Source organism: Brevibacillus fortis (assembly GCF_003013395.1).
Classification (GTDB): Bacteria; Bacillota; Bacilli; order Brevibacillales; family Brevibacillaceae; genus Brevibacillus; species Brevibacillus fortis.
This window is the reverse complement of sequence record NZ_PXZM01000036.1, coordinates 113123-170793: the sequence shown is the minus strand read 5'-3', so window position 1 is coordinate 170793 and position 57671 is coordinate 113123. Positions and strand designations below refer to the sequence as shown.

At 47.7% G+C, this 57671-nt stretch carries 48 protein-coding genes and 2 tRNA genes (1 of these 50 cut by a window edge); 8 read left to right on the top strand and 42 right to left on the bottom strand.

All coding sequences use genetic code 11. The features are described 5' to 3' along the window. The 3 genes in view from edeN to edeP are tightly spaced (at most 52 nt apart) and all read right to left on the bottom strand, a layout consistent with a single transcriptional unit that may run on beyond the window. Nucleotides 1–5229 carry the 5' portion of an edeine non-ribosomal peptide synthetase EdeN gene (gene edeN, locus C7R93_RS21440; protein WP_106840839.1) on the bottom strand. The gene continues 1290 nt to the left of window position 1, outside the view, so 5229 of the gene's 6519 nt are visible here — the first part of the coding sequence; its start codon is at nt 5227–5229; the stop codon falls past the left edge of the window. Between the two features lie 24 nt (nt 5230–5253). Beyond that, the gene (locus C7R93_RS21435; protein ID WP_106840721.1) at nt 5254–6501 is read right to left on the bottom strand and encodes a lysine 2,3-aminomutase; all 1248 of its coding nucleotides are present in this window, start codon (nt 6499–6501) and stop codon (nt 5254–5256) included. A gap of 52 nt (nt 6502–6553) precedes the next feature. Then, nucleotides 6554–11059 carry an edeine non-ribosomal peptide synthetase EdeP gene (gene edeP / locus C7R93_RS21430; RefSeq protein WP_106840720.1) on the bottom strand — a complete coding sequence of 1502 codons (4506 nt, stop codon included), beginning with the start codon at nt 11057–11059 and terminating at the stop codon, nt 6554–6556. 301 nt (nt 11060–11360) lie between these two features. Here edeP and edeQ point away from each other — a divergent pair, with 301 nt between their 5' ends. Continuing rightward, nucleotides 11361–11798 carry an edeine self-resistance N-acetyltransferase EdeQ gene (gene edeQ / locus C7R93_RS21425; protein ID WP_106840719.1) on the top strand — a complete coding sequence of 146 codons (438 nt, stop codon included), beginning with the start codon at nt 11361–11363 and terminating at the stop codon, nt 11796–11798. Between the two features lie 160 nt (nt 11799–11958). On the opposite strand, the gene C7R93_RS21420 is transcribed toward edeQ, so the two are convergent. The 12 genes from C7R93_RS21420 to C7R93_RS21365 all read right to left on the bottom strand — a co-directional run bounded on the left by C7R93_RS21420 (nt 11959) and on the right by C7R93_RS21365 (nt 20828). After that, nucleotides 11959–12040, bottom strand: a tRNA-Leu gene (locus tag C7R93_RS21420). 45 nt (nt 12041–12085) lie between these two features. Continuing rightward, nucleotides 12086–12170, bottom strand: a tRNA-Tyr gene (locus tag C7R93_RS21415). A gap of 92 nt (nt 12171–12262) precedes the next feature. Continuing rightward, complete coding sequence (locus tag C7R93_RS21410) at nt 12263–12580, bottom strand: hypothetical protein (protein ID WP_106840718.1); 318 nt, start codon at nt 12578–12580, stop codon at nt 12263–12265. A gap of 66 nt (nt 12581–12646) precedes the next feature. Then, the gene (locus C7R93_RS21405) at nt 12647–13213 is read right to left on the bottom strand and encodes a thioredoxin family protein (protein WP_106840717.1); all 567 of its coding nucleotides are present in this window, start codon (nt 13211–13213) and stop codon (nt 12647–12649) included. Nucleotides 13214–13240: 27 nt separating this feature from the next. Next, nucleotides 13241–13411, bottom strand: coding sequence for a YycC family protein (locus C7R93_RS21400; protein WP_106840716.1), 171 nt, complete (start codon nt 13409–13411; stop codon nt 13241–13243). A gap of 367 nt (nt 13412–13778) precedes the next feature. After that, complete coding sequence (locus C7R93_RS21395; RefSeq protein ID WP_106840715.1) at nt 13779–13976, bottom strand: hypothetical protein; 198 nt, start codon at nt 13974–13976, stop codon at nt 13779–13781. Nucleotides 13977–14145: 169 nt separating this feature from the next. Continuing rightward, complete coding sequence (locus tag C7R93_RS21390; protein WP_106840714.1) at nt 14146–14679, bottom strand: TlpA family protein disulfide reductase; 534 nt, start codon at nt 14677–14679, stop codon at nt 14146–14148. Nucleotides 14680–14702: 23 nt separating this feature from the next. After that, nucleotides 14703–15413, bottom strand: a complete 711-nt coding sequence (locus tag C7R93_RS21385; protein ID WP_106840713.1) for a cytochrome c biogenesis CcdA family protein — start codon at nt 15411–15413, stop codon at nt 14703–14705. A gap of 189 nt (nt 15414–15602) precedes the next feature. Next, nucleotides 15603–15866 carry a DinB family protein gene (locus tag C7R93_RS21380; protein WP_244191608.1) on the bottom strand — a complete coding sequence of 88 codons (264 nt, stop codon included), beginning with the start codon at nt 15864–15866 and terminating at the stop codon, nt 15603–15605. Nucleotides 15867–15979: 113 nt separating this feature from the next. Further along, nucleotides 15980–17206 carry an efflux RND transporter periplasmic adaptor subunit gene (locus C7R93_RS21375; protein ID WP_106840712.1) on the bottom strand — a complete coding sequence of 409 codons (1227 nt, stop codon included), beginning with the start codon at nt 17204–17206 and terminating at the stop codon, nt 15980–15982. A 28-nt stretch (nt 17207–17234) separates the two neighbouring features. After that, nucleotides 17235–20372 carry an efflux RND transporter permease subunit gene (locus tag C7R93_RS21370; protein ID WP_106840711.1) on the bottom strand — a complete coding sequence of 1046 codons (3138 nt, stop codon included), beginning with the start codon at nt 20370–20372 and terminating at the stop codon, nt 17235–17237. Nucleotides 20373–20495: 123 nt separating this feature from the next. Beyond that, entirely contained in the window at nt 20496–20828 is a 333-nt protein-coding gene (locus tag C7R93_RS21365) for a MarR family winged helix-turn-helix transcriptional regulator (protein ID WP_106840710.1), read from the bottom strand. A 175-nt stretch (nt 20829–21003) separates the two neighbouring features. Here C7R93_RS21365 and C7R93_RS21360 point away from each other — a divergent pair, with 175 nt between their 5' ends. Both C7R93_RS21360 and C7R93_RS21355 read left to right on the top strand, forming a co-directional pair. After that, on the top strand, nt 21004–22239 hold the full coding sequence (locus C7R93_RS21360; RefSeq protein ID WP_106840709.1) for a sensor histidine kinase: 1236 nt from the start codon (nt 21004–21006) through the stop codon (nt 22237–22239). Next, nucleotides 22236–22922 (top strand): response regulator, encoded by a 687-nt coding sequence (locus C7R93_RS21355; RefSeq protein WP_106840708.1) that lies wholly within the window; start codon nt 22236–22238, stop codon nt 22920–22922. The genes C7R93_RS21360 and C7R93_RS21355 overlap by 4 nt, the downstream gene beginning before the upstream one ends. A gap of 11 nt (nt 22923–22933) precedes the next feature. On the opposite strand, the gene C7R93_RS21350 is transcribed toward C7R93_RS21355, so the two are convergent. From C7R93_RS21350 to C7R93_RS21285, 15 genes are all read right to left on the bottom strand, one after another. After that, nucleotides 22934–23443: a hypothetical protein gene (locus tag C7R93_RS21350; RefSeq protein ID WP_106840707.1), complete on the bottom strand. Its 510-nt coding sequence runs from the start codon at nt 23441–23443 to the stop codon at nt 22934–22936. A gap of 191 nt (nt 23444–23634) precedes the next feature. Beyond that, on the bottom strand, nt 23635–25161 hold the full coding sequence (locus C7R93_RS21345) for a two-component system sensor histidine kinase NtrB (RefSeq protein WP_106840706.1): 1527 nt from the start codon (nt 25159–25161) through the stop codon (nt 23635–23637). Between the two features lie 365 nt (nt 25162–25526). Further along, a complete protein-coding gene (locus C7R93_RS21340) occupies nt 25527–25817 on the bottom strand; it encodes an antibiotic biosynthesis monooxygenase family protein (RefSeq protein WP_106840705.1) in 291 nt (96 codons plus the stop codon). An 85-nt stretch (nt 25818–25902) separates the two neighbouring features. Further along, nucleotides 25903–26811, bottom strand: coding sequence for a hypothetical protein (locus C7R93_RS21335; protein ID WP_106840704.1), 909 nt, complete (start codon nt 26809–26811; stop codon nt 25903–25905). Between the two features lie 87 nt (nt 26812–26898). Continuing rightward, entirely contained in the window at nt 26899–27561 is a 663-nt protein-coding gene (thiE, locus tag C7R93_RS21330) for a thiamine phosphate synthase (protein WP_106840703.1), read from the bottom strand. Nucleotides 27562–27564: 3 nt separating this feature from the next. Beyond that, nucleotides 27565–28188, bottom strand: a complete 624-nt coding sequence (locus C7R93_RS21325) for a thiamine phosphate synthase (RefSeq protein ID WP_106840702.1) — start codon at nt 28186–28188, stop codon at nt 27565–27567. Next, on the bottom strand, nt 28172–28534 hold the full coding sequence (locus C7R93_RS21320) for a hypothetical protein (RefSeq protein ID WP_106840701.1): 363 nt from the start codon (nt 28532–28534) through the stop codon (nt 28172–28174). The genes C7R93_RS21325 and C7R93_RS21320 overlap by 17 nt, the downstream gene beginning before the upstream one ends. A gap of 82 nt (nt 28535–28616) precedes the next feature. Continuing rightward, a complete protein-coding gene (locus C7R93_RS30960; RefSeq protein WP_255344520.1) occupies nt 28617–28748 on the bottom strand; it encodes a hypothetical protein in 132 nt (43 codons plus the stop codon). A 55-nt stretch (nt 28749–28803) separates the two neighbouring features. Next, complete coding sequence (locus tag C7R93_RS21315; protein ID WP_106840700.1) at nt 28804–29220, bottom strand: DUF3054 domain-containing protein; 417 nt, start codon at nt 29218–29220, stop codon at nt 28804–28806. Nucleotides 29221–29314: 94 nt separating this feature from the next. After that, nucleotides 29315–29905 (bottom strand): GNAT family N-acetyltransferase, encoded by a 591-nt coding sequence (locus tag C7R93_RS21310; protein WP_106840699.1) that lies wholly within the window; start codon nt 29903–29905, stop codon nt 29315–29317. 98 nt (nt 29906–30003) lie between these two features. Continuing rightward, nucleotides 30004–31530: a tripartite tricarboxylate transporter permease gene (locus tag C7R93_RS21305; RefSeq protein WP_106840698.1), complete on the bottom strand. Its 1527-nt coding sequence runs from the start codon at nt 31528–31530 to the stop codon at nt 30004–30006. 17 nt (nt 31531–31547) lie between these two features. After that, nucleotides 31548–32015, bottom strand: a complete 468-nt coding sequence (locus tag C7R93_RS21300) for a tripartite tricarboxylate transporter TctB family protein (RefSeq protein ID WP_106840697.1) — start codon at nt 32013–32015, stop codon at nt 31548–31550. A gap of 49 nt (nt 32016–32064) precedes the next feature. After that, nucleotides 32065–33123 carry a tripartite tricarboxylate transporter substrate binding protein gene (locus C7R93_RS21295; RefSeq protein ID WP_106840696.1) on the bottom strand — a complete coding sequence of 353 codons (1059 nt, stop codon included), beginning with the start codon at nt 33121–33123 and terminating at the stop codon, nt 32065–32067. A 147-nt stretch (nt 33124–33270) separates the two neighbouring features. After that, nucleotides 33271–33924 (bottom strand): response regulator, encoded by a 654-nt coding sequence (locus C7R93_RS21290; protein WP_244191624.1) that lies wholly within the window; start codon nt 33922–33924, stop codon nt 33271–33273. Nucleotides 33925–33956: 32 nt separating this feature from the next. Next, the gene (locus C7R93_RS21285; protein WP_106840694.1) at nt 33957–35567 is read right to left on the bottom strand and encodes an ATP-binding protein; all 1611 of its coding nucleotides are present in this window, start codon (nt 35565–35567) and stop codon (nt 33957–33959) included. Nucleotides 35568–35790: 223 nt separating this feature from the next. Here C7R93_RS21285 and C7R93_RS21280 point away from each other — a divergent pair, with 223 nt between their 5' ends. After that, nucleotides 35791–37281 carry an NCS1 family nucleobase:cation symporter-1 gene (locus C7R93_RS21280; RefSeq protein ID WP_106840693.1) on the top strand — a complete coding sequence of 497 codons (1491 nt, stop codon included), beginning with the start codon at nt 35791–35793 and terminating at the stop codon, nt 37279–37281. A gap of 67 nt (nt 37282–37348) precedes the next feature. Here C7R93_RS21280 and C7R93_RS21275 read toward each other — a convergent pair whose 3' ends face one another. From C7R93_RS21275 to C7R93_RS21255, 5 genes are all read right to left on the bottom strand, one after another. After that, nucleotides 37349–37861: a hypothetical protein gene (locus tag C7R93_RS21275; protein ID WP_106840692.1), complete on the bottom strand. Its 513-nt coding sequence runs from the start codon at nt 37859–37861 to the stop codon at nt 37349–37351. An 89-nt stretch (nt 37862–37950) separates the two neighbouring features. Beyond that, nucleotides 37951–38841, bottom strand: coding sequence for a nitrilase-related carbon-nitrogen hydrolase (locus C7R93_RS21270; protein ID WP_106840691.1), 891 nt, complete (start codon nt 38839–38841; stop codon nt 37951–37953). A 34-nt stretch (nt 38842–38875) separates the two neighbouring features. After that, nucleotides 38876–40261, bottom strand: coding sequence for a dihydropyrimidinase (gene hydA, locus C7R93_RS21265; RefSeq protein ID WP_106840690.1), 1386 nt, complete (start codon nt 40259–40261; stop codon nt 38876–38878). An 89-nt stretch (nt 40262–40350) separates the two neighbouring features. Further along, entirely contained in the window at nt 40351–41628 is a 1278-nt protein-coding gene (preA, locus tag C7R93_RS21260) for an NAD-dependent dihydropyrimidine dehydrogenase subunit PreA (protein WP_106840689.1), read from the bottom strand. Nucleotides 41629–41643: 15 nt separating this feature from the next. Then, nucleotides 41644–42990 (bottom strand): NAD(P)-dependent oxidoreductase, encoded by a 1347-nt coding sequence (locus C7R93_RS21255; RefSeq protein WP_106840688.1) that lies wholly within the window; start codon nt 42988–42990, stop codon nt 41644–41646. 186 nt (nt 42991–43176) lie between these two features. Here C7R93_RS21255 and C7R93_RS21250 point away from each other — a divergent pair, with 186 nt between their 5' ends. After that, nucleotides 43177–43689: a hypothetical protein gene (locus C7R93_RS21250; RefSeq protein ID WP_106840687.1), complete on the top strand. Its 513-nt coding sequence runs from the start codon at nt 43177–43179 to the stop codon at nt 43687–43689. A 9-nt stretch (nt 43690–43698) separates the two neighbouring features. After that, nucleotides 43699–44127 carry a hypothetical protein gene (locus tag C7R93_RS21245; RefSeq protein WP_106840686.1) on the top strand — a complete coding sequence of 143 codons (429 nt, stop codon included), beginning with the start codon at nt 43699–43701 and terminating at the stop codon, nt 44125–44127. 10 nt (nt 44128–44137) lie between these two features. Here the strand turns inward: C7R93_RS21245 and C7R93_RS21240 are convergent, their stop codons facing one another. The 3 genes from C7R93_RS21240 to C7R93_RS21230 form a co-directional block, all read right to left on the bottom strand. Next, nucleotides 44138–45397, bottom strand: a complete 1260-nt coding sequence (locus C7R93_RS21240) for a hypothetical protein (RefSeq protein ID WP_106840685.1) — start codon at nt 45395–45397, stop codon at nt 44138–44140. 186 nt (nt 45398–45583) lie between these two features. Continuing rightward, a complete protein-coding gene (locus C7R93_RS21235; protein ID WP_106840684.1) occupies nt 45584–46885 on the bottom strand; it encodes a hypothetical protein in 1302 nt (433 codons plus the stop codon). A 168-nt stretch (nt 46886–47053) separates the two neighbouring features. Further along, complete coding sequence (locus tag C7R93_RS21230) at nt 47054–47635, bottom strand: LOG family protein (protein ID WP_106840683.1); 582 nt, start codon at nt 47633–47635, stop codon at nt 47054–47056. Between the two features lie 96 nt (nt 47636–47731). Here C7R93_RS21230 and C7R93_RS21225 point away from each other — a divergent pair, with 96 nt between their 5' ends. Further along, nucleotides 47732–48061 (top strand): MazG nucleotide pyrophosphohydrolase domain-containing protein, encoded by a 330-nt coding sequence (locus C7R93_RS21225; protein WP_106840682.1) that lies wholly within the window; start codon nt 47732–47734, stop codon nt 48059–48061. Nucleotides 48062–48138: 77 nt separating this feature from the next. On the opposite strand, the gene C7R93_RS21220 is transcribed toward C7R93_RS21225, so the two are convergent. Together C7R93_RS21220 and C7R93_RS21215 are read right to left on the bottom strand one after the other, a co-directional pair. Continuing rightward, complete coding sequence (locus tag C7R93_RS21220; RefSeq protein WP_106840681.1) at nt 48139–49503, bottom strand: aspartate aminotransferase family protein; 1365 nt, start codon at nt 49501–49503, stop codon at nt 48139–48141. Between the two features lie 30 nt (nt 49504–49533). Further along, a complete protein-coding gene (locus tag C7R93_RS21215; RefSeq protein WP_106840680.1) occupies nt 49534–51042 on the bottom strand; it encodes a CoA-acylating methylmalonate-semialdehyde dehydrogenase in 1509 nt (502 codons plus the stop codon). 132 nt (nt 51043–51174) lie between these two features. On the opposite strand from C7R93_RS21215, the gene C7R93_RS21210 reads away from it, so the two are divergent. Then, entirely contained in the window at nt 51175–52812 is a 1638-nt protein-coding gene (locus C7R93_RS21210; protein WP_106840679.1) for a PucR family transcriptional regulator, read from the top strand. A gap of 51 nt (nt 52813–52863) precedes the next feature. Here C7R93_RS21210 and C7R93_RS21205 read toward each other — a convergent pair whose 3' ends face one another. Both C7R93_RS21205 and C7R93_RS21200 read right to left on the bottom strand, forming a co-directional pair. Then, nucleotides 52864–55146: a S8 family serine peptidase gene (locus C7R93_RS21205; protein WP_106840678.1), complete on the bottom strand. Its 2283-nt coding sequence runs from the start codon at nt 55144–55146 to the stop codon at nt 52864–52866. A gap of 94 nt (nt 55147–55240) precedes the next feature. Beyond that, nucleotides 55241–57643: an AAA family ATPase gene (locus tag C7R93_RS21200; protein ID WP_106840677.1), complete on the bottom strand. Its 2403-nt coding sequence runs from the start codon at nt 57641–57643 to the stop codon at nt 55241–55243. Nucleotides 57644–57671 lie beyond the last annotated feature (28 nt).

Genomic DNA, 57671 nt, shown 5'->3' with positions numbered 1-57671 from the left:
TTGCAGATTACTTCCTTTCCGGTCTGTAAAAGAAACTGGTATACCACACGCAATCAGTGTATCGATCCGTTCGGTCAGATTCGCTACCCTATCCTCGATTTGGTAAACGCCACAACCACTTTTCATGAGCTCCCGCTGTTCTGGTGAGTTCTCCATTCGAGGCTCGACTAACTGGATGTTGCTCTCTTTCCCTTTGCCCAGTGTGATGATACTGGCTTGTGATTGCCGATCCAGATATTTTTCATGAACACGGTAGCCCAGGAACGTAAAGAACGACAGAGACTTTTCAGCATCTGGTGTAAGCAGTCGGACAACCGATCGCTGATCGCTGCTTTGCCATTCGTCATGCGTCATGTTGTTCTCGTTCTCTACAAGTTCAATCAAGCCCACTGATTCCAGAAAGAGAAAAGCAACCTGTCTATGATTGAAGAGTACCGCTGGCTTAGGAGCGCTAACCAAATCGTATTTAAATCCACAATCAGATAATTTATTCATAAAAAGTGTAATATTGGAAACAGAATAACATAGATGGTATGGACCCGTCCCCTTCTCTTCCAACAAACGAACGCAAGGTGACGTTTCATCGACAGGTGCGATTAGCTCGATTGGCACACATCCCGGTTTTATGCACATCGAGAGATACACGTTTTGTTCCGGATCATGCAGCGAATCGCTTGCATCAAAGCCGAGAGTGCCATACATAATTTGAGTCGGACCCAGTTCTGGAACTGCAACCCCGACATGATGAAGGCGGTTCATCACGCCCTCTTCTTCTGCTTGCTGTGGGACGAAGTCAACATCATCCAGTCGCTGCTTCGGAAGCTTCAGAAGTGATGCGAGAATCCGCAAAAAGTTATCAGCGAAGCTTTCCATTGTCTCTGCTATAAACAACTGAGTATCGTATTCAAGCACACACCTGAACTGATCAGCGAGTGGTGTAATATCCAGCTTAAAGTCAAGTTTCGACGTCTTCGATTCATGTGGAACCTCTTCAAATTGCACGTCGCCCAATGTAAACCGCACTTCTTGCTCTCGCTGGTTGTGGAAGATCAGCATCGTATCAAACAATGGATTTTGCGTTTGCTGGATACCTGCGGCACTACGAGCAACGATCTCTTCAAACGGATACTCCTGATGTTCGTAGGCCAGTAGCAGACTGCGCTGAACCTCTTGTACAAAATCGGTATACACAAGATCGGCACGAGGACGATTGCGTATTGGAAGGAAGTTGATAAAGACGCCGACGATTCGCTCCAAATCGGGATGGTTTCGTCCAGCTACCAGTGAACCGACAACGAAATCTTCTTGAGACGTGTATTTCATCAGCAAAACGTAATAAGCTGACATCAAAACAGCATGGACAGTCACTTCGTTCTGCTTGGCAAAAGCATGCAAATCACTGTACGTAGAATCAGTAATGAAGAACGTATGGTGATCTCCCTGAAATGTCTTAACAGAAGGACGCGGATAATCCAGCGGAAAAGACATGAGCGGGACTCGGTCGTTGAAAATGTCCACCCAGTATTTTTCCTGCTGATTCCACAGCTCGCTCCCCCGCTTCTGCCACTGCCAGTCTGCATAGTCCTTGTATTGAATAGGCAGAGCAGACAACTCTTCAGCCGCATACAGTCTAGCAAAGTCCTCCATTAACACATTCAGTGAGATGCCATCCAAAATAATATGGTGAGAGTTGAACAGCAGATAATGCTGTGTAGCTGTGACCTCGACTAGGCAAACCTGAAGGAGAGGTGCTTTCGTCAAATCAAAAGATTGCCGGAATTCTTCCATCAGTTCGTCCAATGTCCTGCCGTCGCTATGAATGGTTTTGATCTCAAATGGCACATGGTCGCTGATGTACTGATACACTTCTCCATCCTGTACCGCAAACGAAGTACGGAATGCTTCATGCCTTTGGATGATTTCCTTAAATACACTTTTCACTCGACTTACATCCAGTTGACCGTTCACCGCGATTACACCCGACATGTTGTAACTGGTGCTTTCTCCTTCTATTCCATGCATCACGAAAATGCGTTTCTGTGAAGAAGAAGCCCTGTATCTCTCGGCTTGACTAACTCGATCAATCGGCGCGTAGGATAACGGCTGTCTACCTCTGATACGATCAGCCAATTGTCGAATGGTCGGGTTCTGGAATACATCCCTGATCGTGATGTCTGTTTTTCTCTCTTTTTGTAATCTGGTCACGAGTTGAGCGGCCTTCAGCGAGTGGCCTCCTAGCGAGAAAAAATGATCGTGCACGCTTATTTTTTCGACTGCCAAAAGTTCTCGCCATATTTGCGCCAATTGCTGCTCAAGTTCATCTGCCGGGGCCTCTTCCTTTCCCGTGCGATACTGCGTGTAATCCAGACGTTGCAAAGCAGTCTTGTCTACTTTGCCACTCTGCGTCCGAGGCAACCCATCAAGATGGACAAAAAAGGCAGGTAGCATGTAGTCAGGCAGATAAGTCAGCAATGCTTCTCGCAGAACGTGTTCCTCAATCGGATGCATCGCAACCAAGCATGCAACCAAATAAGGATCGCGCTTTGACTCCTGAATGGCCACTACCGCTGCTTCCCGGACACCAGGCTGACGGCGCAGGACAGCTTCAATTTCCTCCAATTCAACGCGGTTGCCGCGAATCTTGATCTGGAAATCCTTGCGACCAAAATATTGCAGATGTCCTTCATCTGTCCAGCAAGCCAAGTCGCCTGTACGATAAAGCCTGCCATATGGGGTCAGTAGATAGTTCGCTCTGGTTCTTTCCTCGTCAGCGATGTATCCTTCCGTTACCCCCATCCCGCCTACGTACATTTCCCCCATTACCCCTTTGGGCAATAGATGAAAATCTTGGTCCAGAAGAAAGACACGAACGTTGTAACTCGGATATCCAATCGGAAGCGGGTTTTCAAAAGGCCCTTGTCGTGGTACACAATACCCAGATGCTGAGATACTATTTTCCGTTGGGCCATACAAGTTGTACATCTGCGCTTGAGGCAGCAAAGCTGCATGTCGTTCCACTAACGAAGAAGACAGCATCTCTCCTGTACACAGCACTTTTTGAATCGAATCCAGCGAGCCGTCAGCCACGTGGTCAAGCAAAGCGTGATACATCGTAGGGACAACGAGTATCACGTTTGCTTGTTGGCTCTCGATGGCGGCCGCGAGCTTTTGCGGGGACTTGTTTTCATGTCGCTGCAACAAGCAAAGGGTACCGCCGCTGATCAGTGTGCAGAAAATCTCGACAACCGATGCGTCAAAAGTCAGCGTGGCGATTTGCATTGTTCTCGTCTGCTCAGAGAACCCGACAAATTCGATGTGCCACCAAAGAGCGTTGATTAATTGATCATGCTTTACACGCACACCTTTTGGCGTACCTGTCGAACCAGAAGTAAAGATAGCATACGCAGTACTCGAAGGCGCCGCTTTTCGCTGTGGTGTTTGCGTTAACTCCTGTGCCCAGCTTGCTGGTTCATCCAGACGAAACACCCGTGTTTGCAAATCAGCGACGAGTTCCAGATAGCTGCCCTCTGTCACAATCAGAATAGGCTGAATCTGGCTTACGATCTGTTCGATTCGCGCTTTCGGCAAGTCTGGATCAAGCGGGACATAATAACAACCAGTTTTGAGGATAGCCAGCAGTGCAGTAATCATTTCAGGGGAACGATCACACATGATAACTATCGGTCGACCTGCATCTGTCACCTCCTTTTGCAGAGCCCAAGACAGGCGGTTCGCTTGCTCCTGTAACTCCTTGTAGGTCACAGTCTGCTTTCCTTGTACAAGAGCTATTGCATCGGGAGCTTTTTCTGCCGCTTGATCAATCAACTCGTGTACGCAGTAGTTACTTGGAACTGGCACGACTTTCATCTGTTCCTCGATCATCTCGTGCCGCTCACGATCACTGAGCAAGGTAAGATCACGAATCTCTTGATCCGGATCAGCCGCAATCTGCTCGAGAAGGCTCTGATAGTGAAGCGCTAGGCTTTCGATTTCCTTCGCTTGAAACTTCCATGCCTGGTAGTTGACATGGACTGTCCATTCATCACCTGGTGTTACTTCCAGCACCATTGGATAATCGGTTGTTTCATGTGAAGTGATATTCTCCAGCTCGAAGTCAAGTTCCAATCCGGCCAGCGTCTTGTCGATGGGATAGTTTTGGAAAACGAACAAGCTGTGTGCCAACGGGGTTTGTGCGTCCATCTCTGAGCAGTTTTTCAACTCAACTGCTGGCACGTACAAATGCGGGGCCATCTGGTGCTGTTCTTCCGTCATGACACCTAGCAGATCTTTGACTGTTGTCGTTTCTGTCCGTTTGACCCGGAGCGGATACGTCTTGATGAAGAGGCCGACGATTTCCTCTACTCCGGTAAGATGGGCAGGACGTCCGGCGTACGCCACTTCAAAAAGAGCATCCCGCGTATCGCTGTATTTTTGCAGCAAAATACCCCATGCAGCTTGCAACAGTGTGCTAATTGTCACGCGGTAACGCTTGGATGTTTCCTCCAATGTCTCCGTAAGCGTTCGACTGAGCCGAAGATGGTAAGAAGAATACCGCTGCTCTTCGTTACGATCCCGCATATATGGAAGCGGTGTAGGAGAGCTAATTCCTTGTAAAGAGTCTTTCCAATACGATAATGATTGTTCTTTCGAGGCTTCTTTAAGAAAACGCAGATAGTCCTTGTATTTCGCCTTCTGTTTGATGGCAGGGGACAGCCCCGAGCACAATTGACCATATACTGTAAATATCTCTCTTAGGAGAATGCCGGAACTCCACCCGTCCATGAGAATGTGATGAAACGACCAAATGACTTCATAACGATACAACTCCATCCTTACTACTTGAATGCGAATGGTATTGCCCAACTCAAGCGTGAAGGGCGTTTGCTTGTCCTGTGACAACAAGGCAGACAGTTTTCTTTCCCGCTCTGTAGATGGTAACTCGCTCCAATCGAAATAAGGAATCTCCAGTGTCTTTTGCTTGAGAATCAACTGGACAGGGGCTTGAAGCCCCTCCCAGCGAAAAACCGTACGAAGCATTTCATTGGCCTCAATCGCCATCTTAACAGCCTGAGTAAACAACTCCAGCTGAAACTTGCCCCGAAGGGTTAGCCGATGCTGTTCGAAATACAGCTTGGAATCCTGTTGGAGTCGGTAGTAAAACAGCATGCCCTCCTGCGTTGGACTTAACGGCAAAATGTCAGCTATATTGTTTTTGTCGATCTTGTTCATCACAATTCTTCTCTCCTGACTCCCTTACCGAACAGCTTCACTCGGCAGGTTTTCCACAATCTCCCCATCTGCACTCACGTACGGCAATCCATTGTGTTTGAACACATGGTCGAGACAGAACATCTCTCCCTGTTTGTAGTCCAAAATCATCAGGTCTTCTGAACGGGTTGGGATTAATTCCTTCAACCGCTCTGGAAGATAGTCTGGTCCCACCGCTTGATGCCATTTCAAAATAATTTTTTCAGGACGCTCAGCTGTAGGATAAAAACCGCAAATCTCTAATTTTCCAAAGTCATGTGAAGTAAGAAGTACTCCTTTTTTCTCCAAACCACCCAGATTGCGTTTGGACTCGGCCACATTCCGGAAAGCCTCATCCAGTGGAATGGCATACTGCTCGACTCCCCTGACTGGCATAAATACTGTCAAATAATACGAAATGATTCGATTGTCGAGAAACTTGCGCTGCAAGTCGATCAAGGTTTCGACAGAATCGTTAACTCCACGAATGATGGCAGGCTGTCCACGAATCTGTACGCCGACGGATAGCAGAGCTTGCGTTGCTTGGATTGAAACGTCGCTTATTTCCCCAGGATGGTTGAACTGGGAAATCACACTTACCTGCTTGCCAGGTGTCTGTCTAACTTGGTCAAAAAACGATAGCAGCTCTCCGTCAAGAAAACGAGCAGGATCATAGGCCAAAGCCTTGGTTGCAAAGCGAACGAGTCGAATACTCTTCACACTCAAAAGAGTACTAATCAGCTTGATTAAGTCAGAGCTTTTACGGAAAGAAGCTGGATCTCCACCGGTAAAGAGGACGTTATCGATGTACGGATGAGCTTCCAGATACTGCACTGCCCTTTCTGCTTTTTCCATAATATTGGTGTATCCAATATCCTCATGGCGGATTTCATTCACTTTATAGCAGAACTGGCAGTTGGCAATACAAAAGTCATCGATGTGAAGCAACAATGTCTTTTTGTATTTGTGTTGCAGGAAAGCTGTTTCATCCTGACGGTACGACTTGTTTCCATAAGGATCAAAGCGGCCTTTATAGGGTTTTTCTCCCGGAGGCGGAAGCACGATATTGATCATCTGGGTACGATAAGGCTCTGTCTGACTCGCAATCAACTCAGCATAATAGCGAGTCACCTTAAATGGCATATAAGACTGCTCCAGTAAAGCACTTCGTTCTTCCTTCTCGGCTTCTGTAAAGCCGACAATTGTTGCAAACTCCTCAAATCCTTTTTTTCCCATTAATACTTTAACACTCAACGTAATCCCTCCAGTCATTCTTAAACACTCGTTCAATCATGCGATTCGCTTGTTATCCGAGAAGCAAATCCAGTTCTTTCTGTGTCAATTCAACATCTTCAAAATCCGATGGAGTAAATTCAGGGGCCTCCTGACGGCAGCAATGATCAATGAGCTGTTCCAATTCATTGCTAAACGACTCCAGCAGCTTCTCCATCGTCTCCTTGCGATACTTTTGCAAGCTGTACGTAACAGAAACCTGAAGTTCTCCTTGCCGAATGAGTGCAGCCACGTCAAGCAGTGCTGTCAAATGGTTACCCGCTCCAGCATCAACTGTCAAGTTTCCTCCCACCAGTACCAGATCATCTGTCGGTTGATTATCAACGGAACCCAGATAGTTGAATCGAACATGGGATTTTTCCTCTGCTTCTAGCTGATGAGGATGCAGCCACCCAAACCCAAGTCCACCCATTGGAATCTGTCGTAATTTCTCCTTTACCTCTTTCAGATGATCAGTCCGATTGGTTGAATTCGTTTCGATCAGCACAGGATACATGCTCGTAAACCACCCTACCGTTCTGGTTACGTTCATCGCATGAATAGAGGACTCACGCCCGTGCGATTCCATTTCCAGCAAGAGACGTTCTCTCTTAAACACATCGCGCAATGTCCGGGTAAGTGCCGCTACCAGCAGGTCTTGCGGAACCGTGTTGAACATTCGGTTAGCCATTGTCAACAACTGTGACGTTACCTCGGCTGAAAGTGTGCGCGTAGATGTAGCGCTGTTTTCAACCAAGTCTTCGCCAAGATCGTGATCAGTTGGAAGTTTATCTGCCGGGATGGAAACCATGTCCCAATACGCTTTTTCTTTGATTGGCTGTTCTGACTGGTAGAAGGCGGAAACCTCCTGTAGCCATGCTTGCATCGAATGTGTTTTCTCCGGCAGGACGATAGGCTCATTACGTTTTACGCAGGACAAGGCACTCATCAAGTCTTCCAGGAGAATCCTCCAGGAGACACCGTCTACAACAAGATGATGGGCCGTCAGAAACAATCGCTGTGGCTTATCGGGACCGCATTCAAATAGACAGCCGGTAAAAAGAAGCGATTCTTCCAAGTTGAAGCTAGCAGCACAAGCTCTCATCGCCTCAAGCATTTTACGCTCCTGCTCGTCTTGCGGTAAGGATGACAAATCGATGCGAGTTACCGACACACTACTGGTAAGGTGGCGCTCATTGTAAAAGAGCTTCCCATCTTTTGCAGAGTAATTCAGACGTAGACAATCGTGATGATGGACTAGCGCAGACAGACTTGCTTCAAATTCTTCCAGCGTAATCTTTTCCTTGCTTTCAAGGAGTAACGACTGGTTCCAATGATCAGCATTGCGGAAATGTTGTGACAGAAACCAAGAAATAATCGGTGACAGCGGCAACTCGCCAGTACACGGCTCCTGCGAGATCCGCTCCACTTCCCAGTTCCAGTCCCTACTCGCTTTTAGTTCTGCGATCGTGTCATAGAGCAAAATGTCTCTCACCGGAATCTTGATTCCTCGCTGATGCAATCGATAGGAAACTTGAATCGCCTTGATCGAATCCCCCCCTAGTTGGGAAAAGGGGTCATGCAGTCCAAGTGGTGAATGACCGAGTACGCCCTCATACACCTCAACCAATAGCTTGTCAAACTCGTCACGAGGAGTGGTCGCTTCCTCCGCACCCATCCGCTCGATAACAGGTTCAGGTAGCTGCTTGCGATCCACCTTGCCATTTGAGGTCAGTGGAAATTGTTCAAGCTGCATGATTTGCGAAGGGATCATGTACGTGGGCAATCGTCGTGCCAGTTCCTCGCGCAGCTCTTTCTCCTGGAAAGCTGTTTCCGTAATCAAGTAAGCACAAAGGTACTTACGCCCCCACGTATCTATCCGATCGATCACCACCGCCTCACGCACAGATGGATGGCTAAGGAGCTGCTGCTCAATTTCCCCCAATTCAATGCGGTAACCATGAATCTTCACCTGATAATCAGCCCGCCCCAGATACTCCATGACTCCATTTGGCCGATAGCGAACCAGATCGCCCGTCTTATACATCATTTTGCCTGGTTGAAACGGATCAGGTAAGAATCGCTCTTGCGTCAATTCCTCGCGGTTAAAATACCCCCGTGCCATGCTATCTCCCGAAATGAACAGCTCTCCTGTCGTTCCGATCGGGATTGGTTTCCCATATGAATCCAGTACGTAGAGCTGCACGTTACTGATCGGATGTCCAATCGGCACAGAACCCTCGACATCGGTCTCTGGATCGTATTGATAGATCATGCAACCGACTACAGTCTCAGTAGGGCCATACTCATTGAGAATTTCGATTTGTCCGTTCCATTTCGCATGAATCCCCCGAGCCATGCTCACCTTCAAGTCCTCGCCGCCCACAATCACTCTCTTTACCGTAGTACAAGGCAGAGCGATTTCTTGCAGCAAAAACAGATGGGCAGGTGTCAGCTTTACAACATGGGAGCGTCCGTCGCTAAAGATGCGAGATAACACAAATTCTGAATCGGAGTGCGGATAGATCACCATCCGATTTCCCTTTATCAACGGACAAAAAATGGACGTCACCGTCAAATCAAATGCCACTGAAGAATAAAAAGCAAAGGCTTCATCAGGACTGGTAAGATAGCGGTCTTTTGCCCACCATATGTAGTTGACTAACCCCCGATGAGTAACCATGACCCCCTTCGGATTTCCGGTAGAGCCTGATGTATATATAACGTAGGCCAAATCATCTGGCTGATTAACCGATTCCAGGATTGCGCCATCATTGCGATACAGGGATGAATCACCAAGCTCTAGGATCTCTTTGGACCACGAAATCGCATCTGTTCGAGTGGTGTGACGAAGCAACAGATCCGCTCCAGAATCAGACAGCAAATATTCGATGCGCTGAGAAGGAAGTTGAGGGTCAATCGGTAGGTAAGCACCGCCAGCTTTTAGCACTCCCAGCAGCCCGATTATCATCTCTGGCGAATGATCTGCCAGCAGTGCGACAATTACTCCAGGGCCAACTCCTCGGTTTCGCAACGACTGAGCTAGTCGATTTACTTGATCATGCAGTTCCTGAAACGTCAGCATCCGCCCCTCTGACTCCAATGCAACTCCCTGTGGCGAGCGTTTTACCTGCTCTTCAAACAACTGGACAACCGTCTTCTGGCTGGGATAGGAAGCCGCTGTATCGTTCCACGCTTTGAGTTGTAGTGCCAACTCTTCGTCAGCAAGGAAGTTCAGATTGGAAAGCGGAACTTCTGGATTCGCGATCATTTGATTGAGCAGTCTTACGAGATGATCCGCTATCTGGTCAACATCATCTTCTGTGTACTCGGCGATCTTATAATCCAATTCCAGCGTCAATCGTTCATCTGTTGCCCATTCCCTGATAATTACTTGGAGCGAGTACAATTGGTGACCGTTATAAAACTCCTCATTCGTCACGGGGTATCCGCCAATGGTGAAGGGCAGCTGCGTGCTGTAATAATTTACACAAATCTGAAACAGGCTTTCATAGCCATGTTTCTTCAATTCCAACTCTTGAGCCAGCAAATCGTAGGGATATTTTTGGTGAAAAAAACAGGAAGTCAATTCCCTGTTGACATATTTGACATAATCGAGAGCATCCATTTCCATCGGAACTGCCAAACGAAATGGCATGGTGCTTGTGAACATCCCGAATATTTTTCGCTCCACTTTGCCTGAACGGTTTAACAGCGGCGTACCAATCACAATTTCTTCTTGCCTCGTACAACGCTGAAGGTAAAGACTCACGAGAGCCACAAACAAGGAATTTAGCGAGCATTTCATCTGGTTTGCAAACTCGCGTATTCTTGTCGAATCTTCGCGGTTGAATGAATACACTTTGCGCTTGCCTTCGGTAGTATCTGTTGCCTTTTGTAATGTCGTGATCACGGGCAAGCTCTGAAACTTGTCCCGCCAGTATCGCTTGTCCTTTTCAAATCTCTCAGACAGAGAATAGGCATGCTCCCTGTCGACAAAAGCTTGATAAGCGTGTTCATCTCCTACATGAACGCTACCGCCTGCCAGCAACGTGTCATAAAATTGAGCAATTTGTTCTGTCATAATGGAGATGGACCAACCATCAGCAATCAAATGGTGCAACTTTACAAAATACCCCGATTCTTCGTCACTCAGTTGAATCAGACCAAAGTAGGACAAAGGCTCCTGTCCGATGGAAAACGGCTTTTCAAACAAAGTTTGCATAAATTGTCTGCACCGATCAGGGGCATTCGGTTCCCGTCTGAAATCAAACACCTGCAATGGCTGTGGTTCGTACTCTCCAACAAACTGAAGGACTGTCTCTTCCTCCTGATAGTTGAGTCGTAAAGCATCGTTCTTTTGAATGAACAGGTGAATGGCCGCTTCTAGTACATCCAGTTTCACCTTTCCTTGAACCCTCACCATCCCCCCTAACGTATGGACAGGGAGATGAGGATGTAATTTTTCCGTATACCAGATACGCTTTTGTGGATGACTTAAAGGATATCCCACCTTCGATTGCTTCTTATCCTGGCGCAATGCATATCCCCCCTTTCGGAATTGTGCAGATGTAATCACAATTCGAGCGTGGTAAAAAATCTTTCTTATTACATATACTTCCAATTCCAACTATATAGATGACTCTTCTATAGTGTCAAATGAATTTTACATAAAATGTTATTTCTGAAAATTGGATGAATTCCCTCTCTTTTTCCTTACTCTATCGCTGCATAGAATGGAAAATTTTTTTTGCACACTATTGCTTTTAGTTGTCTTTTCACGTAGGATTAAATGTAATATATTGGTAAAAACAAGCTCTTGGAAGGATGAATGTGATTAGATGTCTGTGACACTTCGTGAAGTAACCCTGGAGAACTGGGAAGAGTGTATTGAACTGGAACCTACCCCCGAACAGAGTGAGTTTGTTGCCCCGAATCTCTACTCTATCGCTGAAGCAAAGTTTCAAACTACATTTGTCCCTTTGGCCATATACCACGATGAAACGATGGTTGGATTTGTCATGTATGGACTTGACCCCGACGATGGAAACTACTGGATTTACAGACTCTTAATTGATGCGAAGTTTCAACGGCAAGGCTACGGTCGGACTGCGATTTCGCAAGTCATTGATTTGCTGAAAGCAAAGGAAGATTGTCAAAAAATCGTTATTGGTTACGCCCCAGCAAATATGGCAGCCGAAAACCTATACGCTTCGCTCGGGTTTCAAAAAAATGGCATGGTTCTGTTTGGCGAGACTATTGCAGAATTGAACTTTTAACCTAGCTATTTTCGTTGCCCAAAAATGAAACAGCGGCGAGCTAAGACCTAAAAATCAAGTCTTAGACTCGCCGCTGTTTGAATTGTATTCCAACATACTAAAAAAGCACACTTTCCATGTGTCTGTAAACATCACGGATCGTGTGCATTCGTATTTGATATGGTGCCGGTGAAGGGACTTGAACCCCCACGGTTTCCCTCACGATTTTGAGTCGCGCGCGTCTGCCATTCCGCCACACCGGCATGTGAAACTTTGAATAAAATAGCACATCATCGATAGAAAATCAATGGTGGGGAGAGACGGATTCGAACCGCCGAACCCGGAGGGAGCAGATTTACAGTCTGCCGTGTTTAGCCACTTCACTATCTCCCCACAATATGTGCGGTCAAACTTCTAGGTCTACTATCTTCAACCAGAAGCGACATTTATTAATCTATCATGAACTTCGTTTGACGTCAACACATTTATTTGGACTGACTCTCTTTTTTTACCAAGATTTCCTGTGCCCACTCGTGAAAGACACGCAGTGCTTCGTCCACCTCTTGAAATGTTGCTTCTCCCTCACAGGTGTATTCCGGGAAGTCTAGAATGCGGTTTTTGCGAATCTTCACTTGCTCTTCTTCGCATTTTATCTCCAAGAAGTACGGAACTGCTTCATCTATCCCATAATTGTTTTCTAAAAACTCGTAGGTACGTACCCACTCCAGAATTCGAACTTCCGATGCTTTTAAGCGAAGCACCTGCTCCAAGGACATAATCGTTTCATTTCCGTAGTAATACATGTAATTCAGCCCTTCTGCATGAAAATGGACGGAGCCGTGACTCCGCCCTGTTATTGGTGTGATGAATTAGATCGAGGAAAGCAGCTCTCTCAGTTCTTTGACAATCACTTGCTGGTAGGCAGTGCCTTCTCCATACTGCTCAAGCATTTCGGAACGCGCCACTTTGATCTTGTCTTCATAATCTGGGGCATTTCGATCTGGGTTTTGCTGCTTAAATGCTGTCATGACAGCTTGGACATGCTTGGGTCTCGGTCCCCATTTGATCAGAACATGTCCACCAGTGTCCGCAAAGATAACGACAGGGATCGCCCGACCGCCCATTGTGAGAAACTCATCCATGAGATCGAGGTGTTCTTCCATCACCATAATTTCGACTGGCATGTCTGTTTCTTTCAGGGCATGCAATACAACTGGCAAGTTGCGAACGACGTCGCCACACCAGTCCGCTGCCAAAATCAAGCATCTGAGGTCATCGCGATGCTGGAGAGAGGCAAAAAACGCACGGTCTTGTTCATCCTCCCATGAAAATGCATCCGACCAGTTTTGGTATGTATCCTGATTTTTTGTCATGCTTTCCACGAACGCTTGTGGCTTGAGCCCCGTACGGAATTTATGTGCTACGTTTGCCCCCATCTTTTCTCCTCCTCGTGTGTAAAGAATCTAGTCTTGCTTTTCAGTCTCTGCTTCACTCGCTTCTTTCTCTTGCTTTGCCAACTCCATCATTTTTTGCAACAAAATATGCTGTGGCATGTGCATAAGGCGCTCTAAAGGTACCTGAAGTGCTTCAGCCAGCTTGACAGCCGTATCAGGTGATATTTGTAACGGACGCATGTATTTCCACTCCTTCCGCTTGCCTTCATCAGTCCCTTCAGTATAATACACGGCAATAAAACCTGCCAGCTTGGATACTGACTCAATAACCCTCGGGAATCCGCAATCGCTTCGGAAGGCGAGAGCATTGGAACGTCCTCAACAGGTGGGAGCGGATCAAATTGGCGATGAAATTGGGCTAACAGCTCTACCATAGCCTTTGCTTCACGAAGAGGCAATTCCCCCTCCGATTTCTTCTCAATAGCTCTCACTTCTACATGCAAATCTGCTTTTCCTCGCTTTTTACGCCAAAAAAGATAATCCCTTCTGAATGAAAGTGAAGGGACTATCTCTCGTGAACCGACACCTGCACACGGAAAAGAACGGACTATGGCTTCTGCTTAGTGAGGATGCATGGTACACCAAAGCCGATCGCGCCGGGCTGGGACATCTGTTCCAGATATGCCAACCCTCGTGCACATTGCTTTTTGCATACTTGGCATGTATGGGACGTTACGATTTTCAGCTGTACTTGATTGGGGTGCTGTTTCGTATTCTTCTTCTTTATCTTTTTACCCTTGGCCATCCGTTTTCCTCCCTCTGCCCTGGATCACTCCAGTCTATGAAGGAGAACAACCCCGCTCTTTAGGCAAACATACAAAATCAAGATATTCACCTGCAAATGGGCCTTGTCATGCGTGTCAACAAATAGAAAAAGCCGCCGGGGGTATTTCCCAGCGACTCATGAGTCTTCACTATTGTTTTGGATTTAGCAACTGGCGCAGTTCCAGCTCCAGTGTAGAGGCATCGATCATGCCGATTATCTTCTTTCTTACGATCCCATCCGCGTCAATCAAGTAAGTAGTTGGGAATGCCATCACCTTATAACGATTCGACACGGTTCCAGCTACGTCCATCGGTATCGGAAATGTCAGCTTGTAGTTGGTGACAAAGGCCATTGCCGCTTCCGGGCTGTCATTGCTCATGACGTTCACGCCATACAGATCAACCTGTCCGCCATATTTTTCGTAGACTTTTTGTAAATCAGGCGCCTCCAGCTTGCATGGACCACACCAGGAAGCCCAAAAATTTAGGACTAATGGTTTCGCTCTTTTTCCTTCTACCTTGTACGTCTGCTGGTCCAATCCGGTCAGTGTAAAATGGGGGGCCGCAAAGCCAACCTCCGGCTTTTGAACCTCTGCTACGATTGCGGCTGTTTCTTGAGGCTTTTCCCAAACAGCAAGTCCGCCCCCCAATAATACGAGCACCGCGAGCAACAGCTTTTTCATTTTGTCACCTCTGCCCTACTGAGTTAGAATCCCGTAAAGCCTCCGTACATTTGAATGAGCACGCGTGTAATATCCGTCAGTTTATCTGTATACAGAAGAATACCAAACAAAATCATGATGGCTCCCCCGATTTTCATAAACAGGTCGGAATACTTCACAATCGCGTTCACCTTACTGATGAAGAACGTCATTACAAAAAATGGGATGGCAAATCCGAGCGTATACGCCAATGTGTAAGCCAAGGCGCTTGAAGGATTGGAAACACCCATGACGATAATGCCAGAAAGAATTGGTCCCACACAAGGTGTCCATCCAGCTGCATACGTCATTCCCACCAGTATGGACCCAGTATACCCCAACGGCCTTGATTTTAAATCGATTTTAAAAGAACGCATCATCCAGTCCATTTTAAACACGCCAAGCATAACCAATCCAATGACAGCAAGCAGAATACCGCCCAGTTGACGAATCAAGTCCTGTTGGTCGGTGAACAAGCTTCCAATCCAAGATGTAGACAGCCCGAGCGCAATGAAAATGATCGAAAACCCGACAATGAAGAAAAAGGTATGCAAAAAGGCTTGCTTGCGGAATACCGCTCTCCCTTTCTTCACTTCATCTACCGTAACCCCAGTTATGTAAGACAAAAAGGACGGATAAAGCGGCAGGCAGCAAGGGGAAATAAACGAAAGGAAGCCTGCTGCAAAAGCCAAAAACACAGAAATATCGCCAGTCATATGTACCTCCGGTGGGTATTTTATCCACTATCCTCTCATTGTATCGAATCTTTTCCCCCTTCAAAAGTAGCAAAGACACTTTGTCTTAAAACCGTGACAATTTACTTTACATAATATTGATTATGTCTTACATTTCTGCACGAAATGCAACAATTGGATGGATGTATCTGGTCCACTTCAGAAAATAGATCAGATTTTTGACAAATGTGACAAGTACCTTGCACGGAATACATGTAGGTGATGAGCAGCATGCCCCAGGATGAAATAGACAAGTGCAACTGCAGTTGTCTTGTCCTGAATAATCACTCCTGAACGACTCAACTCTTCTTCCGTAAGGCCTTTTACCAGTGATCGGGTAGCAGCGCGCACTCTCCGATACTCCTCCACTAGATCGACAAGCCGGCGGCGGTCAAAATTCGTTAAGCTGACAAAAATGTCCTGATGTCTTGGCAAGGGTGTCTTGTCTCCTCGGGAAGCACACAGCAAGCGATAGCTTGAGACGAATACTCTCATTGTACACAAAAAAGAGGCGGATGTACTCCGCCCCTTCCCTCTTATTCTTTTTCTTACTGAATAGTAACCTTGCCGCCATCTTGGAGCAATGTTTGCCCTTTTACCACGATCTTATCGCCGGCAGCCAAGCCTGTCAAAATTTCGATCTTATCACTGGAGGATTTCCCTGTAGTGACCTCGATTTGTTTTGCAACGTCACCTTCCAGCTTGAAGACATACTGTTTGCCGTCGCGATCAAATACTGCACCGCGAGTTACAACGATTGATTTTGCTCCATTTTCCCCAACCGATGGGAAGGATACATTCACGACCATATCGGACTTCAGTTCATTGGATGGGTTTGGAATCGTAATCTCTACTGGGTATGCCTTGAGCTGCGTATCCATTACTGGACTAATAGCTGTTACTTTGGCATCAATCGTTTTTCCTGTCGATTGTACGTTTACTTTTACAGTTGTTCCTACTTTTACTTTTGTAATATCTGCTTCTGACAGATTCGCTTTTACCAGGAGTGGGTTCGTGTTAACAACAACCACAACTGGCTGCTGACCTGCCATTTGACCAACTGCTCCATTTACGCTGGAAACATAACCGTTGATCGGAGACGTCACAGTCGCATTCGCTAATTGCTCACGAGCATTTTGCAAACTCACCTGTGCTTGCTGCACAGATGCTTCGGAAACTTGCACACTCGTTTTTTGCCCAGCAGATTGTACTGCCTGCTGCGCGTTATCATAAGAGGTCTGTGCCGTCGTCAGCTGGGAATTTGCCTGTTCCATCTGCTGAGCGGAAATCGCACCTTGTGAAAAGAGCTGTTGCATCCGCTGCTGGTTTACTTTTGCATCCGCAAGTGCAGTTTCTGCCTGCTTCAGGCTATTTTTCGCTTGGACCAAGCCTTGATCAGAGCTGCTGCCTGCCTGGTTTAAACTAGCTTTTGATACGTTGTAGGCTGCTTCTGCTTGCTTTACACTGTTCACCAGATCTTTTTCATCGAGCTTGAACAATACTTGACCTTTTGTCACGTATTGGCCCAGTTTCACTGGCAGGGCAGAAATTTTCCCACCCATTTTCGGGGAAACCTGTACTTCCTCACTCGGCGCCAGCTTTGCCGTGAGACCAGAATCTGATACCACTGTGCCCGTTGCAACAGTTTCAACCTGTACAGGAGTTGCCGCTTCCACAGTTTCCGTAGGCGGCGTTTCCGCTTGCGGGCTGGAGCAACCTGCCACTAGCGTGATGGCCAGCAATGCCAAAATGACGGGTTTTTTACTTAGTTTCATGAATGTCCCTCCTCTTCCCACAAACGTCTTACGATTCCAAAGCGGGATTGATTTTCTTTTGTTGCTTTTCTAATTTCTTTTCTAGTTTCAACTTTTTCTTCAAGCGTCTCTTCTTCCCTAAATCGTCAAACCAAGAAGCAACGACAGGAACCAGAACCAGGGTAATCAGTGTAGAGAATCCGAGACCAAAAATAACCGTCACGGCCATTGGTGCGTTCGTCTCAGAACCGGCACCGCCAGAGAATGCGAGCGGTCCAATCGCCAGAATGGTGGTGAGTGTCGTCATCAAAATCGGACGAAGACGAATCGGTCCAGCATGCAGGATCGCATCATACAGCTCCATACCTTTTGCACGCAATTGGTTCACGTAGTCGATCAATACAATCGCGTTGTTCACGACCAGACCGATCAACAAAATGTACCCGATCAAAACCCCAACGCTGATCGTTGTGCCTGTCGCCAATAATCCAAGCAGAACGCCTGTAACGGTCGGTGGCACGGAGAACATGATGATAAATGGGGTGTAGAACGATTCAAACTGCGCTGCCATTACCATATAGAGCAACACGACTGACAGTACAATCGCGAGAGCAAGGCTGCTGAATGATTCCATCATCTCTTCACTTTGCCCGCCAAAATCGACTTTGTAGCCATCCGGGAGATTCAGCTTCGAAATTTTCTCTTGTACTTCACGTGTTACAGAGCTCAGGTCACGTCCTGCCAAATCACTCGTTACTTGCACTTCACGGCTTGAGTTGGCACGGTTAATCGAAACCGGCACATCTACCTTACTGATAGTCGCAACCGAGGTCAGTGCGATCTGTGCTCCACCTGGAGCGGAAATTCGCAAATTGTTCAAGAAGTTGATATCTTCCTGATAGTCTTTCGGCAGCTTGAGGTTGACATCAATCTCATCATCGCCAGTGCGATAATACGTTACCGTTTGACCTTGGAAGGAAGTGCGAACACTGGAGAGAATTTGTCCGGTCGTCAATCCGTACAAGCTCGCTTTTTCAGCATCGATCTTCACTTCCAGCTCTTGTCTGGATTCTTCCAAGCTGGTTGTTACGTTACTTGTACCAGGTACCTTCTCAATTTCACCTTTAATGATACCACTAATGTCTTTCAATACGGCCAGATCATCCCCACTAACCTTCAGTTGGATTGGGGAACCCGTAGACATACCGGCTGGTGCGCTTACCTTAATTTCTGGTCCAGCAATATGTTCCAGCTTTTTCTGGAGATCCATCACAATTTCATTGGAGGAACGAGTTCGTTCCTTGAGGTCTACAAGCATTAAGGTAATCGTCCCCTGATTGGATGACAATGTGCTAGCAACTGGTGATGCATTACTACCAACCGAAGTCGCAACAATATTCTTCTCCGGTACGGTGTTGGCAATTTCTTCTACTTGTCTGGTTACTTTTTCAGTTTCAGCCAGAACTGTACCATTTGGCATTTTAATGGAGATGTTTACTTGTCCTTGGTCCATAGCTGGGATAAACTCTGCCCCAATCAATGGAGTCAATGCGAGAGAGCCCACCATCATGACGACTGAAGAAATCATGACCGTTTTACGATGGCCCAATGCCCATTTTAACAATCTTTGGTAGCCTTTTTCTACTTTGCTAAATCCAATGTTGAACCAAGTGACAGGATTGATTCCTCGATAGTTCTCATGATGCGTATGCGACGGAATTTTGTTCAAAATTCTCGAACTCAGCATCGGCACGAGCAAAATAGAGAATACAAGCGCCGCAATATGTGAGTAAACTACCGTCAATGCAAGCGGTCCAAACAACTCAGAAGCAATACCTTCTGTGAGGGCAATCGGCAAGAATACGCAAATTTGCGCCAAGGCCGAAGCCATAACTGCCGTACCTACTTCTTTGGAACCATCCAGGGCGGCTTCCATCATGCCTTTTCCCTGTTCTCGATGACGGAAAACATTCTCGAGCATAACAACCGCAAAGTCAATTAATGATCCCAATCCCAGTGTCAAACCTGAGAGGGAAATCAGGTTGATCGTCTGTCCAGTCATGTACATCAGCAAGAACGTGGCAACGATCGATACAGGAAGAACGATGACCGCGATTACCATGGATCGCAAGCTGCCCAAGAAGAAGAACAGCAAGATCATACCGATACCGCCACCCAACAGGGCATGTTCAGCGGTGGTGTAAACGGAATCCTTGATGTAGGTGGATGTATCCAGAGTCGTAATGATTTCTACGCCTTCTGGCAGCTCGCTTTTGATTTTCTCCAGCTCAGCTTTTACATCATCTGCTACCTCAATGGTGTTTCCGCCAGAAGCTTTTGTCACTTTAATACCCAAGCTAGGTGTTCCATTTACGTAACTCAATTGCGATACATCTTGATGCGTGTCTTTTACTTCAGCAATATCGCTGAGCCTGATGGAGTTCCCTCCAACAGAAATTGGTGTCAGCGCGATTTGTTCGATATCGGCAAACTCACCTTGCACTCGGATGTTGAGCTTCGCGTCACCTTCGCGTACAGATCCTCCGGAACCAGACAAGTTGCTGCTCTGTAGAGCTTGCTGAACTTGGTCAAGTGACAGTCCATACGCAGCTAGTTTGGCTGGATCGACTGTAACATCGATGATTCGGCTTTGTCCGCCGCTGATGGAAGCAGATGCGACCCCATCAATACGCTCCAGGCGTGATTGGATCATATCCTCTGCCATCTTTTTCAATTTGTTGATGTCTTGCTCACCCGTCACCGCAAACTCGATAATCGGTGTACTGTTCGGGTCAATGCGCAGTACGCGTGGCGCTCTGGCTGAATCAGGCAAAGAGCCACGAACCTGATCTACCTTCTCCCGCATGTCGAGAGTCGCCTGATCAAGGTCTGTCCCCCAGTTAAACATGAGGATAACCTGAGAAGCGCCTTCCATCGATACCGATTGTATACTATCTAAATCGGATACCGTTGCAAGTGCGTCCTCAATCGGTTTCGTTACCAGTTTTTCTACCTCACTCGGAGATCCGCCGTCAACGGATGTAACCACGACAGCAACCGGGAAGTTCAGATCCGGCATAAGATCAATCGACAAGCGAGGCAGTGAAACGAAACCAAAAATGAGCATGGCCAGAGTCAACATGATCATGGTGACCGGGCGTTTAATCGATAGTTCAGAAAGATTCAATCCACTCACCTCTTCTTTATATATCTGTTAAATTATTGTGAGTAATAGTTCGTATGACGAAATGAAAAAGGCGAATCGTATTTAACATTTCGTTTAACGAAATATCAAGGGATGAAGCCATTTTTAGACGGTATGTGAATTTCCCCACTTCACGTCCCGCTGTTGGTACACACGCTCTGTGAGTGCCACCCACACAACTCGTCGATCTGATTGGTCACGGAACCTGCGAACCAGGTTTTCCTGCTCCAACCGGTTAATGAGCCCGGAAGTTGTGCTGTATGAAAGACCGACTGTCTTACCTATGTCCCCCATCGTTTTTGGCCCGTTTTCAAGCTGCTCAAGAATCAAGACCTGTTGCCAGGTGACATCGCTTGTATCCAGCTCTTTCTCAGAAATCGTGCTAAACAACACACTGGCTTCTTGCAGGAGTTTTGCCAACTGAATCAGTTCTTTCATGAGAACCTCCCTTGCCATCCTTACTTAACCACTTCACACACTCATAACTAATCGTTTATTTCCCAAAAATAATTCTACTGAATTGTATATGTAGTGAAGTCTACCCAGGGGTAGATTTCTGACAGGGATTTATCTATCTAGAGATAGACGACAACGCATGCTAGAATGAAGTTAAGTGATTATCCGGCAGAGAAAGAAGGACTTTTCATTGTTGAAGATAATGATGAAAGCCATACAAAAACGTTTACTGATCATTTGGTTTTCTATCTTAATTGTATTAGCTTTGCTTCCTGATTCGTTTAAACGGGAAACTCCGTTGCAATTTTCTCTAACCATTGTACTATTTATTTGTTACCTTGTGGTATTTTGGACTTCCAAGAAAAAATGGAAGCCTTTCCAATTCGAAATAGTGACAGTCGTGCTTGGGATCGTTTCCTTACTAAAGTCCCTCATTTTAGGTGGAGAGGGCTTCGGCTTGATGCTCCCACTCGCTGTTTTTATCGGATTTCACATTCATGGGCGCCGTGCGTTGGCCTATGCTACTTTTTTTGGTACATGCAGTACGCTTTTTTTATATTTTGAAGAAAACCTGAAATTCACGCACATCATTTCCTATATCCTTACGTATGTCGGCTGCTATATCGGCGCACGTGGCTATCGGATTCAAACCGAAGCATACGAAACCAACCAACAACACCTGAAACAGCTACAAAAAGCACATACAGAGTTGCAAGAGGCGCACTCACAGCTTCAAGAAGCAGCGCTTCATTCCCTGCAAGTAGCGGTTCTTGAGGAACGGACGAGAATTGCCCGTGATATTCACGATGCATTGGGCCATAGTTTGACTTCACTCATAGTCCAGCTGCATGCCTTGAAGTATATGTTGCAGGATGGACCTGACAACGCACAAGAAGCCGTGCGCAACATGCTTGGTGTTGCCAAACAAAGTCTGGAGGATATTCGCACGTCTGTCCATACACTGGCTCTTGATAAAACCTCCCTTGGACTTACGCCATTGAGGGCTCTCTTGTCACAGGCTCAAAAGCATACAGGAATAAAAATGGAGCTGATATGCTCCGATCTGGACATCCCGCTCTCTCAGGAAATGACGATTACGTTTTATCGAATTTTGCAAGAAGCGATCACCAATTCACTACGACACTCTGACGCAAAAGAAATCCTCGTCATCATTGAACAAAAGAAGGACATCCTTTTGTTATCGATTCGAGACGATGGAAGCATCACGAGCGACCAAAAAATCAAACCTGGCTTTGGCCTAACTGGCATATCTGAACGAATTCAATTACTGAACGGGACTCTCGCGTATCGCATTCGAGAGCCCCACGGTTTTCAACTGGATTTCAGCTTTCCGATTCGCCAGACTGAACCTGAAAGGAGCATGCGAACATGACCGGTAAACAAAAAGAAGGAGCCATTCGCGTGGTCCTAGTCGATGACCAAACCATGATTCGCCAAGGTTTGGGTTATGTCATTCAAATGCAATCTGATATGGAGGTAATTGGGGAAGCTTCCGATGGCGTAGAAGCAGTAGAACTGATTGGCACCCTCACACCTGATGTCGTTTTGATGGATGTTCAAATGCCCAACAAATCTGGCATTGAGGCCACAAGAGAAATCATGCAGCAGCATCCTCGCACGAAGGTATTAATTCTTACAACCTTTGACAATCACAATTATGTGGTGGAAGGGATTCGTGCTGGAGCCGTCGGCTATATGCTAAAGGATGCCGACTCTCAGGAAATGCTTGATCTGATTCGCAGAGCCCATCAGGGAGAAGCCCTCTTCCACACCGTGACAGCTGCAAAAGCCCTTGCCGAAGCTCTGCAAGGTCAACGCGAGACGCCTGATTCGACTACCACTTCCCAATCAGTCTTGCTGGATGAACTGACGGATCGAGAGCTGGATGTACTTCAACAGATCGCAAATGGCTATCGAAATGATCAGATTGCGCAAAACTTGTTTATCTCAGAAGGCACTGTAAAAACACACGTGCATCGGATTTTGCAAAAAATGGGTGTGGAAGATCGTACACAAGCAGTGGCAAAAGCACTGCGGCATAAAATCGTGAAATAAATCAGACAGTTTCAGGCAGGAGGATTAAGTCGAATCAAGTTTCCATCCTCCTGCTTTATGCTGATGGAAATCCCTTCTACAAGCTGTGCGCCGGACATAGCTTCAATTACGGCAGCAGCCGCTTTCTTCGTATCGATAACCCGGCAAATCACGGCCAACGTCCTCTCGCTGTCTTCCCCACCATCGCTGTGACCATTCCCCGTTTTTCCCAAGCATTCATCCAAAAGCTGTTCGATCAAATAGCGCATCTCAATCTCTGACTCACACAAATGGGCAAAGCGAACGATCATCGGATGGAAATCGTTCTCTTTCATGACCTGGTATCCTTGTTCTTTCATCTCTTCTGCCCAGCTCTGCAAAACATCGTCTGCCCTTCCCTCGATCTGCTCCGCTACTACAGCAAAATGGTCACCCATTTCCCCTACATTTCCGTAATGTACGGTGTAAAGGTGCTCCTTTTCCTCATACCAAACCTCCCAGTAGCTCCACCTCGTTTCGTTTTTTTTCAGCATCCGAATCACCGTCGTTCAACTCCGTTCAAATTGTAACCGTTTTGTAAATTATTCCACTGAACGACAGGGTTTGACAACAACTTACAAAAAGATTGATTCCAAAGACTTGCAACTTTTTCGCGAATAGGTCTATCAGCTTATTCAGACATAAAAAAAGACGGATAACGGATCCGTCTACAGTCACAATCTTTTTTGTTTATTTAGGAAATGGAGAGAGGTAAACGAATCTCAAAACGGGCTCCTTTCAATTTCGGAGAGTTTTCCGCAAAGATTTCGCCACCGTGATCTGCAATGATGCGTTGTGTCGTAGACAAACCTAACCCCGTCCCCTCTTGTTTCGTCGTATAAAAAGGAACGAATAAATTTTGCAAGCATGAATCTGATAGACCAGGTCCGTTGTCCTCTACAACAATGACTACTTGATGGATAGATGAGTACACTTTTACATGAACAAGGTTGCCTTGGGTCATCAAAGCTTCAAGCGCATTTTTCAAGATGTTCAGGATGGCTTGCTTGATCCGCGAACGATGGCCGAACACATGCCATTCGCCTTGTGCAATGTCCAGCTCAAGCTTGATTCCTCTTCGATTTGCTTCTGGCTCCAGTAAACGAATGACTCCATGTAACTCGTCCATCACTAAGAAACGTTCCGATACGATTTTGTCATCCCTGTACCGGGCCAAAACAAGGACATCGTTCAATAGCCCATCAATACGTTCAATTTCCGTTAATATGACAGAAAAATAAGATTCACTGCGATTTGCTTCTCCTTGCTCCCGCAACAACTGAATAAAACCCTTGATGGCTGTCAGCGGATTCCGAATCTCATGCGCCATCCCAGCGGCCAGTTGCCCAACTGCTGCCAGCGCTTCACGCTTGCTCAATTCTTCTTCGTACTTTTTGCTTTCCGTGACATTTCGAAGAACGGCGATCGCTCCCCACATCTCTCCATCGTAATAAATGGGGCTCGTACTAACAGTTGTCCATTTGCCACTGTATTCTGCAACATAATGGCCGGACTGCCCGCGTTCAATCACCCACTGGACAAAGCGCTCGCTTACATGAGGACGTAATGCCCGATCAATGTTTTGGCCTATAATTAGATTCCGATCCACGCCAAATAAATGACAGACTGCGAAATTCGCTTCAATTACTCGCAGCTGGCGATCGATCATCAAGACGGCAATATCGCTGGACTGCAGAACCAATTGAACAAGCTCCTGTTCAGCTAGCATCGTAACATCTTCTCCTTTGGTCGTACTTACAGGAGAAGGTGGTGTTTTTTCAACCGGAAATTGATGCGTATTTTTGTTGAAGACATCGTCCATTTGACACAAAATATAGTCCATCGATTGATAGAGACGAATCTGTCCTTGCAAAAGCTCTACTCGCTCCATTTCCGACGTAGCAAGAGAAAATGCGTTGTTATTCATTTCTTCAACAATAACATCTCGACACTTGCGCAAAAATTGCTGCAAATACGTAAGATTCATTCCGAGCAACGAAAATTTGTACGCAATTTCGCTCAATTCTCGCTCGAACGTATACGTGTCGATTACTTTTACGACTTCAATCCATTTCGTGATTTGCTGAACAAACAAAGCCTCTCTATTTTCGCGGTCTTCTAGAAGCAAAGCAGAGTAATGATGATCTGAAAGAAAGGAAAACGTCTTGGCCACCGCCGCAGGGACCAAATGAGTAAGATACTTACTTATTCGATTTTTCAAAACACTCTGGCTCCTTTTCTCCGTGCTTCATTGAGGCTAATTTTCCAAGTATGTATAGGCTCTATTATGGACGTAAATGAGACAAGATGTAAAGCGGCTTGATGATATCCTGGTGCAGAGTATGACACCATCCAATCAGGTTCTCTTCTTATCCTTACAGACAAACAATCTCGGCTAGCATCCTATTTTCGCGCATTTTCTAATGCCTTATTCGGACACCTTCACCCCCTGATCATGTTTGACTGAAAACGCTTTCCCAATATTTTCTATCATATCACGATCAAGCATAAAAAAGTAAAGGATGTTTATTATTCAATCATCCAAAAAGCATTTGCCCCGTAGAAATAGAGACAAATGCTTTCGTTTTATGATTGGGCTTTAACAGCGTAATTGCGCAAATCCGATTTTACCGGGCTATTTTGGTTGGTTCCTGTATGCGCACGCTTGAAAGCCTCGCTTTGCGTCCAATTTGTAAACGATTCCTCATCTGTCCACTTCGTAAAAACGATGTATTCGTCACCTTCCGTTGGTGCCAGGAAAAGGAACTCCAAAAAACCTGGAACCTCCTTCATTCGTTCTCCCCCATTACCAAATGCGCGTTCCAAATGGGATTGGTAGTCTGCTGGTACAGTCAGTCTGTTCATGGATACATACATGATGGTCACACATCCTTTTCATTGGGTTCTTCTACCAACTCCCATTATACTACTACTTTGACGAAAAACCTAAAAACCGCAAACGCTATTCGCGCCTGCGGTTGATTTGTTGTTCGAGCATGATATCCATCAAGAGTGTATCCTGCAATGGATCTTTGGGGTCTATCGTCAGAAGGGCAGCAACAGCAGCCATCGCACATCGAACCGATTGGTAGGAATAAAAGGCCTCTCGCTCCGATTCGCTGAACAAAGATAAATCCGATCGCTCTTGGGCCGGATACGGGAAATCAGTCTCGACACCAGCACGATCCAGAACGATGAGTGCCTGTTTAATCGCAATCAATGCCGCACTGACGCTAATGCCGTATTCTTGGCGTAGATCCTCCCACACCTGAAAAGCTGATTTCTCTACCCTTTCCTGATTAGGGCGCGTGACAATTCCCGATTTGCGCCCTTCTTTCAATAACCAATCCACAAAAATATCATTACGTGGAGGAAAAGCGTATACTTGCAGCTTCATTTCCAATTCAGTCGGGTTATCCTTGGCAAAACGCGCGTGAGCCAACGACATTTCGTAACGCCGTGAGGGATGACCAGGAACCGTGACAAATACTGTATCTTGTCGTACGGCTGCAATCTGCAGCTTGGTTCGTGCGGGTATCCTGCCTTGAGGTGCTTTTTCCCTGCGCATATTGCCAGGAATCAATTCTACACCGAATTGATGGTACTCCAACGGTGAATCGATCCAAGGGATGGGCTCTCTCGACTGTACTTCGTATAGCCCGTTGAAAGTCACCCATTCTCCCGGGCGGCGCTGGCTGCGAACCAAAACAGCATGGACTTCCTTTTCCGGTGGCAATTCCGTATCTTGATCCTCCGGTGGGGGATGCATTCGCTTGTGTTCGATAAGAATGCAGTCGGTCATGAACAATCTCTCGAGCAATTCCCGTTTGCTCACCCATTCATATCCGATACGGTAAATCCGATTTTTCATCGGCTTCACCTCCTTTTGATCACCAATATCGCATCATCCTGGTTTGTTTCTATTACCCTACCATATGTAATCGTCGCTTTGTCCGTGCTAACTCGATCGTACAATCCGCTGTAACGCTTGCGCTGCTTCTTCAGGTGATTCGGCATGGCTAATCGCACTGATAATCGCGACTCCATCGGCCCCGGCAGCGATCACTTCAGAAGCATTTACCAGTGTAATACCACCAATCCCGACGATAGGCAACTCAGTACCCACTGCCTTACGGATCTCCTTTAGCCCCACTGGTCCGATAGGCTCGCCAGCATCTGCCTTGGAACGGGTAGCGAACATCGCTCCTACACCGATACAATCAACACCGCCGTTTTGGGCAGCAAGCGCCTCTTCGACCGTACCTGCAGAAACACCGATGTACATCTTGGAGCCAACTTTGGCTCGTACCTCCGACAACGCCATGTCATCTTGCCCGACATGGACGCCATCTGCCTGCAAGCGAATCGCTAGATCCACATCGTCATTCACAAAAAATAAGGTATCATGGTCACGACATAGCTGTTGCAGTTGTCGGCCCAGCTCATATTGTTCCTCAGCAGTCAACTTGCTTCCTTTATCACGCAATTGAAGAGTGCCTACTCCTCCGCGCAATGCTGCTTCTACAATTTTCACGGTCTTTTCGCTGGAATACTCGCAGTCCTGCGTACCAACGACAAAGTATACGCCCATCTTTTCCCGAAGTCTTTGTATATTCCGCATGCTTTACTTACCCTCCCAACTATCCAATGCCTCTCGATAAGCACTGGCTGCTGACTTGGCATCAGTTGCATCAGTGATCCCCGATAAGACAGCAATGCCCGCACAACCTGCTTCCAAAACTTGCGCTGTCCGTTCCGGTGTAACGCCACCGAGTCCGATGATCGGTACCTTCAATCGTGCCGTCATTCGCGCGAGTTCTGTTGTCCCTCTTGGCGGAAGACCTGGCTTCGAACCACTCGCAAAAATATGTCCGTAGAGCAAATAATCGACTTGTGCGGCAATGGCTTGCTCTGCTTCCTCCACGGAATGGACGGAACGCCCTATTTTTTGACCAGTCACAAGCACCATTCTCGCTTCCGCTGGAGACAGACTATGGTATGCCAGGTGAGCACCGGCACAACCCGAAGCAGCAGCCACGTCCACCCGATCATTCACGATCAAGGACGAAAGGGGGATGACATTCGCCAATGCCTTTACCCAGTCCATGCATTCCTTTGCTGTACGCTGTTTTTCCCGTATGTGTAAAAAGTTCATACCACCCGCATAAGCAGCTTCTGCCATTCGCAATACATCATCAAGCGAATGCCGACCGCTCGTAATTACATGCAGCTCACGAGTGCTTGGCATCAGGTTGGACACCGCCTCCAGCGAGTGCCGTCACACATTCCTGTAGCCATTGAGTAGTTCGGTCTTCTTTGTCCATCGGCGACTGAGCCAACAGCTCAACCACGAGCCGACGCAAGAAAAATGCTTGTTGCACGGTAAGTGGGAAGGTAATATTTTTCGGCTTGGTTTCCTGTTTCTCCAACGTCTCCACGCCCGCCAACAAAATATCACCGATGGACTCCACAAGCTCGCGAGCCTGCTCATTTTGCTTCAATTCGTCATAGCAGCCATCATATAGTCTGCACAAAAGTAAAAACGCCTGTGACGACAAGGTCACCGGCTGAACATTCTGCATCGGTTCCGTCATACGTTTCCCTCCACTCGCTAGAAAAAACAAACACTATTATATCACATCATGACCTGTATCCATTAAGAAAACCGCTGATTGCTCAGCGGTCTTTTGCAGTTCCTTCATTTCGATCATTATGGTTCGATTGTCGCAAATTTGTATTGCGATCTTTTTCATCCAGCGTTTTGCCGCGGTTTTTTCCGAGGTCTTTGCTGTTGTTGTTCTTTCCCAATTGATTCACCTCCTAAGTGGTTCATAGGATAGCGTAACCAATTTGGGCCACTTTATTAGCTGGTCGCTAAAGGTCTGTTGCGTTTGTAGATCGCGTAGCCGATGGCAAACGGTACACGCCACCCGAGCAAAAACGCCAGTGTAATGAAATAAGTAACGCCTGCAAAAATAAGGGTAATCGGTACACCTGTCCACCAGGAGCGGAGCAGCAAGCCAATTGGTGCCGCTACTGTCCAAGTAATCAGTGCCGATAGTAATTGTCTGCCCGCAGATTCATACGTTCGCTGTCCATAGCTCTTGAAAAGCAGAATCGCGATGATCCATCCCACCAGGAAAGGAGCTAATGTTTCGATGATCCCCATGACAGTGACAGGGTAGTTATGAATGATTTTTCCGTAATAAACAAAAAGTACGAAGGCGATCAGATCCCCGAGCAACAATAAATAGCCCGGTAATGACAAACGCAGTCTCATGTATACCCTCTTTTCCGGGTCTTGTCAGAGTAAACCCTCTTGGTTCACCCCTATTGTACACATGCTCTGAACGCCCTTCAATCAATCCAAGCCTTTATTCACCAAACAGCAACAATTGCAGCTTTTTCTTGGCTTCTGGCCATTCACGATCCAGTATGCTGAAATATACCGAGTCGCGAATGTATCCATCAGACATCACCATGTGATTGCGCAGGACACCTTCTCGAATGCCACCGATCCGGGCAATGGCACGTTGCGAATTCAAATTACGCGAATCGGTCTTGAGCTGTACGCGAATACAACCAAGTTGTTCGAAGCAATGGCACAAGAGAAGCCATTTACATTCCGTATTGACGCCCGTTTTCCAGACGGACGGGGTCAGCCATGTAAAACCGATTTCCAATCCGCGATCCTTTTTCGCAATCCCTAAGAACCTCGTGCTCCCGATGACTCTCTCATCTGCTTGGCGGATGATGACGAATGGCAGCTCTGCCTGGGCTTGTTCATTTTTCAAAGCCTGCAGGGTAAAAGTCTGAGCATCTTCTCTTGTTCTTATTTTCGTGGACATATGAGGCCAAATCTCTTCGTATGCGCCTGCTTCCCAGATTCCGTCCACATGGGCCATTCTGAGTGGCTCCAATCGGACCAGCTTGCCTTCTAAGATTACAGGTTCAATGTTTAGCATGTCTGTGTCTCCTCTACTGTTCTGCCTCATCCATCAAGCAGAACAGTTTCCCAAAATTTTTCCAATGTTACGGGCTAAGGAGGACTTTGTCAAGGGAGTTACGCTTCTTCGCTGATAATGACTTGCTTCCCTCTACGCTTCAGTAAGATGGGAATGATCAACCACAGAATCGCACAAACCAGAAAAGCAGCGGAAAGTGGCTTCGTCAAGAAGATCGAGAAGTCTCCATTCGAGGTGGTCAATGCTCTTCTCATGTTATTTTCAATCATCGGCCCTAAAACAAGGCCGAGGACGAGCGGTGCCAGCGGAAAATCGTTTTTCGTCAGGAAATAGCCAGCTACCCCACAAATCACGAGCACGATCAAATCAAAAGTACTGATTTGTACAGCGTACACACCGAACACGGAAATCGCGATAATGAGCGGAATCAAAAAGTGTGAAGGTGTTTCAATAATTTTTGCAAAAACTTTAACGAGTGGCATGTTCAAAATCAGCAGCATCACATTTCCAATAAACATACTCGCAATCAAGCCCCAGGCAATCTGCGGGTGATCACTGAACAAGAGCGGACCTGGCTGTACGTTGTACATCAATAAGGCACCCATTAAAATCGCTGTGGTACCAGACCCCGGAATCCCCAGCGTCAACAGAGGAATCATCGCACCGCCAGAAGCAGCGTTGTTTGCAGACTCTGGTGCTGCTACACCTGCGATCGCTCCTTTTCCAAAACGACTGGGGTCTTTGCTCAGTTTTTTCTCAAAAATATACGAGAAGAAGGATGCGAGAGTAGCGCCAGCACCAGGCAAGACACCAATGAAAAACCCGAGCAAGGAGCCGCGTGTAATCGGTCCGGCACTTTCTTTTAGGTCTTGCTTGGTAGGGAGTACTCGCCCCACTTTAATAATTTCCTTAGTTGATTGATCGTCTTCCAGGATTGTCTTGAACACTTCTCCAAGCGCAAACAAACCAACTGCTATCGTGAGGAACTCCAGACCTTGATACAAATCAGGAATATCGTAGGTGAATCGCGCCACGCCCGAAACGGTATCCATCCCGATTGTCGCAAGCAAGAGTCCCATGACTGTCATAATGAGGGCTTTGGTCATCGACTTCCCCCCGAGTCCGCTGACCGCACACAAGCCAAGAAGCATGAGGGAGAAATATTCAGCAGGACCGAATTTCAAAGCCAGATCTGATAATGGATCAGCCAAAAACACAAGAGCAATCAACGCTACAAGCCCCGCGACAAAAGAACCGATCGCTGCAATCGACAACGCTGCGCCAGCACGTCCCTGTTTGGCCATTTGATAGCCGTCCAATGTCGTTACAACAGAGGAGGATTCACCCGGCGTATTTAACAAAATAGATGTTGTGGAACCACCATACATCGCGCCATAGTAAACGCCTGCCAGCAAGATCAGCGCGCTAGCCGCCGCACTTTCTGGGGGTAAGCCAGATGTCAAGGAAGCCGTAACAGGCATCAGCAGCGCGACTCCGCTCATTGGACCGATACCGGGAAGGACCCCTACGGCAGTACCGATCAGGACGCCAATAAAGGCAAAGACAAGATTATGCCACTGTAAGGCAACGAGAAAACCGTCCGCTAAAAATTGCAATGCACTCATGCTTACCTATCCCCTCCCTAGACGCCCAGCCAGGTAGGTAGTCCTGGAAGCGTACCTTTTAGCAAATGTACATAGATGACATAAACACCTACTGAAAACAGTAAGGAAACGATCACGGATTTAAGAACGCTTTTGCTTCCCATCATGGTAAAAGCGTACGTAAGGAATGCAAAGCTCGAGATGACATAACCGAGTTTCTCCAACAACAATACGTACAAGACTGTCGCTGCCAAAATGAATAAGAACCGCTTGTATCGCAGTGGGCTCTGTGACTCGGATGAGGAAGCAGCCACGCCTTTCTTATACGTCTCCCACAACAGCCGCAAGCTCAACAAGATCAGGATGATGCCAAGTCCGAATGGAAACATATTCGGCCCAACCTGACTTCCGTATGCACTGGCCGAAATATTTTGGCTTTCAGCGATAAAGAGCGCACCTACTAGCGCAAAAAACAAGCTGCCGATACGATCAAACATCAGGTTCATGTATAACCTCCTAAGGTGTGGAAAAAGGAGGGGCTTGCCCCTCCTCTCCCTACTTCGACATACCAAGTGATGTCAACAGTTCTTTGACCAGCTTATCTTGTTCATCCAGGAATGTTGTGAAAGCAGCAGCGTCTTTGTACTCGCTTTCCCACCCGTTTGCTGCCAATTCTTTTGTCCAAGTCTCATGAGTTGAAAGTTCTTTCAGCTTTGCATCCCAGTAAGCTTTTGCGTCTGCTGGCATATCAGCAGGACCGAAGACACCGCGCCAAATCGTGAACGTTGCATCAATGCCTTGCTCTTTTAACGTCGGGATCTCTTTCAAATCGCCGCCGAGACGTTCATCGGAAGTGACGCCGAGTACGCGGATTTTGCCTGCTTTCAGGTATTCACCCACGCTAGAAGCATCCGTCGCAATGATATCCGCATTGCCGCCCAACAAGGCAGCCATTGCTTCGCCACCACCGTCATAAGAAACGTATTTCACGCTTTTCGGGTCAATCCCGTATTTGGATGCTGGCAATACACCGATCAAATGATCCATCGATCCTGGAGCAGAGCCGCCTGCTAGCGTAATTTTGCTTGGGTCAGCCTTGATCGCGTCCAACACGCTCTTGATGTCCTTGTGCGGTGAATCCGCTTTCACAACAAGTGTGCCGAAATCTTTCGTCATTTGCGCTAATGGTGTGACATCTTTGTATCCGAATGGGCTGTTCCCCTCTTTTTTGTTATTGTTTATCAAAATAGGAGGAGAGCTAACGAATAACTTATAAGGATTTCCTTTGTCTTTGCTTACATACTCAGCCAAGAATACGGTTCCCCCACCACCCGGCTTGTTTTCTACCGTGATGGTTTCTGTCACCAGCTTGCTTTCAGCCAACACCTTTGCTACCGAGCGAGCTGTCTTATCCCAGCCCCCTCCTGCACCGGATGGAGCCACGTATACGATCGGCTTTTCTGGATATTTAGATGCCTCTGCGGCAGGTTGCGGCGCTTGCGCTGGTTGCGTTCCCGGACTTGCTGTTCCCGAATTTCCAGTACCTCCACCACAAGCAGCCAATGCTAGTGTAAGAAAAGTGGACACTGTGATTAGCACTTTTTTTCTTTTCATCAAACAATTATCCCCCTTAACCCGCTTTTATGTAAGCGCTGCCACGCTTGAACATAATGTATCACCGCAAAAGTCAGAGGAATAGTTTTCGTGCATAAGGTCTATTTTGAAAATTAATCACTTTTTGTTCATATTGTTCATGGAACATTATGGAAGATAGCGATATTTTCTTTCCGGTCTGCCCACTGTGCCATAAATCAAGTCAGCACGCGCCTTTTTTTCCAGAACCAAGTATTCTAAATACCGTCGCGCCGTTGTTCGGCTGGTACCAATCTCGCGGCCGATCTCCTCCGCCGAGACCCCCTTGTCTCCCGTTTGTCTAATCGCTTCGATCACTTTTTCCAATGTTAAGAGGTCAATTCCTTTTGGTGCGAGCACATCTCGATTTTTAGGAGCGACCAGTCTTCTCGTCAGCATTTGGTCAATGACTTCCTGGTCTACCTCGACAGCTTCTCTCGTCCGAATGACGTGCTCGCGATAGCTTTCCAACCGTTCACGAAAACGTTCGAAAACCAGCGGCTTAACGATGTAATCGAAGACTCCGCCGCGCAGCGCTTCCTGTACCATTTCCATCTCCTTGGCTGCGGTGATCATAATAACGTCTACTTCGCGGTAATGTTGCCGTATAAACCAGACCAGCTCCGTTCCCAGCATGTCAGGCAAGTACACATCCAACAAAACGAGCTGAGGACGTGTACAAGACAGCAATTCTTTGGCATCCGCACCATTCGTTGCCGTAGCAATTACTTCAAAGCCTTCAATCTTGCTGACAAATCGCTTGTTGATATCGATAATCCGCATATCATCCTCTACGATAAGAACCTCCAGCTTCCTCAAGACGCCACCTCCATTCTTTTGCGCAGGGATACTGTGAAAAGTGCGCCTCCTAGCTCGCTTTTGCCAACGAGTATATAGCCGTCCAATTCTTTAATAATTCCATGCGCCTTGGCCAGACCAATTCCACGATCTTCGCCTTTTTTCGTGGAGAAACCGTGCTCGAATATTTTTTCTCGCAGCTCTTCCACAACGCCCGGTCCCGAATCCTCGATTTCGAACATGATTTCATCACCCGTGTCAGACAAGTAACATTCCACTCGTTTGTGCTCGACACTTTGCTCATTGACGGCTTCCAATGCATTTTGGATCAGTGTCCCCAATAGAACAACTATCTGCTGTCGGTTGCTCGTCGCTGGGAGCTCCTTCAAGTGACTGTCGTGATGGATGATGAATTGAATTTTCAGTTCCTTGGCTCGATTGTGCATCCCTAACAGCAGAGCCCCTATTAACGGATCAGGAATTTGCTTCGCCAAAAACAAAATCATCTCTTGCTGTGCTGATGTTTCACTCGTAATCAGTTCGACTGCTTCCTGAATCGAGCCAAGCTGCAACAAGCCAGAAATGGTATACAACAAATTGTGAAATTCATGTGTTTGGGCGCGAAGGACATCCGCATAGCGCCTCGCTTGAGATAGTTCAGAAGCTAGCTGATCAATTTCCGATTTGGGACGGAAGCTGCTGACCACTCCTACGACCTTACCTCCGAATTTGATCGGTAGTCGATTCACGATAATTTCCTTTCCGCCCATGATAGACTCCCGATCTAATTGATGCTCGCCTGATTCCAGCACTTCTGGCATACGACTGTCTGGAAGCACTTCTAATATTTCTTTGCGATGAACGTCTTCTTCCGGTAAGTTCAGAATACGAATAGCAGCCTTATTCATCATCGTGATGCGTTTATTGCGGTCAATCGCCACGATTCCTTCGCGGACTGACTCTAGTACAGCATTTCTCTCTACGTACAGGGAGGCGATCTCCTCCGGTTCCAATCCCAAAATTAAGCGCTTTAAATAGCGACTGAGTGCAATGGCACCAGCAACGCCGCACAACAAGGCGAGAAGAGTCAGGATCAATATACGGTCTTGGTAGAGGTCAATGGCCTCCTCGATGTCTTCCAGCAGGAATCCAACGGACACAATTCCGATGATGTCCCCTTTTTCATTTTTGATCGGCACTTTTCCCCGCAGTGATGGACCCATGCTACCGATAGCCTTCGATATGTAAGATTGACCATGCGAGAGTCCGGGCTCGTTATCTCCTCCCACCATTTCCTTTCCGATCCGTTCTGGAATCGGATGCGCATACCGAATTCCCTCATGGTTTCCCACAACTACAAACTCTGCTCCAGTTTGCATCCGGATGTTTTCAGCGATGGGCTGGATCAGCGCTGGAGGATATTGGCTTGAAAAAGCGTTGCGCAGCTCAGGATCGCTGGCTACGATCTTTGCCACACTTAGTGCTTTTTTGCCCACCTGCTCTTCGATCGAAGACGCAACTATGGAAGAAAAAACGGCCCCAACTGACGAAACAATCAGAATAATGACAATAGTAATCAATAAGATCATTCTGGTTTGCAAAGACATATGGATTTTTCTTGTCATCACAGCTCGCTCACCCCTTGCTTCATCTTACCATCTCAATTAGGTAAAAAGGTAGAATCATTCCCTTTGTCAATGGCGAAGCTTGTTGTCACAGGCTGTCTTTTTACGACGAAAAATCAGGTATTAGGCCTTCTTTCCCCCAATATAATGTTACAACTTGTATTCAAGACAAACTAGGGCGCTTGTCCGAATACGAGACATCTTGAAAAGCAAAGGAGGGAAAGAAATGAAGACGCAAACGGTATCAAATGGAATTGTTACCCTGACGAAAGAAGGCAAAGAGGCAATCAAGAACAGTCCGCTTTATAATGAAGGTCTTCGGCCGACGACGACAGCAGAGCACAACTGGACATCTTATAACTTCGCTAGCTTGTGGATCGGTATGTCGATTTGTTTGCCGACGTATGCAATGGCGGCAGGGTTGATTTCCTTGGGTATGAACTGGTGGCAGGCCATTTTGACGATCATTCTCGGTAATTGTATTGTCCTTATTCCCATTCTTCTCAACTCTCATGCCGGGACGAAATTTGGCATTCCGTATCCAGTTTTTGCGCGCCTCTGGTTCGGCTCCAAAGGAGCGCACATCCCTGCTGTCGCACGTGGATTGATTGGTGCTGGTTGGTTTGGCATCAACTGTTGGTTCGGAGGTGCTGCCATCGATACGCTCTTGATGTCGATGACAGACTGGGCTAATGTGCCCGGACATCTCTGGATATCCTTCTTTGGCTTTTGGCTGTTAAACGTATGGGTCGCTTATCGCGGTCCAGAAGCGATCAAAAAAATGGAGGCTTGGGCTGCTCCCATTCTGATCATCATGAGTTTGGCTCTCCTCGTCTGGGCGCTTACGAAAGCAGGCGGATGGGGACCGATGCTCTCGGCCCCTTCGAAATTCACTTCCACTGCAGATTTCCTGAAGATTTTCTTCCCCGCATTGACGGGAGCCATTGCTTTTTGGGCAACAATGGCCCTCAACATTCCGGATTTCTGTCGGTATGCCAAAAGTCAAAAAGCCCAAATCATCGGACAATCCTCTTCTTTACCGACCACGATGGGTTTCTTCTCCTTCATCGGAGTTGCTGTCGCTTCTGCTACCGTCGTCATTTACGGAGAAGCGTTATGGGACCCTGCTGCCGTGTTGGCTAAATTCTCGCCTTTTGCCATTTTCCTCGGAACGATTGGAATTATTCTTGCCACATTGACGACCAACGTAGCGGCCAATATCGTTGCTCCCGCCCGGGCAGTGGAGAATCTCGCCCCTCGCCGCCTCTCGTATGAAGCCGGCGCCATCATCGCCGGAGTTGTGTCGCTCTTGATGCAGCCTTGGTACATTTTGGAGAACTTCGGCAACTACATCTTTTTATGGCTTGGAACGTACGGAGCCTTGTTAGGACCGATCGACGGTATTGCCATTGCCGACTATTGGCTCGTGCGCAAGCGGCGCATTCATTTAACAGAACTGTACAAAACAGACGGGATCTACACCTACAAAACGGGCTTTAATGGCAGAGCCATCTGGGCGATGCTAATCGGGATTGCGATTCCTTTTATTAGTAAATACATTCCGGGCTTAACCATTATTTGGGACAATGCTTGGACTATCGGACTTTTGATTTCACTCGTGATTTACACATGGATGATGAAAAACGACTCCTCGATTTTGAGTGCCAACGATTACGAAAAAATCACCGCAAACAACAAACAAACGATTGCTTCTTAATAGCGAGCTATCAAAAAAGACTGGCTGCCCTGTTGGGTTTGCCAGTCTTTCGTTTGTTGACTCATTCTCACACATCGAGCACAGATAGAATCGCAATCTCTTCAATTTGAGCGTCAGGCTCATAGCAGATATAATACGTTAGCTCCGGGCTGATCCGATACCGAATCCCCCGGTATCCACGGGCAATCAAATACGCACGCACCTTATCCCCTGTCCATTCCAGCCACTCTTCATGACCCATGCCGTTCTGTCTTCGTTCGAGTTCCTCTTCTGAATAAGCAGCGCGCAACGCATCGATGCGCAGTTCATTTTCCCCATAGCGCTCGTCCAAACAAACGAGACCCTGCAAATGCAGCTGCTGGCTCAACACAACTGCCTTCTCCCCATTCGTCTCTGCATGACAAATCGCATACTGTGCGGCGATTTCCGGATTGCTTACCAAGTAAACACCAGCGCCAAACACTGCCTTTGCACTAGCACCATTTGTAAAATGACGCCGTTCTGCCCTCTCATACTTTTGCGCTTTCACGACACGAAGTCCCTCGCCGTATTCGACTCCTCGATATACAATCTGCCTCATCCCTGAACGCTCCTTTTGACTCTGATGGAATCCTTCTAATGATGCGAAAAGGAGGAAGGCGCGTGTCCGGCACCTCCCTCACTCTTGTATTAAGGTAATAGCTTTACCATATCTTCGTAGGTTTCCGGTCTGCGATCCCGGTAAAATTGCCACGTATCCCGCACCTCATGAATTTTGTTGCGGTCCATTTCAGCGATAACGACCTCATCCTGATCCCGACTCCCCATGGCGACAAATTGCCCTCGCGGATCGACCAAGTACGATTGTCCGTAAAACTCTCCCATATTCCAAGGGGCTTCTGTCCCTACCCGATTGATCGCTGCCACATAATAACCGTTGGCAACGGCATGAGCAGGCTGTTCGAGCTTCCACAAGTATTCGGATAAGCCCGCTACAGTGGCAGACGGATTGAATACAATCTCCGCCCCATTCAAGCCCAACAGTCGTGCGCCTTCTGGAAAATGGCGGTCATAGCAGATATAGACCCCTACCTTGGCAAAAGCGGTTTCAAAAACGGGATACCCGAGATTGCCGGGCTTGAAGTAATATTTCTCCCAGAAGCCGCACCCGCTGCTGCCTACTCCCACATGCGGAATATGCTGCTTGCGATATTTGCCCAAATACGTGCCATCCGCATCAATCACAGCTGCCGTGTTGTAATACGTACCGATCCCTACGCGCTCATACACAGGTAAAATGAGTACGGTCCCCAATTCGCGGGCAAGGGAAGAAAACAGTTGCACGGTTGGTCCATTTGGGACTTCTTCCGCTGATTCATACCATTTCGGTTGCTGCTCGGCACAAAAATACGGGCCATAGAAGATTTCTTGCAGACAGATGATTTGTGCTCCCTTGGCTGCCGCCTCCCGCACCATTCTATAATGCTTCTCAACGGCTTTTTCTTTGTGCAAATGAACCGATTCATCTCCGTGGACTTCGTTTTTCGCCTGAATCAAGCCGATCCGAATGATATCTGCCATAATCGCCCTCCTCGCCTTTATATGCTCTCACGAATTACGGTCTTGCAAAGGTCGATCGTTTTACAAAGCGTCCAGCCCCGGCTTGACCGACGAACTGCTGATCGCGAATGACATAGGAGCCGCGCGAAAGCACAGAAATGATATCGCCGTTCACCACCATACCTTCAAATGGATTGTAGTCGACATTCATATGGTGAGTTTCAACGGAAATGGTACGCTTCAAGGTTGGATCAAACAACACGATATCGGCGTCCGAGCCTACAGCAATCGTTCCTTTTTGCGGGAACATCCCGAACAGTTTGGCTACTTTTGTAGAGGTCATATCGACGAACTGATTAAGGCTGATCTTGTCCTTTGCTACGCCTTCTGAAAAGAGTAGGCGCATCCGGTCCTCAATGATTGGTCCTCCATTCGGGATTTTGGTGAAATCCCCTAGCCCCAACTCTTTTTGACCGGAGAAATTAAAGGAACAGTGATCAGAGCCGACCGTTTGCAAAATGCCATTTTTCAATGCGCTCCACAGGACGTCCTGATTCCACTTTTCCCGGAGTGGAGGGGACCAGACGTACTTCGCACCTTCAAAGTCCGGCTTCTGTAGATCGGTAATATCGAGCACCAAATATTGCGGGCACGTCTCCCCGTACACATTCCACCCTTTTTCGCGAGCTTCTGCGATTCGACGCACTGCCTCTGCACACGATACATGTACGACATACAGTTGTGCATCTGCCAGTGCAGTCAATGCGATCGCTCGTCCCGTCGCTTCACCTTCCGCTTCAGGTGGGCGGGTGTAAGCGTGGTACACGGGGTCTGTCTGCCTTTTTGCAATCGCCTGCTTGATCAAATAATCAAGAACGTCGCCATTCTCTGCATGGACCTGCACCAAGGCACCTAGCTCCTTGGCCCGAACCAATGTTTTAAATAGCGTCTCATCATCGGCCATCAGCACATTTTTGTAGGCCATAAATACCTTGAGCGAAGTAATCCCTTCATTTCGTACGACTGCTCCTAATTCCTCGAGAACTTGATCGTTCGCATCTGAAACCATCAGGTGGAAGCCGTAGTCGATGACCGCTTTGCCCCTTGCTTTTTCGTACCAGGTCGAAATGGATGAATGCAATGGTTCCCCTTTATTCGTCAGACAAAAATCGATGATGCTCGTCGTCCCGCCAAATGCTGCTGCCTTCGTGCCTGTATAAAAATTATCGGAAGTAACCGTTCCGCCAAAAGGCATATCGAGATGAGTATGTGGATCAATACCTCCTGGAAAAACATAGTATCCGGTAGCATCGATTATTTCGGCATCTTTCACATCCAGATTGGAGCCGATTGCGACTACCTTTTCCCCTTCAATCAAAATGTCCGCCTGATACGTGTCTGACGCTGTCACGACTGTGCCATTTCGAATCCATTTTTTCATCCGATGATCATCTCCCCTTCAAACCGTCATCGAGTAGACATGCCTTCCCTTGTACAAGCTATGCACCCCGGGCCGAAAACATGACTGCCTCACAGCTCGCAGCTGCCACCCGCAGCCAAAGCAGCCTGTCGCTGATTCCAACTGAGAGGGGTTTTGGCGCTCGGAATCTCGACCATCTCGATCGTCCCTTCCACCGGACAAACGATGGAGCACAAATTACAGCCGACACAATCTTCTTCTCGTACGACCAGGCGCTCTTTGCCCGTCGCTGCATCAGGAACAATGTCAATGCATTGATGCGAGGTGTCCTCACAAGCGATATGACACTTGTTGCAATGAATACAGGTCTCGTCATGGATGCGCGCCACAACCTTGTAATTTAGATTCAGATGTCCCCAATCCGAGTACGTATGCACGGCTTTTCCGACAATATCCATCACAGAGGCAATTCCGCGCTGATCCAGGTAATTGGTAAGTCCATCAATCATATCTTCCACGATCCGGAATCCATGATGCATGGCGGCCGTACATACTTGAACACCCGTTGCTCCCATCAGCAAAAATTCAACGGTATCGCGCCAGTCAGAGATTCCTCCAATACCAGAGATTGGGATACCAACCTTGGGATCGCGTGCACATTCTGCGACCATATTCAGGGCGATTGGTTTGACAGCAGGTCCACAATAGCCGCCGTGCGCCCCTTTTCCATCTACATGTGGGATCGGCAGCCATTTCTCGAGATCAACCCCTATCAAACTGTTAATGGTGTTGATCATGCTGATGGCATCGGCTCCACCCTGAGTCGCGGCCCTTGCTGTAAAGCGTATGTCCGTAATGTTTGGGGTGAGCTTGACGATGACAGGGGTTTGCGCTACTTCTTTTACCCATTCGACCTGTTGCCGGATTAAATCTGGATGTTGACCGACCGCAGAGCCCATCCCGCGCTCTGCCATGCCGTGCGGACAGCCGAAATTCAGTTCCAGACCGTCTACGCCGATTGCCTCCACCTTTTTGACAATCTCGTGCCATGCTTCCTGCTTATGTTCAACCATGAGCGAAGCAATCAAGGTGTGCTTTGGAAAACGGCGCTTCGTTTCATCCATTTCCTTCAGATTGACCTCAAGCGGTTTGTCCGTAATCAGTTCAATGTTGTTAAAACCAAAGACGCGCTGTCCCCCGAAGTTCAGTCCTGCAAAACGGGACGTGACGTTGATGATCGGCTCTCCGAGTGTCTTCCAGACCGCGCCACCCCAGCCCGCTTCAAAGGCACGCTGTACTTGGTAGCCTGAATTAGTCGGCGGCGCAGAGGCCAACCAGAATGGGTTCGGGGATTGGATTCCCGCCAGATTAATGCTGAGATCTGCCATGATAGGTTTCCTCCTTTATACCGGCTGTTTTTGATCATTGAGCGATTGGTGGATGGCATGAGCGGCTCGTTTCCCATGATTGGCTGCATCGACTACCATCGCATCTGTCTTTCCTCCCCCAAAAATGACATCGCCCGCCGCGTAAACTTTGACATGGGAGGTTCGATAGGTGCCTTCCTCGACCTCGACAATCCCATTGCGGTGTTGAAGCCCGAATGATTCAATCAATGATAGATGCCTGTTTTGTCCGATCGCTTTGACGACATAATCTACTTCGATGACAAAATGACTGCCTGGAATTTGTACCGGACGCTTTCTTCCTTTCTCATCCGGCTCACCTAGCTCCATTCGCACTAGTTCCAAGCCTTTCACTCGGCCGTTTTCCTCCAGTACACGTGTTGGGGCAACGAGCCAGCGGAATTCTACGCCATCCTGCTTGGCGAATTCGTACTCAAACTGATAACAGGACATCTCTTGAACCGTCCGCCGGTACAGAATCTGAACATTGTCTGCCCCCAGTCGTTTCGAACAGGTGGCAGCATCAATAGCCGTATTCCCAGCACCGATGATGACGACTTTTTTGCCGAGCATTTCGTCTGATGGTGGCTTGGTCTTGGTCTCCTCCACGAGTGCGATGGCATCGAGGACACCTTCTAATTCTTCTCCCGGGATCTGCAGCGAAGGGACATTGCCCATACCTGCTGCCAACAGGATGGAATCATACTGATCTAATAGCACTTCTGGCGATACATCCACGCCGATTCGCGTATTGGTACGTATCTCTACCCCCAACGCTTCTACTTGCTCTACTTCCCATAGCGAAATTTCCTGTGGCAGACGGAAAGAGACGATGCCGTACGTATTCAATCCTCCTGCCTTTTCCTTTGCTTCAAATACCGTAACCGCATAGCCGAGACGTGCAAGCTCACGCGCAGCTGATAACCCCGCCGGGCCCGCTCCAACGATGGCTACCCGTCTCCCATTTTCTTCGCCTTTTGAAAAAAGTGTTGCTTGATTTTTGATTGCCCAGTCTGTCGCGTGACGCTGGAGAAGACCGATCATGATTGGCTTGGAAGCTGAATTTAGTACACAGGCACCCTCACACAGCTCCTCTGTTGGACAAACGCGCGCACAGCTCGCCCCGACGGGATTCGATTCCATGATGGTCCGGGCTGATCCGAACATATTCCCGGTCGCAATTTTTTTGATGAAGGAAGGGATGTCAATCGAGGTGGGACAAGCCTTAATACAGGGTGCGTCGTAGCAATACAAGCAGCGATTCGCCTCATCGATGGCTTCCTTCGGTTTTAGGGCAGGCACAACTTCTGCGAAATTTTTCGCGAGATCATTGGGAATGCTCATCTGTCCACAACCTCCTCACCAGATCTATACATGTTTGCTATTAATCAATGTGCGAAATCGCTTTTTTATGATTGTTACATTTCGTATTTACCTAGCAAGGAAACGAAATCAATTCGCTTGTATTGACATGAATGATTTCATGTTCGAATAGGATGAAAACAAACACGGAAGAAAGGGCCGTCCCGTATGAAGGATTACGACCTCGAAATCAGGCTAGTGAAACAGAAAATCGCGGATGCACAAACACTTCTAAGTCAATTGGAAGCAGAGCGCAAAAACTACCTGACGCAGCTCGAATGGCGCAAAGCGTTTCTCTCTTCACGCGAAATACTAGACATCCTAGAGACGAAAGCAGGCCGTGTAGGCAGTATGGCTACCGTCAAACGCTGGGCAGATCAAGGCTATTTAGGGGATTGTATAGACGAACGGGAGACCTTCCCCCTATTGGTCAGTAAACAAGGAAACAAACGATTTCTATTTCCTCGAGAATCCGTCCTCACTTATCTATATAAAAAAGGGTATCTTCGCCCTAGCTTTGAGGTTTTGGATCGTGTCCAGCTCAGAAGAGATAGCAAGTGCTGCTGGGGAATGATCACCTCCGTTGAGCGAAGCGATCAGCACTTCACCTACCAAGTCCAATTGGAAAAAACGGGAGAAGTATTGATGTCGGTAGCAGAAGAAGAACTGCTCATCCCGTAAGGAGGCACTATGGAACTGGCCGTAATCACGCTGGAAAATACAGTTACCAATCAAGAGCGATCCCGACAAATCCGCGACTTGCATAAAAAAAAAGGCCAGCCCCTCGCGATTCGTTTTAGCGAGGAACTGACCCATATTATTTTAGAAGCACCATGCTTGTATATCCGCCACCATGAATGGTTGGACGAAGCTGTTGTCATCGAAGGAACCATAAAAAAATCAGCGGAGTACTACGAGCTGCATCCGCGAACAAAAGGGAAGACTGTCAACCTTCACCTGGATTCCGAATTGGTAGCTGAGCTGGAGCTCATTCGCTCTCTCGTCAGCAGCAAAACACAGCAGGAAGTCCTTCGTGAGTTGTTCGTTCGAGGCATGCGCTCGTACTTGGCCGAGAAGGAAGCAGCCAACTCGCCCATCAGCGCCAACAAAGAACGATAATCCCTGCTCCCTACCAGGTGAACGTAATTTTGTCACCCGTGATTTGATAGCGAACGGTGTAAGTCTGTTTCTTCTCTTTCATGCTGACTTCAAACACAATTGCTTTTTGCGTTAGATCAGGCTTGACTATATTGACATCCAGCATATCAAACGGCTCGTTTGCCTTTTTCTCCATCCCTACAATTTCTATCTTTTCATGTGTAGTAACATGGTAAACTCCGACACCCATCATCGTCTGATACAAGATCCAGTTGTTGTCCAACCATGTTACTTCATCGAGAAAATACCCTGGAAACAGTTGAGCTTGCGGTGTGTAGTCTGGCTGATAAAAGCGAATGTTCGCCGTATTGTACAAATTGTCTGAATCAATTACCGCGATCTTTTTCTTGTCTGGTGACGGGATTCCAGCTTTTTTCGCCAATTCGATTTTTTCTTTTTCGGTTTCGATTCTCATTTTTTCGATCAAGAACAGGGAATCTTCTTTGGAAAAGACGATGTTTTTTACGTTTTTTAAGTCAGTGAGCTTGTCTTTGCTCGGAAAATTACTATAGATGGTTAGTGTTGCATCATCTGGCATACCATCGTAGGCGATACCTCTGGATGGATATTCCCAGGCATATGTACCGACTCCTCTGAGGTGGTACGAAAAATCTGGCTTACCCCATGCACCAAAGATAGAAAAATCAGCATATTCAGCGGGTGCCCCTAATTTTTCACCATACGCTTGCAAATTTTTAGCCATATCAACAAGTGCTTTTGTATCGGCGATCTGATCACGACGATAAATGGAAATGGCTTTTACTTTATCCTGAGCAAACGTGAAAAACAAGTGATAGCCCTGTTCCGCATATCCAATCAACTCAAGTTTTTCATCCGAAAAATGTGGTTTACCCAAGACCCGGACGATCTCGTCTTTTCTTTTAGAGGTCGTAATACCTTTTACAACTTCACCTTTATAGGAAGGTTCAACAAGAACGGCAAACGCTTGCTTATTTTCGTCCCACTTCATGCTGACACCTTGTGGATAATACACATATTCATCAAATTCTTTCACGGATTTCCCCAGTAGCTTCGTAAGCGAATCTTGTCTCCACTGATGGGAAGTGAAGGTATTCACGAGCAGCCCTTTTGACAAATCTGCTGGTGCCTCCACGGATATTCCTGTTCCACTTTGCGGTGAGGTTGGCATTGTCGATGCTGCGCTTGCTGCGAATGCTGTCGAAGCAAACAAACAGCAGGACAACAGTAGAATTATCGCTTTCTTTTTCACTTCATTCCCTCCCAAACTCTCAGCATAACTATACAACCGTCGCCATAAATCAACGGTTATCCCTAAATTATACCATAAATAGACACAATCCGCTAAAAGGATTTTTTAATCCATTATCAATGTAATAGAAGAAAGCGTCCTTTCCCCGCTTTTGTGAAGGGAAGGACGCTTTTCGATGTACAGTATTTACTTCGATTCGCCGTTGAGATAGTTAAAGAACGGCTGATCTACCCAAAACTTGTATGTCTCTACCTTTACTTTGTCATTCAGCTTGTGGAAGCCTTCCACGACTTTTGGTGATTCTTCATTTAGGGAGAAAGACTGCACGACAAAACGACCATCTTTTAACACGTTGTTCGTAATGACAGCATAATCTGCCAGCTCCGTACGGGAATGATAAAGCGGCTGCCACCAAGAAGCCTTGAGCAATCCGGTCATGTCCTCTTGATCCCGTTTGGCATATTTCAAAACAAGTGGCTGGAACTTCTCTTTCTCTTCTACACTGTCGAATTCCAGGCTGAGATCGTACTCCTTGGCATACGCAATGTAGTTGCCGTTTTCAATCTGAACGACCTGATAATCCGCTGTTTGAGCGGGCTCTCCCCATTCTTTCAAGTAAATGAAGGCAGAAGTTTTCGGTTCAAATTGAACTTTTGCATCGACGCCTTCACTTTTTAACAGACCGATTAATTGAATGGCGTGGGCGATATCACTATGCCCATACATAATCGTGCGCTGTGGATCAAAATGAGGTTCGAATGCGGCATCCTTCAGATTGTAGCCAGTAATCAGATTTTGCTTCAAGCCTTTGTCCACGAGCTCTTGCAATTCACCGGCTTTAATGATTTGCGATTCGTTCCACGCCTGGGCGAGCTTGCCAAAAATCTCTTCATCGGCGATTGTGCCCAAATAGTTTTTGGCTGAGCCATGGAACTCTGCTACTTTTGCTAGCAATTGACTCGCAAGCTCTGCGGATACTGCCCCGTCTACAGAAGCTGTCTTCAAAGTATTGGCGGACACAAGCCCCGTGTCAATCGCTACAGCCAGCTCTTGTGCAGCCTGCAAGGTAAGCGTGCCGCTTTTTTTATAGGAAATCCCTGCTTTTTTCAAGGCAGCCGCCACTTTTTCCTCGCTATATGTATACCCGAGTTCTTTTAACTCTGCAGCTTTTGCGGCAGCACTGACCGCTTCCCATACAACCAGCTTGGAGGCATCTTTGGATTCAGGCAAGAAAGTTTTGGCTGACAAGTCTTTTTCCGATATACTTGTGGTAGCAGATATAATCTTGAACAACGCTTTCTCAAATTGCTCGCGAGTTACCGTCTTGTCAAAAGTCACACCGTACTGCTGCTGCAAAAAGCTGTTCCACTCTACGTGTGCTTCTACCGTTGTTTTCGTTGTAGCACCGACTGCAGTTGGAAAAACGAGCGCCGCTGAGAGTACGGCAGCTGAAGTGGAGAGTTGTAGCCATTTCGCTGATCTGTTCATGAAGAATCCTCCTGACGTATGAAGACGAGTCATATTAATATTATTCCTATGCGTTTACTATGGATATAATCAACTACATTAGCACTCCTACATTCATCCTGTCAATAACTAGAATAACCCGAATTCCTCCCACAGATGGAGGGCTTCGGGTTATTTTTTTGCACGTTGTTATTCATCCAGTTCCGACCATTTGTTTACTTTCACTGGTGGTGTGTAATCTCGCATACGATCTAGCAAAATAGCGGGATCACTCTCACAAAGGATCAATTCTCCCTGCATAGCGGGAATAAATCCGGCCTCGGTCGCATGCTCCACCATCTGCATCAGCGGCGAATAGTAGCCATCCACGTTCAACAGTCCGATTGGCTTTTGGTGAATGCCAATTTGACCCCAGCTCACCACTTCAAATATTTCTTCAAAGGTTCCCAGTCCGCCGGGCAAAGCAATGAAGCCATCAGACAAATCGATCATTTTGGCTTTGCGCTCGTGCATCGTCAGAACCTCATGCAATTCTGTCAGCCCTTTATGTACGATTTCTCCACGGAACAATCCTGTAGGCATGACGCCGATTGCTTTGCCGTCGCCTTCCAGTACTGCATTTGCAACGCGCCCCATCAGTCCCATGCTGGAACCACCATAGACCAATTCAAGACCACGAGCGACCAGTTCTTTTCCCAACTCCTGTGCATAGGACTCAAAAAGTGGATTTACACCCGGATTGGAACCTGCATAAACACAAATACGTTTCATGTCATCCTCCCAAAACTTGTTGAAGTAGAATGGCTTTTCCATAAATTGCTTTGCGTGTCATATAATTATACTAAAATCAGGAAGGGACAGATATATGTGAATATTACTGAGTTTCAAAAATGGGTCGGAGATTTTTATCAAGAACGCGGATGGACAGGATACGGTCCGTTTATACGTGTAGGTTTTCTGATGGAAGAAGCTGGCGAGCTGGCAAGAGCTGTACGCGCCATTGAAATTGGTCGAGATCGCCCTGATGAAGGGGAAAAGCCCGCAGTAGAAGCTCGGCAGGAGCTGGTGGAAGAGCTGGGCGATGTACTCGGGAATTTAATCTTGCTGGCAAACCAATACGAGGTTTCTTTTGAAGAGATTTTGGAAGCCCATCGAGCGAAGCTACAAAAACGCTATCAAAAATCGGAGACTGAATAAGAACAGCGGCAGCCTAGGATTTTCGCGTCTCCTAGTCTGCCGCTGCACTCATCTATTCGTCTTTTCGTCCAAGCTTCCTACTCCAATGTCTCGAAGGCTTCCTTCATAACCTGCGCAATGAAATCGATATCATCGCTCGTCGTGGTAAACGGCGGCGAGAGTGTCAGCACATTGTTGAAGCTCGGAATGGTGTCGCCATTACGCCCGATGATCAGCCCACGCTTCTTGCACTCGGCAATCACCTGTGTCAATTTCGCTGGCGCCGCAGGTTCCTTCGTTTTGCGATCCTCCACCATCTCGATCCCCATCAGGAAGCCGAAGCTGCGAATGTCTCCAACGTATGGATGCTCCGCGAGAAACGCCAGCTTGGCACGCAATTCTGCACCGAGCTCCTCTGCTCTCTCCACCAGTTTTTCCTCTTCTAAAATTTCGAGATTTTTCAGGGCCAGCGCGCATGCCGCCGGATTGCCCCCAAACGTGTTGACGTGACGGAAATGCAGGTTGTTCCCTTGCTCATTGAACTTGTCGGCGATTTCGGCCCGCACAGCCGTTGCGGAAAGTGGCAGGTAGGCGCTGGTAATACCTTTGGCCATGGTCACGATGTCTGGCTTGATTCCGAAGTTTTGGTGGCCAAACCTTTGACCGGAGCGACCGAATCCGCAGATGACCTCGTCCACGATCATCAACACGCCATACTTGTCACAGATTTCTCGTACTTTTGGCATGTACTCCGGCGATGGCACAAGGACGCCGCCTCCGGTAATGGTCGGCTCCATGATGACCGCTGCCACTGTCTTTTCGCCTTCCCAATTAATCACTTGATCGTAATATTGGGCGCACTCCAGATTGCATTTGCCGTATGATTTTCCCGCTGGACAGCGATAGCAGTAAGGAGGCGGAACGTGAAGGAAGCCAGGCGCCAATGGCTCGTATTTTTCCTTGCGTATGGATTGACCTGTTGCAGCAAGAGCCCCCATCGTATTCCCGTGGTAAGCGCGATGTCGCGAAATGAATTTGTAACGTCCCGGCTCCCCGTTCTGGTGATGATATTGACGGGCAATCTTGAACGCGACCTCGTTCGCTTCCGAGCCGCTGTTGGAAAAGAAAACGCGATACTCCTCCCCAAGCCATTCGCTGATCTTCTCAGATAAACGAATAGCAGGTACGTGGCTTTGTGTGAGTGGAAAATAAGCCAATTGCTTCAACTGCTCATAAGCGGCGTCTGCGAGCTCCTGTCGGCCATAGCCAATGTTGACGCACCACAAACCAGACATTCCATCCAGGTACCGGTTCCCATCGATATCGGTGATCCACGATCCGCTCGCTTCCGTTACGATCATCGGATTGGGATTGTAAGGGGACATATGGTGCCACATATGCGAACGGTCAGCATCCAGCAAGCTCTCTTTATCAAAATCTTTTGTCACTTGTCCTTGCTCCATCGCGTAATCCTCCTTCTTTTTCGTAAGAGGTTATTTTACAAAAACTTTTTGCGAGCCAATGCTGGTATCGCCATCTTCGAACCATCTGGATGTGACCGTTTTTTTCTTGGTGAAAAAGAGGACGCCATCTTTTCCATTTGCATGCAAATCACCATAAAAGGACTGCTTCCAGCCTGAGAAAGCAAAGAAGCCCATCGGAGCAGGCACCCCTACATTGACACCGACCATACCCGCTTCCACCTGCTGAACGAATTCTCTTCCCCATTTTCCATTGTTCGTATAAATGGTCGCCCCATTGCCAAAACGTGAGCGACTGATCGTCTCCAATCCCTCAGCAAAGTCTTTCACACGCATGACACTCAGGACAGGCGCAAAAATCTCGTCGCGGACAATGACCATCTCAGCATCTGCCTTGTCAAAAATCGTTGGCCCGAGGAAGTAGCCATCTGGCAGCTTACTTGCGTCCTCGCGACCATCGCGAACCAGCGCGGCACCAGCAGCGACACCTTTTTCAATATAGTCATGTACTTTGGACAAGTGCGAATCACGGATGACAGGACCGAGGTCGATGCCTTCCTCCAAACCATTTCCCATTGCCAGCGCAGTGGCTTCCCCGATCAGATGCGCGATCAGCTCATCAGCAATCTCCTCGACAGCCACTACGGCGCTCGCTGCCATACACCGCTCTCCTGCACAACCGAACGCTGAGCTCGTAATGGTTTTGGCCGCGCGCTTCAAATCCGTGTCAGGCATGACCAAATGGTGGTTTTTCGCACCTGCCAGTGCTTGCACGCGCTTCCCGTTCGCGGCTGCTGTCTTGTACACGTACTCCGCAACTGGCTGCGAGCCGACGAATGAGATCGCTTTTACGTCCGGATGCTCCAAGAGACCATTGACGACATCGTGCGCTCCGTTTACGACGTTAAATACACCGTCTGGCAGCCCTGCTTCCTTGAGCAGTTCAGCAATCCGAATCGAAGACAGCGGCGTACGCTCTGAGGGCTTCAGTACAAATGTATTTCCTGCGGTAATGGCAATCGGGTACATCCACATTGGGACCATCACAGGGAAGTTAAACGGGGTAATCCCACCCACTACCCCCAACGGAAAACGGATCACCTGACTGTCGATACTGTTTGCGATATTGGGTAATGTTTCCCCCATCATCAGTGTCGGCATCCCACAAGCGAACTCTACCATTTCCAGCCCACGCAAAAGTTCCGCCTGTGCCTCAGGTAGATTTTTGCCGTTCTCCATGGTGATCATCCGGGCGAGTTCATCCTCATGCTTGACGAGAAGACTATGAAAACGAAACATAATGCGCGCGCGATCCACGACAGGGGTAGCACTCCAGCTCACAAACGCTTCCTTCGCAGCAGCAACAGCCTTGTCCACGTCTTCTCTCGTCGACAGGGGGACGCGCGACAACAATTCTCCAGTTGCCGGATTGGGTACATCCTCAAAGCGTGTTGTCAGTGAATCTACACATTGCCCCCCGATGTAGTTTTTCAACGGATTTCCAACAATAGCTGTGTTCATCCTTTCAACTCCTCACGCTCAATTAATTAACAATTCCATTTTATCCAAAAATAATACCTGTCAGCACTAGACAAAGCGTAACGCATTACGTAGGGTTAATCATACAGAGTGTAAATGGAAGAGGTGATTCCGATGAGCAATGATTTGCGCCTGACAATTGCAGAAATCATCAAGCGTCCATTGTTTCAACATGCCCAAGTGGTGGCGGGGCATCGCGGCTTGTCCCGTCCTGTTCGCTGGGTTCACGTCTTGGAGACTGCCGATACGGGACAGTTTTTAAATGGCGGCGAGCTGATCCTATCAACCGGGCTGGGATTTGGCGAAGAACAGGAAAAGCGACTCGCGTATTTAACAGAACTCATTCGGCGAAAAGCAGTCGGGTTGTGCATCGAGCTAGGACGTTACATTCCTTCTATCCCTGAAGATATGCTAGAACTGGCCAACCACCACCAGTTTCCGTTACTCGTTTTTCATCAGCCTGTCCGCTTTGTGGACATCACGCAAGATTTGCACGAGCATTTGATCCATGCGCAGTTGCAAGCCCTTCGCAATCTCGAAGCATACTCTCGTAGTTTGCAGCAGCTCAGCCTACAGGCAGCAGGCACGCCTAAGCTACTTCAGCATTTTCAGGTGGCTGTTCAGACGCAGGTCTTCTATTACGCACCAGATGGCACCACACAATTTGCCCCGGTGGTACCGCATGATGTTGCAATTGAGATGAGCGATGTGATGCGGTCTCATTTTTCCGAACTGGATAGTGGTGAGGCTGGTGTCCGTCTCCTTTCACTATCGGCGACCAGGCAGCTTGCCTATCAGCCAGTAATGGCGATGGGTCACGTGCTCGCCTATGTCGGCATTGTCTTGTTTGAACGCAGTCCGGATGAGTATTTGCTCCTGACCTTAGACAATACAGTCAGCGCGATGGCCCAAATTTTAATGCGGAAAATGTTTGTGGAGGAACAGGCGCTTGCTACCGAAAACCGGCTGTTTGATGACTTGATTGCCAACCGCTCCATACCGGAAGAACAAATGCGTTCCTTGCTCGGTATCACAGGCAGCGGTAAAGCCTCAACATATCACTTGATCATCCTATCGTTTGAGAAGAAGAAGAATCTGGCTGAGGATTCCCTTCCACCGCACGATCTGACGGCCATTTTCCGATCGCTATTGACGCGTCATCGCTTTCGTCCTTTCATACGTTGCATGGGCCATCGCTTTTACTTTTTGCTGATCGAACAGCAGCCGCTTATAGATTCCCGTCGTACCCTAGAAAAAGCCTTTCGCGATGTCAAACGAATCATGACACAAATGCTAGGAGTGGATGCTCAAATATGGATGGGAGTCAGTCGAGCCGGAAAACGGTTGTCTGACGCTGGACGACACCTCGCGGAGGCAGAACAGGCACTGGCTTTTTATCATGAATCATCCAGCCCGTTTTTCGCAGATCTTGGGTTGTTCCGACTTCTATTCCACGTACCGAATGAGCCTGTGCTGAAAGTCTTCATTAGCGATTACCTCGGCCTGTTGCTAGCCCATGACCAAGCTCACGGTTCCTCGCTCGTGCATACGCTTCGAGTCTATTTGGATGCTAACCTGTCCAAACAAGAGGCTGCGGAAAAACTGTACATTCATCGTCAAACGCTCTATCATCGTTTGGAAAAAATCGAGGAGATACTCGGCGAGGATTACACGGCAACGCAAAATAGGATTTGCCTGGAGATCGCCCTGCGCGCGCGGGACTGGTTAAGCAAAGAAGAGCGACATCACTAAAAAAAGACACAACCTTTAATCTCTTCAGAAGACGAAGGTTGTGTCTTGTATTTATTTTCCTGATTGTTTCATATACATGCGATATTTCGCTTCTTTGCCTTCCGTTAGCACTACCCGAATTTTGTACAAGCCACTTCCTTCGATATTCACCGTTAATTTCTCAGGATTGTCGGAGGTTGTTGCAGAAGCAAGCTCTTTTGAACGACTGTTATACACGTACAAATCGACATCTGCATCACCGTCCCAGTCTACGGACAATTCCAAATCCCCAGGCTCATTGACGCGGATTAAATAGTCCATGTACTTCTGCTTTTTCGTTAGCGTCCCTGTTCGCGAAGGCTTCCCTTCAACCGGTGGCTTTTCCTCTTCCTTTTCCTCTTCCTCATCATCGGTCTTTTGCCATTTTCCCGTTGTCGCTAACGCATACGGCTGAGGTCCTTTCGGGATGTTATAGCCTTCGACAGTCACGGTGTAGGTTCCCTCTTCCGGCTCGGTAATCCATACCTGTTCGACGTTGTTAAGGTTGTCCACTTCGTCGTTGTAAGGGGCCTCAAAAAAGTCGTTGCCGTTCAGTTTTTCTCCACTCGGTGTCGTTACCTTCAGATTCAAATCATTGACGAGCGCACGTTTTGCCACAATGGCAGCGGGATAATCCGTCCACGCAAGGGTGATTGCCAAAGGCTTAGAATCATCTGAGACCTTGACCTTATACGTGACTTTTTCACGTGTGCGAATTCCGTCCTTCTCGTCCTTATAGTTCGTTTCAATCGCATGCGCCAGATTGGCTCGTCCGAAGCCTTGCTCTCGCATGTCTTCATCCAAGTTGTCTGCACTAGTTAGCAGCATAGCCTTCACTAATGCACCACTCGGATTTTTTTCCCCTTCTTCCTGCAAAAATTCCCGAACTTGTGCCACACCGCCCGCTAAAATCGGCGTAGCCATGCTCGTCCCGTTCATATAAGCGTAATGTTCATTAAAACGCTTGTAGAAGTTTTTGCTCGGTGCCAGTGAAGAACGCGTGGACAAGATCGCTGAACCAGGCGCGACAATATCGGGCTTCAAGCGCCCGTCGTCCGTTAAACCGCGACTGCTCGATACCCACACGTCGTCCGCTTTATCGGAGTTCTTCCCCATATTGGGTCGGACATTTTCTGTAGCACCCACAGCAATGACGTTTTTAGCCGTAGCTGGGCTCCCGATCGTTTTATAGCCTTTCTCGCCATCGTTTCCAGCCGCAACAAGCACCGTCATATCTGGATGCTCCCATAAAAAGCGATCAAACAGAAGCGATGACAGGCTGTACGCTCCCTTATCATTCGTTCCCCACGAATTGGAGTGAATGCGTGCTCCCTCTTCGTATGCTTCCTGCAAAATGGTCTCGACATCCGTGTTGAGCTTCCCTTTCGCGTTCTCTATGGAATGAAAAACGAGCTTCGCACCCGGTGCCGTTCCTTTATACTGTCCATCTGATGCTTCTCCTGTGCCCACAATGGAGCCAGCTACATGCGTACCATGACCGTGGACATCACTCGATTCATTCGGTCGGCCAATTGAAATGAGCTTCTCAATCTGGCCCTTAAAATCTGGATGCATCGTTTGAAGCTTTCCTGTATCAAGTCCAGTATCGGCGACTCCGACAATTTGTCCCTTCCCTGTGTACCCTGTCGAGGCCAGCTTATCCGAATGAATGATGGTAGCTGCCACATCATTGTGCAGCTTGTTTTCTGGCACAGGGACGACAGCAATGACATCATCCGATTCGATCACTTGTTCAACCGTTTGCTGATCCATCTTCGCGATTGAAATATGCGGAGCATCTTCTGGCGTTTGAATGTCTCGTATCTCTTGATCCTCCGTCATTTCCGTCATCGTTCGATACATGTCTACCCGTTGATTGAAACCGATAACGGCAACCTCGACCCTCTCTCTGCTGCCTCCTGCAAAGCGAAGCTCAGGCGATACCTTTGACTTGGGTGTAAACGCCATGATGTCTTCAACAAAGGACAGCTCCTCAACTTCCCTTCTTACCTGTTCATCCTCCATTTTCGCAATGAATGCATAATCCGGTATGTAATCTCCAAGTATGACGCCGATATCCTCCAGTTCTTCTTCCCATTCCTCACGAACAGGACCAGATAACTGAATAACGACGAGCTCGGACTCTCTCTTCTTCGACGAGAGCTTGTCCAGTGCCAGACCCTTATCGGCCTCGATCTGGATATTTCCCCGACGCTCTCCCTCTTGCTTGGCATCCGCCGGAATGCCCGCAAGCGAAAGTGTCAGAACAAGTGTCGTGCATAAAGCTGCCTGCCATTTTTTTCGCAAACCAAACACCCTTCCCCCATGGCGTAATGTAACCATTAATATCCATTATAAGAGAAAGGGTGAATTGTCAAAAGAGTAAGATGGCACAGACATGGGACAAAAACTAATTTTTTGTCCCATCCTCCTCTTCCGTCCACTGTAATAGCGGTTGAAAATCGGCCCATGCCAGCTGCATCAGCATTTCCTGATTCCATTCCTGCTTCGGAATATTCATCAGTCGCACAGCCTGGTTTTGAATCGCCTCTTGCAAAAGGTTATAGCTAAAACGACCGTTGCCATTCAATCGATGATCACTGGCTGCTTTATCCAAAGACTGCGAGATCATTTCCAGCACATTCTTCTCAATCGCATACCCAACATCACATGAAGCCAGTTCAAGAATGTGCACGAGTTCCTTCACCATATAGTCGGGGAATGCAATGTATTTTTTAAACCGCGACAAGAGTCCAGGATTGCTCATCAATAATGAATTCATTTCGAGTGGGTAGCCTGCGAGGACCACGACCAGATTCTCTTCGTGTTTGGTCATCTCTTCTACGAGCGTATCAACCGCTTCCTGACCAAAATCCCGCTCTCCCCCGCCAAGCAGCGAATACGCTTCATCGATAAACAAGACCCCACCCAAAGCTTCTCGGACTTTTCTGCGAGTAAGCGTTGCTGTCTGACCGACATACCCCGCTACCAAGTCGGCTCTACTCGCCGTAACAAGATGACCCCGTTTCAAATAGCCGATTTCTTGCAAAATCTGCGCATACAGCTGGGCAACCGTCGTCTTCCCAGTACCTGGATTTCCAGTAAAGACGGCATGCAGCTCAATCGGACTTCTTGGCAGGCCTCTTGCTGCGCGTTCTTGCTGGACGGACACATACGCAGCGATTTTTCTTAGCTCCGTCTTCACTTGAGCAAGACCAATCAACGCTTGCAGTCGAGTTTCCGCATTCCTTTCTTTTTGCGGCGGATCGAAGCCACGGACATCCTCAGGTTTTAGAATCGTGAAGTCATCCCATTTCAGTTCCTTGCCGTCTGTCTCGCGCCCTTTGGCAAAAATCGCATCGAGCACGATATTCGTGACTGTCCGTGCATTACCAAACGTCTCGTCTACTTGCGCTTTTTCAATACGCTGTCGCAGCGTAATTTTTGCCGCCTCTGTCAGAGTATAGTCGTTTCGTACTGCTACTTCTTCTGCGATTTGTACCAGTTCGTCCGCCTGATAGTCCGGCAGTAAAAAGTGGCCCGTCTCTGGAAAACGGCTATTCAGCCCAGGGTTGGCGTACAAAAAATGCCGCATTTCTTCCGGATAGCCCGCCAGCATCACGACAAAGCGTCCTGCATACTCGCCACTCGTCATAGCGGATACAAGCGTGTCGATCGCCACTTGTCCGTAATCACTGCCAGAGCTATCTGGGCGCTTCAAGCTGTATGCCTCATCAATAAACAGGACGCCGCCGTCTGCCTGCTTGATCGCTTCCATGACACGCTGCTCTGTCTGTCCCACGTAAGCGCCGACCAGCTGAGAACGATCTACTTCGATGAGCTGTCCTTTTGCCAACAACCCGAGCTCCTGATAAAGCTTGGCAATCAAGCGAGCCAAAGTCGTCTTACCTGTGCCTGGGTTACCCATCAGCACGAGATGAAGAGGGAGCTGGTCTTTCATATGCCAGCCTTTTTCTTCGCGCAGCTGGCGATAATTGAGAAATTGCGCCAACTGCCGAACCCGCTGTTTGATCTCGTCCAAGCCGATCAACTGTTCCAATTGCTCTAAGGCACTCAAATCTTGCTGCGGCGCTTTTTCGCATACTTCTACCCTTTCGTTTCTTTGTGACAGGAGCTTTTCCTTCTGTTCTTGCTGGTTGGATAAAGCGCGGATCGTCTCTTGCAATTGGCCGAGCATTTCACTGGAGTAAAAGACCCCGGATAAAGACGCTCCGTACGCTTGAACACGTTCTTGCAATTGTGCCAATAAATGTTGTCGCTCGGTGTATAACTGCACGAGGCCAGTAGCTGTAGCTTCCGCCTCCGAATCGTTCCATTTTTGCGCTGCATGCAACGTATCTTCAGCAAGAGAACGCCACTTCGCGATTTCAGGTAACTCATTGGTTGCCTGCTCTGCCAACACCTCAACGGTTCTCCTACGCATGACGACGTTATCCGTTTCGCGCACGGACTTGAATTCAGTCAAAAGGGCATGAGAGCGTAACTGAGAAAAGTACAGATCGAGCTTAACCTCTCCTGCGTAGTGATAATCAGGGGCTAGTTGAAGCGCACGATCCACCCACTCAGTCGCAAGCGTATGGCCTCCTGCTTTGTGCAGCCGTAAAGCAGACATCCGCGTCAACACCATCACTTCCGTCAAATCAAGCTCTTCGCCTGGATGTTCTTGTCGATGCTGTTCGATCAATTGCAGGAATGTTAGGCATTCACCTTCAGATAGTGATTGGATGCTGGACGGATTGTCGCTAATACTTGCAATCAGTAACTTCGGATCCCGTTCTTCTTGATGCTGCATCTTTTGATTGCTCCTCCCGCTCCATTGT

Bases quoted from the DNA above. Each gene is read 5' to 3' on its own strand.
- C7R93_RS21410 (WP_106840718.1), bottom strand. From the start codon at position 12,580: ATGTATTACTACGGAAATGAAACGATTATGTCCTTGGAGCAGGTGCTT.
- preA (WP_106840689.1), bottom strand. From the start codon at position 41,628: ATGGCAGATCTCAGCATTAATCTGGCGGGAATCCAATCCCCGAACCCA.
- thiE (WP_106840703.1), bottom strand. From the start codon at position 27,561: ATGCGGAATATACAAAGACTTCGGGAAAAGATGGGCGTATACTTTGTC.
- C7R93_RS21325 (WP_106840702.1), bottom strand. From the start codon at position 28,188: ATGCCAAGCACTCGTGAGCTGCATGTAATTACGAGCGGTCGGCATTCG.
- C7R93_RS21295 (WP_106840696.1), bottom strand. From the start codon at position 33,123: ATGAAAAGAAAAAAAGTGCTAATCACAGTGTCCACTTTTCTTACACTA.
- C7R93_RS21385 (WP_106840713.1), bottom strand. From the start codon at position 15,413: ATGACTGGCGATATTTCTGTGTTTTTGGCTTTTGCAGCAGGCTTCCTT.
- C7R93_RS21405 (WP_106840717.1), bottom strand. From the start codon at position 13,213: ATGGGGGCAAACGTAGCACATAAATTCCGTACGGGGCTCAAGCCACAA.
- C7R93_RS21395 (WP_106840715.1), bottom strand. From the start codon at position 13,976: ATGGCCAAGGGTAAAAAGATAAAGAAGAAGAATACGAAACAGCACCCC.
- C7R93_RS21390 (WP_106840714.1), bottom strand. From the start codon at position 14,679: ATGAAAAAGCTGTTGCTCGCGGTGCTCGTATTATTGGGGGGCGGACTT.
- C7R93_RS21200 (WP_106840677.1), bottom strand. From the start codon at position 57,643: ATGCAGCATCAAGAAGAACGGGATCCGAAGTTACTGATTGCAAGTATT.
- C7R93_RS21340 (WP_106840705.1), bottom strand. From the start codon at position 25,817: ATGTATGTATCCATGAACAGACTGACTGTACCAGCAGACTACCAATCC.
- C7R93_RS21275 (WP_106840692.1), bottom strand. From the start codon at position 37,861: ATGAGGCAGATTGTATATCGAGGAGTCGAATACGGCGAGGGACTTCGT.
- C7R93_RS21215 (WP_106840680.1), bottom strand. From the start codon at position 51,042: ATGAACACAGCTATTGTTGGAAATCCGTTGAAAAACTACATCGGGGGG.
- C7R93_RS21315 (WP_106840700.1), bottom strand. From the start codon at position 29,220: ATGAGACTGCGTTTGTCATTACCGGGCTATTTATTGTTGCTCGGGGAT.
- C7R93_RS21400 (WP_106840716.1), bottom strand. From the start codon at position 13,411: ATGCGTCCGTTACAAATATCACCTGATACGGCTGTCAAGCTGGCTGAA.
- C7R93_RS21280 (WP_106840693.1), top strand. From the start codon at position 35,791: ATGAAGACGCAAACGGTATCAAATGGAATTGTTACCCTGACGAAAGAA.
- C7R93_RS21335 (WP_106840704.1), bottom strand. From the start codon at position 26,811: ATGAAAAATCGGATTTACCGTATCGGATATGAATGGGTGAGCAAACGG.
- C7R93_RS21300 (WP_106840697.1), bottom strand. From the start codon at position 32,015: ATGAACCTGATGTTTGATCGTATCGGCAGCTTGTTTTTTGCGCTAGTA.
- C7R93_RS21305 (WP_106840698.1), bottom strand. From the start codon at position 31,530: ATGAGTGCATTGCAATTTTTAGCGGACGGTTTTCTCGTTGCCTTACAG.
- C7R93_RS21250 (WP_106840687.1), top strand. From the start codon at position 43,177: ATGAAGGATTACGACCTCGAAATCAGGCTAGTGAAACAGAAAATCGCG.
- edeQ (WP_106840719.1), top strand. From the start codon at position 11,361: ATGTCTGTGACACTTCGTGAAGTAACCCTGGAGAACTGGGAAGAGTGT.
- hydA (WP_106840690.1), bottom strand. From the start codon at position 40,261: ATGAAAAAATGGATTCGAAATGGCACAGTCGTGACAGCGTCAGACACG.
- C7R93_RS21290 (WP_244191624.1), bottom strand. From the start codon at position 33,924: ATGCGGATTATCGATATCAACAAGCGATTTGTCAGCAAGATTGAAGGC.
- C7R93_RS21255 (WP_106840688.1), bottom strand. From the start codon at position 42,990: ATGAGCATTCCCAATGATCTCGCGAAAAATTTCGCAGAAGTTGTGCCT.
- C7R93_RS21365 (WP_106840710.1), bottom strand. From the start codon at position 20,828: ATGAAAGAACTGATTCAGTTGGCAAAACTCCTGCAAGAAGCCAGTGTG.
- C7R93_RS21230 (WP_106840683.1), bottom strand. From the start codon at position 47,635: ATGAAACGTATTTGTGTTTATGCAGGTTCCAATCCGGGTGTAAATCCA.
- C7R93_RS21220 (WP_106840681.1), bottom strand. From the start codon at position 49,503: ATGGAGCAAGGACAAGTGACAAAAGATTTTGATAAAGAGAGCTTGCTG.
- C7R93_RS21310 (WP_106840699.1), bottom strand. From the start codon at position 29,905: ATGCTAAACATTGAACCTGTAATCTTAGAAGGCAAGCTGGTCCGATTG.
- C7R93_RS21270 (WP_106840691.1), bottom strand. From the start codon at position 38,841: ATGGCAGATATCATTCGGATCGGCTTGATTCAGGCGAAAAACGAAGTC.
- C7R93_RS21375 (WP_106840712.1), bottom strand. From the start codon at position 17,206: ATGAAACTAAGTAAAAAACCCGTCATTTTGGCATTGCTGGCCATCACG.
- C7R93_RS21245 (WP_106840686.1), top strand. From the start codon at position 43,699: ATGGAACTGGCCGTAATCACGCTGGAAAATACAGTTACCAATCAAGAG.
- C7R93_RS21235 (WP_106840684.1), bottom strand. From the start codon at position 46,885: ATGAACAGATCAGCGAAATGGCTACAACTCTCCACTTCAGCTGCCGTA.
- C7R93_RS21355 (WP_106840708.1), top strand. From the start codon at position 22,236: ATGACCGGTAAACAAAAAGAAGGAGCCATTCGCGTGGTCCTAGTCGAT.
- C7R93_RS21320 (WP_106840701.1), bottom strand. From the start codon at position 28,534: ATGACGGAACCGATGCAGAATGTTCAGCCGGTGACCTTGTCGTCACAG.
- C7R93_RS21210 (WP_106840679.1), top strand. From the start codon at position 51,175: ATGAGCAATGATTTGCGCCTGACAATTGCAGAAATCATCAAGCGTCCA.